The organism is Candidatus Contubernalis alkalaceticus (genome assembly GCF_022558445.1).
Classification (GTDB): domain Bacteria; phylum Bacillota; class Dethiobacteria; order SKNC01; family SKNC01; genus Contubernalis; species Contubernalis alkaliaceticus.
This window is the reverse complement of sequence record NZ_CP054699.1, coordinates 3,283,088-3,340,758: the sequence shown is the minus strand read 5'-3', so window position 1 is coordinate 3,340,758 and position 57,671 is coordinate 3,283,088. Positions and strand designations below refer to the sequence as shown.

Here is a 57,671-nt window from a genome sequence, read left to right as displayed (position 1 = left end):
GTCGACGCTGATGTGGTGCATCAGGTTGTTAAAGCGAAGGGTTTTATCTCTCCTCGCTGCTTCATTAACCACTGGAATCCTGGAAAGCGTAAATACCGGTTTGAGACATTTTATAATGGCCTTAATCCAGTAAAGATTTATAAACCTGGACTAAATCCGAAGGTTCAGGGGCAGGAAAGTGATGATAAACGTAGGATAGATAAGGATATGGATAAGTGAAATACAGAACTGATTTGCATCTACTTACAGGGAAATTAATTACCTTTCATGAGTAAGAGCATTTTAGACTTTAATAAAGGAATTACAATATTGGATGGTTAAATTGTTGGCTTTTGGTTTAATATTTGGTAAGATTTTGTATGTCATATTATGTTTTATTCCTTTTTCAATAAAAGTACAGCCTTGTTAATACAAACTTTCACCTTGTTTAATACCGAGGTAAGATCCTGTTTTTGTTCCTTATTGAGCGAATGATAGACTTGATTGGTCACAGCCAATTTTTCACAGGTATTTTCGAGGACTCTTATCAGGCCGTTATACCAGGCTTCAATGTAGACATGGTTTATACTCCCTTCCTTAATAAGTAAAGTAGAGCTTTCTTCAAAATTATTTTGCTTGATGAAGGATCTGTTTTTTATACATTTATTTACAAGTTCTTTTTGAGATTGTATACTTAGATTTGAAGCCTCTGTATCAAGACAGGTTTTTACAATATCATTGGCATGATAATTATTTATATTATTTTTTAAGTCGTTGATTATATAATCTTTAATTTCTTGTGCAAGGCCAGTTGACTCTATTTTTTTTCTAATGCTTGGCGGTGGATGCTGTTTCTTTTTATTTTTTTGTGTTTTTTGTTTTGTTTTTTGTTTTGTTTTTTGCTTTTCATTTACGATTGAAATTGTTGTTCCAGGTATTTTTACAATTGATGGACCGTTAAGTCCAAATTCAGATACAACTTTATCGTCAACCAACAGGATAATACTTTTAACTTGTTTTTCCATATCTTTTTCAAGATTTAAATCTGAAAGAGATATTTCATCGGACATACGGACACCCCCTAGTTAAAAATATTTGAGTGAAGGATTGTCCTATTACAGAAATTGCTCTGGTAATTTCTGCCCGGGAGATTCTTCCAGCGGTTCAAGAGGATTTTTTAATAAGTCCAGCAACAAACATTATGTAAAATATAAAATGCCCGGGAGCTTCCGGCCCTTGCCCCTGGCAATTTCCAGAATCTCCCTCCCGGGGACAGTCCCACAGCACTTTAAAGCATTAAAGTAATTTTATGCAGGCCGCTGGTTAAGAGCGGCCATTTTAGTGCTTGTGAACTTTCCCCTAACGACAAGCTTGTGGACATCTTTTAAGCATAAAATCCGAGGCTACATATCATTTAAACCCTAAAAGATAAAACGCCATAAGTGCTCGGGAGATTCTTCCGGGCAAGCCTCCAGAATCTCCCAGAAGGGGTCTGTCCCGGGCAAATTTTTCCAATTAGGAGGAGTAGCCCCGTAGACCTCCCCGAATGCACACTCCGACCCAACAAAAGCAAAGAAGTAACTAAAGGCTAGGTGGCGAGGTGACTAGGTATAGTGGTAATGCTGTTGGATTTGCTTGAGGTATGAGTGTGGACATGAGGGGTAAGAGAACTATTGCCTGAGAGGAGCCAAATCATTGAATAAAAAAGAAAAACTTGCTGCCTTTGAAGGTATCAATACAGATATTTTAACTGGAAACAAAAAGAATAAAGAGATGGTTAAACTGTTCCTACAGGGCATGACCTATAAAGAGATTGCTGCTCAGTATTGCCTATCTAATAGTAGAATAGGACAGATACTAGACAAGCAAGCTCGCCGGGCTAATTATTATAAATCCTTGCTAAATGACCAGGAGTATCAAGAGCTGGTGGATAATTATATTGGTAAGCTGAAAAGGAATGAACTCATTAAGATAAGCAGTAACTTAGAAAATAAGAGGACCCATGAAATGGCAGTTAATGAGGCTAAGATACGGTTAGCTGCTGAAGAAGTGTCATCAGAAGGAGAACCTATGAACAAACAACTAGTTATAGACTATGCAATATCTCTAACTCACCTGTATGGCATAGTCCATAAAGATAAGGTGGTTGAGATTTACAACTCACAAAATGAAGATAAGGTTGATGGACAGGCTGTCAGCAATATTATGAAGGAAGCTCTCAAGGAACTAAAAGATAACTTCGTCGAGATACATAAAGACTATTTTGTTGCTGAATCAATTCTGGAGTTTCGTGATTTTGATGAGCAGTTAAAGCAAAGTAAAGGGAAGCCCTATTACATCCCGGAGAAAGAAGAGCTTCTAAAATATAAAGATGAACTATACTTTGAAGTTACTGAGCAGTACAATGCTTTAAAAGATTATATAGCTGAGAACCTTCTTGATGGTGATGATTATAAAGCTGAAGTAATATGCAGTGATATCCAGGGAATATGCCAATTTGGCTTTCAAATAAATGAAGTTTTTGACATCTTTAATAACAGGGATGTAAACTTTAAGAGTGAAGAGCAAGTAAACGAAGTAATGCAGTTGGTAATGGATCTGGCAAATCACACCAGACTGTGGGAGAACCACGGCCACACGCCCCAGGAGATTTTCGAGAAGTATGAAAAACCGCATCTAAGACCTCTGCCTAAAGAGCCTTTTGAGTTTAAAGGAAGCCAGGAGTCAAAGGTTTACAGTTTCAAGACGAAAAAGAAAGTTGGCAGAAATGATCCATGCCCCTGTGGCAGCGGGAAGAAATATAAGAAGTGTTGTTTGGGGAAGTAGTTGTTAGTTAGTGCCCGGGAGCTTCCGGCCCTTGCCTTTCGGCAATTTCCAGAATCTCCCTCCCGGGGACAGTCCCCCACAACTTTAAAGCGCTAAAGTGTTTTTGTGAAAGAATAAAGTCAACCGTGCCGGTAGTGCCCGGGAGCTTCCGGCCCTTGCCTTTCGGCAATTTCCAGAATCTCCCTCCCGGGGACAGTCCCCCACAACTTTAAAGCGCTAAAGTGTTTTTGTGAAAGAATAAAGTCAACCGTGCCGGTAGGGTATACAGAAAAGATAAGAGAGAGGTTTGAAACAGAAAACATTATTTTCTCACCGGAATTCTTAAGAGAAGGAAAAGCGCTATATGATAACTTGTATCCTACCCGGATTATTGTGGGAGAACAATCCCAGAGAGCCAAGAAGTTTGCGGATCTTTTAGTGCAGGGAGCTATTAAAGAGGATATTGATGTGTTATTTACCAATTCAACAGAAGCAGAAGCCATAAAATTATTTGCCAATACATATCTTGCCATGAGAGTAGCTTTTTTTAATGAACTGGATTCATATGCAGAGGTTAGGGGATTAAACACTCAGCAAATTGTAGAAGGGGTATGTCTTGATACCCGTATTGGTAACCATTATAACAATCCTTCCTTTGGATACGGCGGTTATTGTCTTCCTAAAGATACCAAACAGCTGCTGGCTAATTATGAAGATGTACCTAATAATATAATGGGAGCTATTGTGGATGCCAATAGAACCAGAAAAGACCATATTTCAGATAGGATATTAGCCAAGCATCCCAAGGTAGTAGGTATTTATAGACTGACCATGAAGATGGATTCTGATAACTTTAGAGAGTCAGCTATACAAGGGGTTATGAAGCGTATCAAGGCAAAGGGTATTGAAGTTGTGGTGTACGAGCCTGCCCTGGATTCAGATGATTTTTATAATTCAAGAGTTATTAAAGACTTTGATGAATTTAAGAAGATTTCAGATGTGATTGTGGCAAACAGGCTGTCGGATGAAATTAAGGATGTAGAGGATAAGGTTTATACCAGGGATTTGTTTAGCAGGGATTAGGAAAAGCCCCGGGGATATGGCTTTACCGGAAGTATATAACCATATAGAAACAGGAGTTGGAGGGATCTTATCTCATGAATATATTAGTCACCGGCGGTGCCGGTTATATTGGCTCACATACCTGTGTTGCTCTGTTGGAAGCGGGGCACAGGGTGATTGTTGCGGATAATCTTTGCAACAGTAAGGTGTAGACCATAGATAGAGTAAAAGAGATAACAGGTAAGGAAGTTTTTTTTTATAAGATTGATGTGACAGATGAAGCTTTAGTGGAGGAAGTGTTCTCTACCCATCAAATTCATGGTGTGATTCATTTTGCAGGGCTTAAGGCGGTGGGTGAGTCGGTAGAGAAGCCTCTGGATTATTATAATAACACCGTCAGTACCATGGTTTTGAGCAGAGCCTGTCTGAAATATGGTGTTGGCAAGTTTGTATTCAGCTCATCAGCCACCGTATATGGTGAGAATGAAGTACCATTTGTGGAGACTATGGAGCTTTTGCCCACCACCAATCCCTATGGGGAAACCAAGGCCATGAGTGAACGTATTCTGACAGATACTGCAAAGGCCAATCCCGGGTTTGCAGTATCACTGCTTCGGTATTTCAATCCGGTAGGTACTCATGAGAGTGGATTGATTGGGGAGGATCCCAACGGCATTCCCAATAACCTGATGCCTTTTGTGACCCGGGTGGCCAACGGGAAATTGAAAGAATTAAGCGTATTTGGAAACGATTATGATACTGTGGACGGAACCGGTGTTAGAGATTACATCCACGTGGTTGATCTGGACAAAGGACATGTGGCTGCCATTGAAAAATTAGATAATGGGGTTCATGTTTATAATCTTGGGACAGGCAGAGGGACTTCGGTGCTGGAGCTGGTTAAAGCTTTTGAGAGTGTCAATGGGATTATAATACCTTATGAAATAGTAGGCCGTAGGCCGGGAGACATCGATTCAAGCTATGCTGATGCCGGTAAAGCTGAAAAGGAGCTTGGTTGGAAAGCAAAGCGCGGGATAAATGAGATGGTCAGAGATGCCTGGCGGTTTGAAAAAAGCAATGAATAGATGGAGAATGCCCGGGAGTTTCCGGCCCTTGCCCTGCGGCAATTTCCAGAATCTCCCTCTCGGGTCAGTCCCCCACAACTTTAAAGCACTAAAGTATTTTTTGTTAAATTAACCTCTTGAAGAATTCAAGAGGTTAATTTAACAAAAAATCAGTCCGGTAAAATAGGTTTATGTTAAATCAAATCAAAATTAATCTTATTTCGTCCCCAGTTTTCTTTTTGCATTTATAACGTATATGTTATATAATAGAAGTATCCTAGGAGTGATAAAGTGTATATAGTTGAATATTATAAAGAAAAAGGTAAGCATCCTGTTTTCGATTTCATTTCTAGTCTTAATCATAAAGAACAAGCTAAAGTTCTTAGAGAAATTGATCTGTTATCGGAATTTGGTTTTGCACTTGGCCTCCCTCATATAAAAAGCATTAAAGATTCTGGTGGTTTATGGGAACTTAGGATTAAACATAGTTCCAACAACTTCCGAATCTTTTATTTTCATTTTTTTAATGGTAAATTTATCTTGTTGCATGGTTTTAGAAAAACTACTGCCAAAATACCTAAGAAAGACATTAATATTGCTATAAGAAGAATGAAAAACTACCTGCAAAGGGGTGATCTAAAGTGAACCACGAAGAAGTAAAATATAAATTATTACAATGTCCTGATGTTAGAGAAGAATTCGATAAATTAAAACCTATTTATGATATTAAAAGAGAACTAATTAAGTTTAGGATTGAGCAAGGGCTAAGTCAAAAAGAATTAGCTGAAAAAATCGGAACCAAACAATCTGCAATATCTCGCTTGGAAAGCGGTGAATATAATCCAAGTATTGAGTTGCTAAGTAAGATAGCTCATGCATTAGGAAAAGAACTTCAAGTTAAATTTAACTAACAGTTGCTCGGGCACGGGCAATTTCGGAAGGGGCGAGCCCTACCAAAAATCCCCAAAAGGGGTCAGTCCGAAGCGCCGGGATAAACCGGCATAGAGAAGGGGATGAAAGAGCCCCACGTGAAAGTGCGACAAGAAGTGACTTCTTCTTGAGAAACATTAGTGCAGATATATCTGCTGTCTTAGTAGTAAAGACATTCCCATCCGAAACTGCGTCAGAAGTAATTCTGGGGTGGGTTGCATGAGGAAAAGCCTAATTGACTATTAAGTATCCGAGATGGTTAAGGGCAAGGGAAAGGGTGGTATGGTCTATGATTAAGCGTCGTTAGGGGCAGCAATAGATAGGATACGCTTTGCTATTGTATTACAGATAGGAAAATGCAACTTTTCATGTGCATGTGTAACTACCCACATATCTGTCGGCGTACTGAATAGACCTAACCCGTCCGCAACTAATGGAAGTCAAACTTGGTAAGCCCTATAGAGTCCATATTAATGGTAGGTCAACCGCAAGGAAGATACAATTCTCTAGAGGGTAAAGGAACGTTAGAAAAAGCAAATGCTGCTGTGGTGCAAACCAACAGGAATAAGAAATAACTGGGCAGATAGTGTCAAATGACACACTTGAAAGGGTGCTGAATTCTAACTGGTGTACAACACGGAATAAAGCGGAAAGCAATAATTCCAAAGGAAGGTAACAGATGAGAAATACTTCATTAAAAATGAAGTCCACATTACCTGACGATACTAAAACATGGAAACAAATCAATTGGGTTCATGTTAACAGATATGTAGAAAAATTGCAACAACGAATATTCCGTGCCGAAAGTTTTGGAAATAAACGCAAGGTTAGAGAACTACAGAGGCTATTGATGCATAGTAAATCAGCTTTGCTAGTATCAATAAGAAAAATCACGCAAATCAACAAAGGGAAAAAGACAGCTGGTGCCCGGGAGCTTCCGGCCCTTGCCCCTGGCAACTTCCAGAATCTCCCTCTCGGGGACAGTCCCCCACTGCCCGGAGCTTCCGGCCCTTGCCCTTGGCAATTTCCAGAATCTCCCTCCCGGGGACAGTCCCCCATAACTTTAAAGCACTAAAGTATTTTTGTAAAAGAAAGTTTTTAATTGGTTCGGGTAGGAGCAGGAAACAATTCTTTAAATACATGCCCGGTAGATTCCGGCCCTTGCCCCGGCAATTTCCAGAATCTCCCTCCCGGGGATGCCCGGGAGCTTCCGGCCCTTGCCCCTGGCAACTTCCAGAATCTCCCTCCCGGGGACAGTCCCAATGTCATCAGGCTATGCTACCATAAATAGGTAATTGAGATTATCAATAAGAAGCAATCGAAAAAAAATATAGAAAAAGCACCCAATAATAGTAAAAAACACTTGACACTGCTAAAATTCCCCCATAATCGACTTGGATACCATTTTTTGGTATATCAAATTGATAGTGGGGATGATGAATGATAAAAAAATTTTTAGAAGCATTATCTATTACAAAATTACTTATTGATGATAATATATTTATGTGTGAAACACGTATGAAGCAAACGTATTTTACTCGTGCTGCCAACTGTAAAATGGATTTTAAAAGCCTCATTTTGTTTCAGCTAAACTTTGTAAAAAAGACTCTTCAGTTGGAATTAGACTCATACTTAAAAGCTATCAAAGGAGATGAAGAGAGTATTACAAAACAAGCATATTCCCAAGCAAGACAAAAAATTTCCCCCACAGCCTTTATAATAATGGCTGATGCTATAACAAGCTGGTATTATGGAGACGAAGATTATAAGACATTTAAAGGATATCGGCTATCTGCCATTGATGCCTCAATCTTAGAAATTAATAATTCACAACGCCTGAGGGACGCCTTTGGTTATGTTGAAGGAGGTAAAACGGTAAAACTTGCACGGGCAAAGGCATCTTGTATATACGACATAGAAAACGATATGATGATTACTTCGATAATTACAAAATATACTACTGGCGAAAGAGAGATAGCCCTCCAACTGATTGAGAAATTAGAACAGTTGGGATTAAAAAATGATCTCATACTTTTTGATAGGGGATATCCCTCAAGAGATTTCTTTTTATACTTAGAAGAAAAAGGAATTAAGTATGTCTGTCGTACATCCAGTGCCCGGAGATTCTTCCAGACAAGCTTCCAGAATCTCCCAAAAGGGGTCAGTCCCCCACGACTTTAAAGCACTAAAGTATTTTCTATTAAATTACCCTCTTGAATTCTTCAAGAGGGTAATTTAATAGAAAATCAGTCTGGTAAAATAGGTTTATGTAAGTTAATTTAAACTAGGTTAAATTGCTAAAACATATTGTATCTTATATGACTAAAGGTGTTTTATATAATTATTTTTCTATGATATACTTAAAGAGACAGTATTTTATTTGGAGGTATTATTTATGTTACCAATGAAAAAAAGAGTAGGAAAAAATGGTAGAATAGTGATTGGCTAATTGTTAAAGATTGCCAAAATTAAGCCCGGTGATTTGGTATAATTTACTCATGATAAAAATAAAATAACTATCAAGAGGACGAAACGAGTGAAACGAAAAGGTGTTGTTAGGGCAACTGCAGGTATATTGAAGGTTAACTGAAATTGAGCTAGCGGAGGATATGATAAATAAAAATAATAAGGTGATTTTTATGAGAAAAATTAATTTAAACGAAATTAAAAAGAAGAGCAATTCGCCTGAGGTTGTTGCAAAAGATATACGAATTAGCACTTTTGTTAGATCTCAACCAAATTATAGTTCAGGGCGTAAAAGACCAAGAGACCCAGGCGAAACCAAAATTCTTGCTGGTTTTAAAAGAAAATAATGAAAATTAAATATTTGGAATGGGCTATAAAGGAACTAAAACGTCTTAACCCTGACGACAAGTATAATACCATGCTTTACGCTATGGCTATTATTACCAAGTTGTTAGAAGTGGAGAGTGTGAAGCCAATTATTGTTGGCGGTTTTTCTGTTGAAATATATACAGATAGAAGTTATTCAACTCGAGACTTAGATGTTATAACTAATAAAAGGAACAAAGTAATCCAGTTACTACAAAAGATTGGGTTTAAGATAGAGGGAAGACATTTAGTTTATAATGAATTAGATCTAGCGATTGAATTTCCAGATGATGAGCTTGCAGGATCTTATGGTAAAGTAAATAAAATTAATATAAACGAAACCGATAACTTATATGTCTATGTTATATCCTATGAAGATATTATTATGGATAGACTTCGTGCCTTTTTATATTGGAATGAACATGAATCTAAAGAGTGGGGCATGAAAGTGCTTTTTCGCTTTTTTGATAAAATAGACTTAGATTATATGATGAACATAGGCGGAGGAGCGGAAACAAAGCTAGAAGTAGACGAGCTAAATAAATGGCTTACTGAGCTTGATAAAATATAAATACCAGCATAATATTTCGGTCATTTTTCCAGAATCATCCCAAAGGCTGTTTTTTATTGCCCGGCCCTTGTCGGTTTGGTTGGTGCCGTTCCACGTTGATGCCCGGGAGTTTCCGGCTCTTGCCCCGGCAATTTCCAGAATCTCCCTCTCGGGGACAGTCCCCCACAACTTTAAAGCACTAAAGTATTTTTTATGTAAGCTACCATTACCTATTGGTTTGACACATTTGTTTTTTCTGTTTATAATGGTTGCCATAATTTAAAAAAATTACTTATTATATATTTACTTTTAAACTACTTTTTTACAGAGAGTTACCGTGGTATAATAAGATAAAGAAATTATAGGAGAGTATTTATTCATGCCAAGTGATCGAGAACAGATACACATGCCCCACGATACTGGCTATAAATATCTGTTGTCTAGCAAAAAAGCTTTTATACAGCTTATCAGAAGTTTTATTAAAACAGGTTGGGCTGAACAGGTTGACGAAACTAATCTGGTAAGGATTGATAAATCCTTTATACTGCAGGATTTCCAGAACAAAGAAGCAGACTTAATCTACCGTGCCAGACTAAAAGAAAAAGATGTTATATTTTACGTGCTCATGGAGCTGCAGTCTACAGTAGATTTCCTTATACCTTACCGATTACTGCTATATATGACAGAAATTTGGCGGGATATATTTAAAAATATTTCTCAAAAAGAAGCGGAGCGTAAGGGTTTTCGATTGCCTGTTATAGTTCCAATAGTTCTTTACAACGGTCAAGAAACATGGAATGTTCCACTTAACTTCAAGGAAACACTGGACAGTTTTGAACTTTTTGTAGAGCACGTGTTGGATTTTCGCTATAATCTAATTAGTGTTTCATCCTATGACCAAGAAGAATTGCTTGAACTTTCCAGCCTGATGGGAGCAGTATTTTTACTAGATCAGGCTAAAGATCTAGAAGAAGTTATTGAGCGCTTGAAAAAATTACTGGTAACTATAAAGAAAATGGAAGCTGAAGAATATAGATTATTTACTGCTTGGGCAGAGAATATTTTAACTCGTGGTGGTGTATCCTCAGAAAAGAAAGATGAAATTACCGTTATTCTGGGAAAGACTCGACCTGAGGAGGTGGAAGAAATGATTTCCAATGTAGAAAGGGTCTTAAAAAAATCCTGGCAAGAAGCTGAAAAACAAGGAATAGAACAAGGAATAGAAAAAGGAATGCAAAAGGGAATAGAAAAAGGAATGCAAAAAGTAGCAAAACAGATGCTTTCTGAAGGTGAAAACATTGAAAAAATAACAAAATATACTGGGCTCTCTAAGGAAGTAATAGAAAAGCTTAGATAACTTGTGAAGGTTTCCTGTAATGTAAGCGCCCAATAAGTCGGTGTATGGTAACTTCCCTAGTAATATGAGACAATTCTCTAAATTAGAATTTGTAGAGTTTTTCGACCAAGTCGAAAAACTCCAAAAGGATGCCCGGAGATTCTTCCAGACAAGCTTCCAGAATCTCCCAAAAGGGGTCAGTCCCCCACAACTTTAAAGCGCTAAAGCGTTTTGTGTTTTTATAAGGCAGTCTGATACCAATAATAATAATGGAGCAAATTGATAGATGGCTAAGAAAAAGAGATATAGAGGACATTATTGCAAAATATGTAAAAGGATACTTCCCAATGAAAAGTTTTCTGGAAAGGGACATTCAAAAAAAATATGCAAAAAGTGTTCTAAGATACCTTTAGAAAAACGAAACGAGATTATGGATGTTAATAGAATATATTCATTATATAAATATTCTAATTTATCGAAAATAATAGGTTAATGTTGGAAAAACACTTAAGCAATCAGTCAGAAAAAGTTAGATTAGCAGCAAAAAAAATGCTTGATGAGTTTAAGGCGGAAAGAAATAAAAAACATGAAGAGTTATATGAAGAAATAGAGGAACTGGTTCCTGAGAATAATGAATCCTTAGAAAATAAAAATTGTTTCGGAGACATAAAAAACTTAGATGAAATGGATGATATAAAATTACCTTTTTAAGTTAAATTGCCTATGCGAAACTGATAGTGAGCCAAAAACACACATTCTGCTGATGAAAAAGTGAGCCACTCAAGAAAAATTGCCCGGGGGTTTCCGGCCCTTGCCCCTGGCAATTTTCAGAAACCCCCTCCCGGGGTCAGGGGACTGGGCCAAATTTTTGCTGTAATTGAATATTGATTACCGAACTTAACCGATATGAGTCATTTACTTATTGCCCGGAGATTCTTCCAGACAAGCTTCCAGAATCTCCCAAAAGGGGCCCAGTCCCCCACAACTTTAAAGCACTAAAGTATTTTCTGTAAAAATAACCTCTTGAAGAATTCAAGAGGTTATTTTTACAGAAATCAGTCTGGTAAAATAGTTTTATGTACATACCTTAGTTAAATTAGTTACAACATTTTTAATAGACAAGTTCTTGAGGATAAACTACGGGGCTTTTTAGCTTAGCAGAAATAGTTTGCTGTAAATCTAAGTAGTATGGTTGTAGTATTGAAAACTTTCTTGAAAAAAAATCCATTCTCGTATACGATTAAATTAAACTATTTTTTTTGCAAAAATATTGAGCAATATTGAAAAAAATTAACCTATTGGGTTATTGAAAATTGACACATGGGGAATGGTAATATATAATGGAAGTGAGATTTACAAATAAAAAAATCAAAAAACAATGTGAAGACCCCAGAAGAGCACAAAAAGATTATGGGCTGAGAATGGGGGTTTTATTGACTCAAAGAGTTGGAGAACTTATTGCGGCAACCAGTTTGCTTGATATTAAGTATATTCTATCAGCAAGGTTGCACGAATTAGAAGGTACTAGAGCTAATGAATATTCTGTAGATTTAGTTCACCCGTATAGATTAGCATTTACTCCTATAACCGAGGGTGATGTAAAAGTAAATGAACTACAAAGCATTCACATTGTTAGGATTGAGGAGGTGACAGATTACCATGGTAAACAAAAAAGAAGGTAATCAATTTCTTCCTACGGTTGCGATTCCTCCTGGGGAAACTATTAAAGAGAACATGAAATACTTGGGGATGAATCAGAAAGAACTCGCAATGAGGCTTGAAATAACACCAAAACATTTAAGCAACATAGTTAATGGTCATGATCCTATTACCTATGATACAGCTTTAAAGCTGGAAACAGTGTTGGGGCCCAAAGCTCATTTTTGGATGAATTTAGAAACAAATTATCAACTGCATAAAGCAAGATTGAAAAAAGATGAAGAGTTTAAGGCTGACCTGGAAATACTTAAGAAAATACCCTACAAACAGATGAGTGATTTTAGATGGGTAGAAAGTACTCAAAACCGTAATTTTCGGGTAAAAAACTCAAGAGAGTTTTTTGGTGTGGCCAGCTTAAAAGCAGTTGATAAATCAGTTAATGCTATGTTCCGAAAACAAAAGCCTATTAAAGATATCTCGGATATAGCTGTAGCAGCTTGGCTTAGAAAAGCTGTATTGGAGGGAACATTAGTAGAGGTAGAAAAATTTGATCAAAAAAAGCTTAAAAGCTTTATTCCTAGGTTTAGAGAGTTAACAATGAAAGAACCGGAAGATTTCTATCCAGAAATGCAAAAGCTTTGTGCTGATTGTGGTGTCGCACTAGTCCTTGTCAAGTCTCTTCCAAAGTCGTATGTGTGTGGGGCTACAGTTTGGAGAAGGAATAAGGTTATTTTAGCATTAAGCGTTAGGGGAAAACGAGCAGATATTTTTTGGTTTACTTTTTTCCATGAACTGGCCCATTTAATTAATCATTCTAAAAAAGAGTCACGTGTTAGTTATGAAAACCATTGGAAGGAAGATGAAGCTGATAAGAAGGCTAGCGATTACTTGATTTCCAATGAACAATATGAAAGGTTTAAAAAAGAATACGATTACACTAATAAAGAGCAAATAATAGATTACGCTCATGAAATAGGAATAGCTCCTTGTATACTTGTTGGGAGATTACTTCATGAGGGGCTGCTTAAATATGAATTTTATAGTGACTTAAGACCATCTTTTGAAATAATAAACTAGTGTCCGGAAGATTCCGGCTCTTGCCTCCGGCAATTTCCATAATATTCCTATTGGGTCTGCCCGGGAGCTTCCGGCCCTTGCCCCTGGCAATTTCCAGAATCTCCCTTTCGGGGCCCCCAGAACTTTAAAGCACTAAAGTATTTTCTGTTAAATAAACCTCTTGAAGAATTCGAGAGGTTTATTTAACAGAAATCAGTCCGGTAAAATAGGTTATGGAAGTTTTGCTGAGTTTGTATAAGCTCAATACCTGTTGGGAGATAAAAACATTGCAAAAAGTTATCTTATATGATAACATAAAAGTATCAAAGCTGTATATATTATAATAGGAGGCATGTGAGTGGACTATGATGTAGAATTTTATCAAAAAGAAAATAGAGATGTTCCGGTAATGGATTTTCTATTATCTCTTCACCCTAAGATGAGAGCGAAAGCATATAGTGAGATTGAACTATTAAAAAAACATGGTCCTGCTCTTAGAGAGCCTTATGTAAAACCAGTAAAAGGGAGTAAATACAAAGGAATTTACGAGCTTCGTATAAGGTTTTCGTCAGATATATGCCGTATATTTTATTTTTTATTTGAACAAAATACATTCGTACTGCTACATGGATTTGTGAAGAAAAGCAGTAAAATACCTGAACGAGAACTGGAAAGAGCAAGAAAATACAAAGCTGATTATGAAAGAAGGTGTATTGATGAATAAAGCAGGTATAAAATTTAATGAGATTAAAGAGCAGCTGATGAAAGATGAAGAATTTAAAGCTGAATATGAGAAGCTAAAACCACGTTACGAGGTTATATCACAGATTATCGAAGCCAGAAATGCACAAAATATAACTCAAGAAGAATTGGCTTTACGAGTGGGAACGCAGAAATCAAATATTTCAAGATTTGAAAGCGGCTCATATAATCCATCTTTAGATTTTTTGATCAAAATTGCAAAAAGCCTTGGTAAAGAGGTACACGTTGAAATTAAATAAATCAGTGCTCGGGTCGGAATTATAAGCCCCCTGGACTTCCAGTCCCCCACAACTTTAAAGCTCTAAAGTATTTTTGTGAAAAGTAGAAATAAAAACTTAAAGCATCAATTGTTTCAATGATAGAACAAAAAAGGATACCTGTTTAATAGAAGGATTGATTTTTGAAAATGAATCATTTAATGAATAGAAGGAACATAAAAATTACAGCAGCCGTTCTGGCTGTTTTACTCTTTTTAATCTTAATTATCCTACTGCCAAGGGCAGGATCTTATATTTTGGCAGAGGATGACCTGGCAGAAAGTGATATTATCGTGATTCTTATGGGCAGCATTCCCGACAGAGTTTTACAGGGAGCAGATATCTTCCTGGAGGGTTTTGGGGAGGATATTGTTATGGTCCGGGAGAATATGAGGAGTTATGATGATCTCTTGGGAAGGGGTGTGGATGTCCTCGGAAGGGCAGATTTGAGTAAAATGGCAGCGGTAGAATTGGGAGTACCGGAGAATCATATCATTATACTAGAATACGGTGCCTTTAGCACCCAGGACGAGGCTATCTGTCTAAGGAATTATTTGAAAGAGAGAGAAGAAATCAATTCCTTGATTTTAGTTACTTCCAAATCTCATTCCGTAAGGTCGAAGAAAATATTTGAGAAAGCTCTGGGAGCATTGGATAGAGATATTACGGTTATTTCAAGCCCCAGTGAATATGATACATTTAATCCTGAAAAGTGGTGGAGAAACAGAGAAGACGCCAAGGCAGTTATACTGGAATACTTGAAGCTTATAAACTTTTACCTGAGGGAGCAGTTTTTGTTAGAGTAAAAGAAAATCTTTAGATGCCCGGAGATTCCGGCTCTTACTTTCCGGAAAATTTAATAATATCCCTCTCGAGGCCAGTCACCCGCTAATCTGAAAAAGCAAGGTTTGAGCAAAAAATGAAAAGCAAAAAAGAAATCTAACAATTCAAGAAGGAAGAGGTTGTGCTGCATGGCCTGGGATGCGCCGACAGATGAACTGACACGGTTGTTATTGACGGTCAGTAGTAGAAAGGAGCTGCTCAATGAGAAAACTGTTAGATTATGCAATTTCTCTCACTCACCTGTATGGTTTAGTTCATAAGGACAAGGTGGTAGAGATTTACAATATGCAAAACGATGAAGAAATTGATTGTGATGCCATTAACGAGATCTTTGAAAATGGTGTCAATGAGGGTTTCGTTGAAACTCATGGAGATTACTTTGTGCATGAATCGATCCTGGAATATGACAACTTTGACGAGGAATTAGAGCAGCGCAGGGGGAAACCTCACTATATTCCAGAGCAGGATGCGCTGCTAAAGTACGTAGATGAGTATTACTCCGAGAAGCCGAAGGAATACTATGCACTCGTGGAATATGCTGCCAAAAATTTGTTCCACGGTGACGAATATCAGGCAGAGGTTTTAACCGACAATTTTCATGGAGTATGTCAATTTGCTTTCTCCATCAATAATGTCTTCGAGATTTTTAATCTACAGAAAGTGAACTTCAAGAATGAACAGCAGGTGTCGGAAGTCATGGAGCTGCTCATGGATTTAGCTAATAATACCAGACTCTGGGAAAATAATGGTCATACCCCAAACGAGATCTTTAGCAAGATGGAAAAACCACATCTTAGACCACTTCCAAAGGGTGGGTTTCCTGATTTCCATGCAGATACAATGGACAGACCTAAACTTCGCAGTATCCCCGGCGGAGCTTCTAAGAAGGTTGGCAGAAATGATCCATGCCCCTGCGGCAGTGGGAAGAAATATAAAAAATGCTGTTTGGGAAAAGAGAATAAAGGTTAACAAAGCATTGTAAGCTTATAAACTTTTATCTGAGAGAACAGTTTCAACTGTGAAACGTGGCTCTAAAGATTTTTTACTTTTTTACCGAACAAATGTTTGACTATTCACCCATAAAGTGGTATAATCTCCTAAAAAGGGCCTGTCCAAAAGGAAGGAGAGTTGCCCGGGAGATTCCGGCCCTTGCCCCCGGCAATTTCCAGAGTCTCCCTCTCGGGGACTGGCCCCCCCCATAACTTTAAAGCGCTAAAGTGTTTTTATAAAAAAGTAACCCTCTTGAGAACTTTTCAAGAGGGTTTTTTAATCAGTCCGGTAATATAATTATGTTACTTTAAACTAGGTTAAATGCCCTAAAACATATTTTATCTTATATGACTAAAGGTCTTTTATATAATTGTTTTTCCATGATATACTTAGGTAGATAGTTTTTTATTTGGAGGTATTATTTATGTTGCCAATGAAAAAAAGAGTAGGGAAAAATGGCAGAATAGTGATTGGCCGATTGTTAAAGATTGCTAAAATTAAGCCAGGTGATTGGGTGGAAATTACTCATGATAAAAATAAAATAACTATCAAGAGGACGAAACGAGTGAAACCAAAAGGTGTTGTTAGGGCAGCCGCAGGTATATTGAAGGAACATGACAATTTAGTAGATGAGATGTTGCGGATTAGGGAGGAAGAAGATGACCGACCAAGAACTTCCATATAACAAGTTTGTGGTCGATACTAATATTGTCATATATACACTTAAAGGTTATGAAAAAATAGTTGAAGTAATGGAAAAATTGGAAGGCGATAGTGTGGAAGTTTTTTATTCAACAATAGTTGAGGCAGAATTATTTTCATTTCATGAGCTAACGAAAGAGCAAAAAGCTAAAATAAGAGCTATTTTAAATCTTGGAGAAATAATTGATGTTGATTCTAAGGTTGCCTTAAAGCTGCTGAACTTCGTTCAATAAGTAGAAAAAATTATCAACGCAAACTCAAGTTACCGGATGCTATTGTTGCTGCTACAGCAGTTTTATGTTCAGCTGTTTTGATTACTAGAAATGTTGAAGATTTTAATCATTTAATTGATCATAGTTTGCATATTTGGAATCCATTTGCTCGGTCAGAACCGGAACAATCCTAACGGTCTTCCAGTTCATCCAAAAGGAGATTCCTAAAAAAGTGCCCGGGAGCTTCCGGCCCTTGCCCCTGGCAAGCTTCCAGAATCTCCCTCTCTGGGACAGTCCCCCACAACTTTAAAGCACAAAAGTATTTTTGCAAAAAAGCAGTCCTCTTGTTATGTTCTCAAGAGAACTGCTTTTCAATAAGTCCGGCAAATTGTCCTAAGTATAGCAAATTAGGACACAGGGTCTCGCCCCACAACTTTCCCCCCTAGTTAAAAATATTTGGAGAAGGATTGTCCTATTACAGAAATTGCTCTGGTAGTTTCTGCTTTTGCCCGACGACAACATCCAGGAACTACCAAAAGGGGGCTGCCCGGGAGATTCCGGCTCATGCAAAAAGAATGCATTGATATAACTTGACTTTTAATAAAATTATTGCGGTAAAGCCAATCATGTATGTAGATTGGTTTTTTATTTTTCCTGTATTGTCGAACAAATGTTTGACTATTTACCCATAAAGTGGTATAATCTCCTAAAAAGGGCCTGTCCAAAAGGAAGGAGGCTTGGGTAGAGGTGTCTCGTAAGAATCGAGTATGGTATCCCGGGGCTGTCTATCATATTATGTGCCGCGGCAACCACAGGCATGAGATATATAGAGATGATGAGGACCGGCAGGTATACCTGACGAAGCTTCAGGAAACCATGGAGTATTTTCCTTATTTGCTGCACGGCTACTGCTTGATGACCAACCATGTACACCTGCAGTTAGAAACAATAGATATAAATATTTCAGAAATAATGAAGAAGATTAACATGCTGTATGTGTTGTATTTCAATAAAAAGTATAGTTTTGTAGGCCATCTTTTTCAAGGAAGATACCGTTCGGAAATAATTGAAGAGGATCCCCAGTTTCTATCTACCAGCAGGTATATCCATATGAATCCTGTCATGGCTAACATGGTGGAAACACCAATAGAGTATCCCTGGAGCAGTTATAAAGTTTACTTATCTGAGTCTGATTGTGCTATCAGCAAAAAGATAGTTACCACACAAAAAGTATTGGGTTATTTTCGTGGACATTCTCGAAAAAATTATCAAAAGTATGTTGAAAGAATTTAAGGGGGAGGAGAAAAAAGCTTGGCTACAGTAGTAAATAGTTTTTCCATTACCGGCGTTGATGGTTATCTGGTGGAGGTGGAAACCGATATTATCCACGGTAAACCCTCTATTTCCGTGGTGGGCCTGGGGGATACAGCGGTAAAAGAAGCCAGTGAACGGCTACAGGCGTCGCTGCATTATGGGAAATACCAGTTTCCAAAGATGAAAGTTGTAATAAATTTAGCTCCCGGGGATATGAAAAAAAGCGGGTCACATTTTGATCTGGCTATGGCTGTGGGGTTACTGTTTCAATCGGAGCAGATAATTGTTAAGGATGATTTTGATATAAGCTGTTTTGGATTTATTGGAGAACTTTCTCTGAATGGAAATATAAGACCCTGTTCAGGGGTGCTGCCTATGGCTATAGCTGCAAAAGAGGCAGGCATTCAAAACCTTGTAGTGCCCCGGGCTAATGTGGCCGAAGCGGCTTTTATAAAGGATATTAACATATTTTCCTTTACTGCCCTGCAGGAAGTGGCAGAGTTTCTAAAGGGGGAAAGCTTAAGTAATCTAAAAAATCCTCTTATAAGTAAAGGAAAGGAAACTGCTATCAATACCATGGATTTTAGGGAAGTGCAGGGACAGGACGCTTTGGTGGAGTTCATCGTAGTGGCTGCCGCCGGAGGGCACAATATGATGATGATCGGGGCGCCGGGTTGCGGAAAATCTATGATTGCTAAAAGGATTCCCACCATACTGCCCAATATGACTGAGGATGAAGCCCTGGAGGTTACAAAAATATACAGTGTGTCCGGTCTTTTAAAGGATTTAGGATCTCTCATTAAACAAAGGCCTTTTCGCTCTCCTCATCACAACGCCTCCACAAATTCGCTCATAGGGGGAGGCAATAACGCAATTCCCGGAGAAATCTCATTAGCCCACAACGGAGTTTTATTCTTAGATGAGGTGGCTGAATTTAAAAAGAGTACTTTAGATGCTCTAAGGCAGCCCATGGAGGACCGTCAGGTAACCATCTCCAGAGTTAAGTTTACCAATACATACCCCTGCAATTTTATGCTTATATCTGCCATGAACCCCTGTCCCTGTGGTTATTATGGGCAGGACCGGTGCCGGTGTACGGATTATGAAGTGCTAAAGTATAGGCAGAGAATTTCCGGGCCTATGCAGGACCGCATGGATATACAAAAGAATGTTTCTCCCGTTAACATTATGGAACTTTCTTCTCATGTCCCCGGGAGATCCTCCGCCGAGTTAAAGGAAAGAGTGGAATTTGCCCGGGATATACAAAATAAAAGGTTTAAGTCTATCCCTAAGGTAAACTGCAATGCTCAAATGAGTCCTTCTATGATTAAAGAATACTGTGAAATGGAAGAAGAGGGTTTACTGCTTCTTAAAAAGGCTTATAAAAGATACAGCTATAGTGCCAGGTCTTATCATAAATTTTTGAAAGTTGCCCGCACCTTTGCTGATATGGAGGGAGCCCAAAAAATTCGAAAAAGAGACATTGCCACGGCATTAATGGCCAGAGATTTGGATAGGGAACAGATGGATCTCCTGGTGGTGTAAAGGGAGGGGAAAATGATGGATAAATATTTGATATGGCTCAGCCAAATAAAAGGTGTGGGGCCGGTTTTACAAAAAAAACTGCTGGAAGCATTTGAATGCCCTGAAGCTGTATTCCATGCTGACAAAGCAGAGCTTAAGTCTGTGCCGGGGGTAGGAGCGGCTACGGCAGAATCCATATTAAATTCAAAGTCCCTTGAAAAGGCAGAAGGAATTTTGGAGAAAGCAGAAAAGTTGAAGATAAAGATTTTAACCTGTCATGATCCTCTTTATCCTGAATTGGCAAAAACTCTTCCCCGCTCTCCGCTTGTCTTATATTATTTGGGCAATATTAAAGAAAACAGTATGGGGGTATGCATAGTAGGGGCCAGGCGGTGTACTAATTATGGGAAAACCGTTACCCGGGAGGCGGCAGGGTTTTTAGCAAAAGAGGGTATACCGGTAATAAGCGGTTTGGCCAAAGGCATTGACAGTTATGCCCACACCTCCTGTATAAAAAATGAGGGTTACACACTGGCCTTTGTGGCCAGTGGTGTAGATATATGTTACCCTAAGGAACACAGGGAGCTCCGGGAGGCTGTTATTAATAATGGAGCGGTGATATCACAATTTCCTCCCAACACGTCGGCAAAAGCTAACCATTTTCCCGTTCGAAATTATCTAATGAGTGCCTGGGCATTTAACGTGCTGGTAGTTGAAGCCGGGGAAAAAAGCGGTTCTTTGATAACGGCCAAACTGGCATCTGAACAGGGAAAGCAGGTGCTGGCGGTACCCAATAACATTTACAGCCCGGAGGGTAGAGGAACGAATTTGCTTATTGCCAAAGGGGCAGAGATCTATCTCAAGGAAAGACAGCTTCTTATGAACCAGGATAAGGGCTTTGCAGCAGCAGAAAATAAAAGGGAGTCAAACCATGTAAAGAAAAATGTAAAAAGAAATCTTGAAGTTCAAGAAACACTTTCCCCCATAGAGAAGAAGATATCAGAACTTATCGCCGAAAAACCGCAGCAAATCGAAAAATTAAGCCTACTCTTTAGTGACCGGCTTTCTTTTCTAGAAACCATATCTCTTATGGAGTTGGAAGAAAAGATAGAAAGGCTCCCAGGGGGGATGATTCGGAAGAGTAGGTAAATTACTGCACAAAAGGTGTAAGCGGGGTTTACTAATAATATGGCTATAACGTCTTGCCGCCCAGGGGATTCGCAGGCTGATTGTGGAAAACTATATCGTGTTTTACATGATATCTGAAAAAGATGAAATTGTTATGGTTATTCGCATTCTATATAGCAGGCGGGACTGGGAACATTTGTTGTAACCTCAAATTAGCTCCGCTCTACTTTTTTCTGGATAATATCTTCCAAAAGATACTAAACAGCTGAAGGTTTAGTAGCTATCCATATTACCCCTGTTTATATTTTTTTTGCTATCTCATCCATTTTTATTAAAAAACTGTTGATCTGTTTAACCATTTCGGAAACAGCAGTGTCAATATCTATTATCAAATGAGCAAAGCGTTCATAATTCAACTGGAAACCATAAATGTTTCTTACCAGGTGCCTGAACTTCAAATATTCTTCCAGCAGAAAATATAACTTTTTATCAATAACAGCTGGTCTTATTTCAGGGATTTCTACTGACATTTGCCTTAATAATTTCTTGTGCCAGTCATCTGATTCCGGAAGCTCTTCGTCTATTTCTTTTGCAATTAACTTGAATATTCTTTCTGAGGCCATAAAAAAGTCGGAAATAATAGAAGCATATACCCGTGTTTTTAAATTTATACTTTTTAACATTTTTTCGTTACTTATTTGTTTTAATTCGTTTCTGAGATGATAAATTTGTCTTAACTCTTCGTCAATTTCATCCCGAAGAACAGCCAGCCTTCGTTTCATTATATTTCCATTCCTTCCCTTTGAATTTTTTGATGTAGAAGCTCAGAAACCTTTTCTATAGGAACAATATCTATGGAAAAAGGGAATGCCAAACCGGATGCTTCCCAAATAATATCTAGGTATTTACTTTCGTCCAATCCTAAAACAGCAATATCAATATCAGAATAATGCCAAAAATTACCTGTGGCTGTTGACCCGAAAAGTATCACCATTTCTACTCCATATTTATTTTTTAACATGTCAGCAACCTGGGAAGCTTTTTTCAGGGCATCTTTTTGTTTTTTTTCTAAACGAGCATCCTTTTCTCTTTTTCTTTTTTTCCAGCCTGTGACATATTTTTTCATTTCATCAGGTGTAGACATAACTAAATTCCTTTCAAATTGAATTCTAATTGTTTTTTTGTATATTATTTGATTATTTTTACTAAATCAAAACGAGTTAAACACTATTTAAAATGATTAAATCAAAATTAATTTTCCAAACATTTTGTAAAGGAACCAAAGAGAAAAAAATCTAACATTATATATGATAATTATACTTTGCAATGGTAATAATTACAAGAGCGTTCGCTCTTAAGATCCTTTTGTACAACCAAAATCTTCAAAAGCGCTTTGGAATGTTAGGGGTCAGCCGGACACTAAGAAGCGTTCATTTTATCTGCCATTCTCAAAATTGTTCACTCTTTTAATGCCATCTATATCAAGCTGCAGTTAACCGCATATTGTTATAGTAGTGCTGCTCAAATTCCATTGGAGACATATCGTCAAGGTAAGGAGGTGAAAATCAGTGCCCGGGAGCTTGCCGGCCCATGCCCCGGCAAGCTTCCAGAATCTCCCTCTCGGGGTCAGTCCGTGCGTCCGAGAAATGGCGCGTCATATAGTGGGTGCGAATCCCATCCAGTAAGGTTGAGCCGACCACTGGTAGTTAGTCTTGGAGTGTAAATGGTAACATTTACATTTAAGCGTAGGCAAACAAGGTAGCGGGCCGAAAGCCAGAGAGCTGAATGGAGATTGAGCCCCGAAATCCCAAAATAGGAAGGCTGATGTGTTGGACTGCACAGAAAGCAACATCATGTTCGACGTTATAGGCTAGACGAACATGACTTCCTCGGGGTCGAAGCCCTTGGCACGTTACACAATGTTATGATGCGGCAACTCGGGAGGTCCCGCCTGCTCTTCCACGCACAAAGGGAGTATGGCCGACAAGCGATAAAAAGTAAGAAAGCCAAAAGGCGAGCGGGAATTCGGATTACTGCATAGTACCAAGGAAGCGGGGTAATGCCCGTGGAGGGAAGGCGGTAACCTATCATTGCTCTTTCAAGGGACACATTTACTACACACAGGGGTAGGTATAAAATGGAAACAAAACTTGCTAGAATAACAGAAGTAGCTAAGATGAGACCTGACGAGAAATTTACCTCGCTCTACCACCATATCAACGAGGAGATGCTTCTGCTCTGCCATTCTGAATTGAGTGGTGACAGAGCATCTGGTGTAGACCAGGTAACTAAGGATGAATACGAATCAAATCTTTACGCAAATATTAAAGACCTAGTCAACCGGCTTAAAACCCACAGCTATCGCCCGTTACCCGTCAAGAGGGTATACATTGATAAGGCAGAGACCAACAAGAAACGTCCACTGGGCTTACCTGCCTATGAAGACAAGCTTGTTCAGAAGGCCCTTGCCAAGATACTAAATGCCATATACGAAGCAGACTTCCTGGACGGCTCCTTTGGATTTAGGCCCAACCGTGGTTGTCACGATGCACTAAAGATACTTAATCACTACATCGAAAGGAAACAAATCAATTATATAGTAGATGCAGACATAAAAGAATATTTTGACCGTGTTGACCACCAATGGCTGATGGAATTCTTACAGCACCGTATCACTGACCCTAATATACTCAGGCTCATAAGCCGTATGCTAAAATCCGGGGTAATAGAAGCCGGTATAAAATATGATACGCCAGCTGGAGCACCTCAGGGCGGAGTAGCTTCTCCAGTACTCTGTAATATTTATCTACACTACGTTCTAGATATATGGTTTGAAAAGGTTATACGGAAGAAATGCCGTGGACAAGTATACATGGTGCGATATGCTGATGATTTTGTCTGCTGCTTCCAACACGAGCATGAAGCCAAAATGTTTTATCAGGCACTCATAGTAAGACTTGCCAAGTTTAAACTGGAAATTGCCGAAGATAAAACTAAAATTATTAACTTTGGTAGATACGCTGCACAGTTCTGCCAGGCAAGAGGCAGGAATAAACCTGATACCTTTGATTTTCTGGGTTTCACGCATTATTGCGGCAAGAGCCAAAAGGGTAAGTTTCGGGTTAAACGTAGAACTAGTCGAAAGAAATACAAAGCAAGCCTCCTCAGAGTCAACGACTGGCTAAAGGCAAACCGGCACCTACCGGCTGAGGAGCTAATTGGAAAATTGGGGCGCAAACTAAAAGGATATTACAACTACTATGCAATTACTGACAATGGCACTATGGTTGATAGGTTCTATGACAAAGTAAAGAAGCTCGTATTCAAATGGTTGAACAGGCGCAGTCACCGCAAGAGTTTTAACTGGGATAAGTTTCAACTGTTCTGTAACCTCTATCCACTACCAAGAGCGAAAATTGGGGTGGACATTTACAACCTGGGGTGTCACATTAGCTATATTCTATAAAGGTGATAGGAAGAGCCGTGTGCGTTAGTAGCGCAAGCACGGTTCTGTGAGGGGTGCGTGGCCAATTGAATCATAGGGCACTCCTAAGGCTCGAGAGGCCCGCATCTACTCGACCCCACAACTTCAAAACGCTAAAGTGTTTTAGCAAAAAAGCAGTCCTCTTGTTATGTTCTCAAGAGGACTGCTTTTCAATAAGTCTGACAAATTGTCCTAGTATAGCAAATTAGGACACAGGGTCTCGCCCCACAACTTAATCTTAATTACTGTGTAGAAGCGGTTGATAGAAGGTGAGAAGGAGTGGTATATGAATGAAGATGTAGTGGCTTAACAAGGAAGGGGGTTAATATGGGGTTATTTGATAAGTTGGATAAACCGGTATTTCTTAAAGAGGAAAGTGATACAGTAGAATATATTGCTAAACTAAAAGCTCTACAGACAAAGACATCGGGAACTGTGAAAGAACGAATAGATAGGGAAATAAAATTTGCGTCAATTGGAGAATTCGGTGAAAATAATATTGCCTTTGAGTTGAAAAATAGTTTTAGATTACAGTTAGGTGGTATTGCTGTCAAGTCTAAAAATTTATGGCATCCATATCCAGTCCTGGAACATCTGCATAGGTCATAATGACTGCACTCTCGATCCCTGCTTCATCCATCAGCTCTATTAATTGTTCTGGTGGATCCATCCAACCATAAATATTGGACTCATCAACATGGGTATGTGAATCAATAATTGGCATAAGATCTCCCCTTTTTAAAGAAATTGTTTACAATGAAAGAACAAACCGTAACTTCTCTAATCTCAGAAGCTTTGATGAAATACAACATCATAGTTGGAGTGATAAGTCTGAGAAAGAAAAATCCTTGTTGATAGTCTAGAGTATAGAAACACAGTACATCTCTTACAGGCGAACTAGAAGAACATGGAGAAGATCGTACATCATTAAATAGATGGTAGTATCCAGCTATCGTTTCTGACTCTATACTCTGTATCTAGCCTAATTCAAAGGTAGTGATGCCATAAATACTATCTTGATTGATGGGTGCTGAATTTCCCCGATACATACGGGCTGTTTCAAAGACAAACTTCATATCATAGCTAGCTGTTAATTCTTGAGCTTTTACATTATCTGCAGGAATATCCAGATAAAGGATTTTTCCATCAGCAAAGCAGGCCAGCTTTGACAGAAGTATGTGAGCAATTTCAGGTTCAGAAGCAAAGAGAGGTCCTACTTTGTATCCTTCATAACATTCTCTGATAGTTGCCAAACCCTGGATTTGACCATTATCAACATAGGCTAAAGAACGGGCTGAAGGCATATTTAGCCAGGCGTATAAAAAATCTGTACGATCTTCTGGAAAATGAAGTCTATCATAGGCTACTAGAGAAGAAAACTCCACATCATTGATGGAAATCACACCGGGATTTTCTTTTGGTACGGGAAATACTGTGGCAGGAGCAGCAAAACGCATATTCCGGTGCGCTAAGACAAACCCCCACTTCTTATAGTCATCCTGCCTATCAACAACACCGTCCAATCCAATTTTACAGCCCTTTAAGTACTCCATTGCATGTCTCCAGAGTAAGATACCATATCCCTTTCCCCTGTACTCCTCCTTTACAATATAGAGGCCGATAAAACCAAAATCACCATAACGAACAGCAGAGATACAAGCAATAGCTTTTCCAGATAGTTCACCAATAAAGAAGCCCCCAGGGTCTGCTCTGTAAAAGGCTTCACCATCAGACAATCCTGGGTTCCAACCCTCATTGTGAGCTTGTCTGATGAGAAAGTCCATATGACTTAACTGTGCAGTTCGAATTCGATAGTTATCCATATGTAATGTTCCTCTCTCAACTATAGTTTAATTATTTATCATACTTTATGAAAATAGCTTTTTTATTCCCTTGTATGCTATACCTAAGGCGGCAGCTCCTGCTACAAATTGGGGTGTGACATATACAATATCTAGGCAAATCTTGTTTTCGACAATTATCGGAACAATACTTTTTTCCTTTTTCACTTTCTATACCAACTATCTATAGGTTTACCACAATTACACTTAGGCCATGTATCCTTAAAAACTCTTCTGAGCAAAATTTAGAACCATCACTTGACTCCAGCCATCTATTAACCTCTTTATTGCATATACAGCACCTTTCCACCATATGCTTGTCCATCCCCTTTGTTAAATAATTATTATCTTAATCTTTTCTACAAAAAAACACAATATTCCTTGAAATTCCAAGAAAATAGATGTGGATTATGATAGAAAAAATTAAATAAAAAAAACCCGCAAAGCCAGCATCAAGCCAACCTTGCGGATATCAAACTGACTCTTCTATACCTTCCATGCTGCCCGGAAACTTTAGGCTCTTGCAAAAGGTAAACTGCAATGCCCAAATGAGTCCTTCTATTGATAAAAGAATACTGTAGAATGGCTCAACTAGGAGTAATACTAGAGAGTTGTAACGGATCCAATGTTATGAATTGTGCTTTTTGCATGATTATGTTATTATTAATGAATTAAAAGTGATGTAAGTGTACAAGCTGGCACACCGTTACAGCTGCTATGCCAGATACATTTAACAATAGAAGATATTTTTTAACCATTAACAAAAAAAGTAATGGTTCAATCATGATGGGGAGCCGACATTAAATGAAAACCAAACTGAATATCATTGTTGTGCATGGGGGCGCTTCCAGTGAAAAAGCTATTTCCACAATCAACGCCGGTTATATTGCCCGATCCCTTGAAGAAACCGGGCACGAGGTATGCATGTTGGAATTTGACGAAAACACAGAGAGAGTTTTAGCAGCGCAAAAACCGAAGCTGGTGTTTATTGCCGTCCAGGGCAAACATCATGGGGATGGAAAATTACAATCCATTTGTGAACATCTAAAGCTGCCTTACACTGGTTCCAAAGCTGCTGCAGCTGCTATTATCAATGACAAATTTATGTGTAAAGAAGTCTGTGCTAAGCATGGTATCCGAACACCGGAATTTATTTGCATACATAAGGAACAGTATTTTGAAGTGCCCAAGGAAGAGATTCTAAAAAAAATAAAAAAGGTTATGCCCTTTCCCGTTGTGGCAAAAGCAGTGGGCCAAGGGGGAAGTTTTGGCATTGAATATATCGAGTCAGAAAAGGATTATGAGAAAATAGCAGCTACTTTTGCCTTTGATGACAAAATTATTATCGAACGCTTTATAAAGGGTAAATTTATCACTATTTCCATCTTGGAAATTCAAAAAAAGCCTACTGCTCTGCCTGCATTATCAGCGGAAATTCTGCCCGGAGAGCAAAATGATATTCTTTTGTTTAATCAAAGTTTTGTTATGAAGGATGCGAACCTATCTGCCAGGCTGCAGGAAGAAACAGATGAAACTTCGCTGAAAGTTTTCAATATTATAAATGCGAAAAATTATGCTCGGGTTGACTATATAATTGAGGAACAAACCGGGCTGCTGTATTTTTTAGAAATTAACGCAGTACCGGGACTAAAGCCAAGCAGTTTTTATCCTCTTTCGGCCGAAAAGTATGGAATATCCTTTAATGATTTGATCGAAACAATTGTTAGCAACGAGTTATAGGAGGTAATGGAGTCATGCGGAACCTTAAAATCGGGACGAAAATACTGGCTATTATTTTACTGGTATCGCTATTTTCTTTATTTTTCATCTCCGTCGTATCCTACACGGAAATGCTGAATTTAACCAGGTACTCAATCGATGCCAATACCCAGCTCAGTATTAATTCTTCCGAAAGGTCTAAGGATGCTCTAAAAACACAGGCTGAGGAGTATATTGTAAAAATTGCCCGGGAGCAAGCCTTAAAATCAGATGCAGTGCTTTTCAATGTACAAAAAGAGGTTACTGCCATGGCCGAGTATTTAACCGCTCTTTATGATAATAAAGACAACTTCATAGGGAAACAGCTTCCTAAGGTTCAGGATACAGTAATGGGCGTAGCCAGTTCAAAATACATGCTGCCCCCGGGTGTGACCCATACCCCCAATATTGAACAGGAACTATCCCTACTTAGTAATGCAGAGTATATGTTCGCCCCCGTATTTAAGAATAATAACATTTTAAATAATATTTATCTGGGTACTAACACCGGCATTTCCTACCGTTATTCAAAATCCAACGCCTTCAATCCCGATTATGACCCAAGAGATCGGGACTGGTACAAGGAGGCAATAAAAAGCAGCGGTAAACCGATTTGGGTGGATACCTATGTGGATGCATTTGGTTCGATTTGTGTGACCAATGCTATCACTTTTAACAATGAAAAAAACAAACCACAGGGAGTTTTGGCCACGGATATCACCCTTAAAAGCATGCAGGAGGATATTATTTCGATGAAAATCGGCAAAACAGGCTATGCCTTTTTGCTTGATAATAAGGGTAATATTATTGCCCATCCCCAATATGAAAATAACCTTGACAAAACACCGCTTGAAACTGCCCAGGGAGACTACCTGACAGCGCTTGAAACGATTTTAGGCAATCAAGAGGGACTAACCACCGCCCATATCGACGACAAGCTTAGTTACATTGCCTATTCGAAGCTTCCGACAACAGCTTGGTCTCTTGCTATTGTTGTGGATGTTGACGAAATCATTAGTCCAGCAGTGGAAACTAAAAATTACATTGATGCTTATACGGCCGAGGCCCAGTCTTATATAAACAGTACCCTGGAAACTGTATTGATCCGTCTGGTTATCATCCTGGCCATTTCAGCAATGCTTATCCTGGTATTTTCCTACCTTGTATCAAAAACGATTACCAAACCGATTAAATTATTACTGGACAAGGTAACACAAATCGGTGAGGGTGATCTGGACACCCAGATTGATGATGGAGGCAAAGATGAAATAGCGGATCTAGCTAAGGCATTTAACAATATGACCATAGATTTAAAAACGTATATAGCCAATATTTCCCGGATAACAGCCGAAAAGGAGCGAATTGGTGCCGAACTTGATGTGGCTACGAAGATTCAAGCGAGCATGTTGCCTTGCATCTTTCCTGCCTTTCCTGATAGAGAGGAGTTCGAAATCTATGCAACCATGCTTCCGGCCAAAGAGGTGGGGGGCGACTTCTATGATTTCTTTCTTGTGGATGATGACCATCTGGCGGTAGTGATTGCCGATGTTTCTGGAAAAGGAGTTCCGGCTGCCTTATTCATGGTTATTACCAAAACCTTGATTAAGAACAATGCCCTGTACGGAAAAAACCCCCAGGATGTTTTTGCTGCGGTAAATAATTTGCTTTGCGAAAATAACGACGCTGCCATGTTTGTTACCGCATTTATGGGTATTCTCCAAATCAGTTCAGGCCAATTTACCTATGTTAATGCCGGACATAATCCTCCCCTGCTTAAAAAAGCCGGCGGCGACTTCCATTGGTTGTCAACCAAACCTGGTTTCGTGCTGGCAGGATTAGAGGATATTGATTACCAGCAGCAGACGATTATCTTGGAGCCGGATGATGTGTTGTACATGTATACAGATGGTGTAACCGAAGCGGCTAATTGTGCCAATGAGCTTTTTTCCAACCAAAAACTGCTTAAGGATATCAATCGATACAAGGATTGCGATTTGAACGACCTATTAATAAATATTAAGCAGGAAATTGATCAATTTGCCCATGGGGCAGAGCAAGCAGACGACATCACCATGTTGGCCCTAAAAATCACCAAAGGCAGGGAATATCATGGAAGCTAAGAAAAGAAAGTGGCTGGCCCTGCTAACATCAGGGATTATCTTAATAATCATGTTGTTTTTGTGGATCACCAATAAAGGCCAACCCCAGCATATGCAGGGGTCACTTACGGATGTCCTGCTAATTCTAGGCGTTTTTGCAGTTGCGGTGCTGCTGTTATTCATTTTTTTTGGTGAAATCTTTAACAAAGATGGGAGTCTGCAAAAAAGCCAGATTTTGCTGATGGTTACAGCGGTTATTTTCATTATGCAGGTAACTCTTGCTTTTGCCACCTATTCATTTAAGCAGCTTGAATTTGAGAATAATTCCTTACATATGTCCAAAGAAATCTATGCAGCCATGAAATCAGACATATTGTCGGATGGCCTTCAAATGGCTGAGGCAGACGTTTACGATGAAATAAGCGCCATTCATATTATCAATCGCACGAATATAATCTTAAATTCCACTATAAAAGAACAAATTGGGCAAAAGATAACTGTTGACCCATTGAAATCTTACCGCTTTCCCGATGGTGAGTTTACCGTAGTTATGGATATTTCTATGGAGCATCAAAATAGTATTATCTTGAAAATTCTTCTGGATTTGCTGACTGTCCTGGTGGCTTCCATTATCCTGTCCATTGAACTGGTTATTTTTATGATTAATTTCACGGAAGACAAATTTTCCCAGCAAGGGCAGGTAATGGTTGAAAAAAGTCCTAAAATGGTCGGGTACGTAAGGCAGCTAGCCTTTTTATTTTTTTTCGCTTCTAGCCTGGCAGTAACTTTCATTGCTATCATTGCCCGCGACCTGGGGGGGGAATTTTTCGGTATTTCCGGGAACATGCTGGCAGGCATCCCACAATCTGCGGAGTTTTTACTAACCTGCGTGGCAATCTTCGGCACGTCGATGGTGATTGAAAAAAAAGGCTGGAAGATTTCCTATGTCGGGGGATTATGCATCGTGGCGTTGGGCACGCTGCTCAGCGCGTTTGCTGCCAATATCGCCCTTTTCATTCTCTCCCGGGCAGTAGTGGGGCTGGGCTATGGTTTTTGCTGGATGACCCTGCGTAACTTTGCCCTCTTTACAGCTGCCGACAATGAAAAAAACAACTGCTTTGCCTTGTTGAATTCTGGGATTTATGCGGGGATTATCTGTGGAGCAGCACTCGGCTCTGTTTTAGCGGACATCATCGGGTATGGGCCCGTACTACTAACTGCCTCAGCGCTTACACTGGTTAGCGCCGCGGCCGTCTTGAGACTTGAAAATGCCACTTATCAAAGGCCGGTGGTGAATAAGCCCCTTTCCCAGGAGATAAGCAAGCAAAAGGATACTTCTCGCCAGGTACTTCAAGCGGTATTATTTGTCTTGCTATTGATTGTGCCTTCATGTATCATTGGCTCGTTTCTGAACTATTATCTGCCCATCTATTTCACAGATATTGGCAAAACCACCTCGGATATTGGGCGCGCACGACTAATATATGGGTTGATTATGGTTTACGTTGGACCTTTTATTGTCAGGCTGCTAAACTTATACCCCAACCTATTCATATGGAATATTGTTTATAATATAACTTTTTCTTTAGCGTTGATCTATTTTGGTTTGACGGGCGGCTTTGTTTCTGCAATGCTGGTGGTGTTGTTCTTTGGTTTGGCGGACAGCTTTGGGTTTGTAGCCCAGAATAATTATTTTTTAAATCTTGAACACGTTAAAAAAATGGGGGAAAGTAAGGCACTTTCTTTAGTTAGTTTTATTAAGAAGCAGGCTGAAATGCTGGGACCTATAGCTTTTGGCTTAACTTTCATGGTTGGGAGCTTCCATGGTGTACTGATCATGGGAATTATCTTTTTAATCTTGGCTTTATTCTATGCCGCAATACAACGAAACGATAGCCAAAATAATAGCCTAGGGCATACTGACATTAGTTGTTCTTGAGAAAAGACTAAAACCCCTCCCGTGGAAAGTCCCCCACAACTTTAAAGCGCTAAAGTGTTTTCTGTTAAATTAATCCTCTTGAAGAATTTTTCAAGAGGATTAATTTAACAGAATTCAGTTCAGTAAATTTGTCTTTTGTAGATGTGGGGATGCCAGAAGCCAGTAGAATTATCCCTGAAAAACGCAAATACCGGTTTGAGACATCTAGCTAGTAATGGCCTTAATCCAGTAAGCATTATAACCCTGGACCAAATCTGAAGGTTCAGGGGCAGAAAAGTGATGATATATGTAGGATAAGGATATGGATAAGTGAAATATCAAACTAAAAAGATAAAAGGAATCGAGGAATCAAAATGAATGAAAAAATACTCCTCACCGGTGCTGCCGGTTTTATAGGATTTCACCTGTCTATCTTGTTATTAGATGAGGGTTATCAGGTAACAGGTGTGGATAATTTAAATACATATTATTCCCCGCAGCTTAAAGAAGATCGCCTTACTTTACTGCAAAAATACAATAACTTCATATTCCATAAAACCGACCTAAAGGACAAGCCATCTCTAGATAGTATTTTCTCTAATCACAAACCAGACTATGTTATTAACTTAGCAGCCCAGGCAGGGGTGCGATATTCAATCGAAAATCCTTATGCTTATGTGGATTCAAACCTCATTGGCTTTATGAATATCCTTGAAGCTTGCCGTCATTATCCGGTGAAACATTTACTTTATGCATCTTCCAGTTCTGTCTACGGTAGGAATAAAGTAGCACCATTTTCCACAAACCATAACGTGGATCATCCGGTGAGCCTTTATGCTGCCACCAAGAAGTCCAGTGAACTGATGGCCCATACCTATAGTCATCTGTATAACATTCCCACAACAGGGCTTAGGTTTTTTACGGTTTATGGACCATGGGGAAGACCTGACATGGCTTACTTTTCATTTACTAAAGATATCATTGAAGGTAATCCCATCAAGGTCTTTAATTATGGTAAAATGGAAAGGGATTTTACATATATAGATGATGTTACTCACGGGGTTTATAAGTTGATACCATTAGCCCCTAGGGCAAACAAAGAGTGGGATGAAACTAAAGATGATATAAGCTGCAGTTTTGCACCCTATAAGATTTATAATATTGGGAATAACCAACCGGTTCAATTAATGAAGTTTATTTCTGTACTGGAAGAAAAAATCGGTAAAGAAGCTGATAAGAATTATATGGATATGCAGCCGGGGGATGTTTTAAGAACCTGTGCTGATGTATCTGACTTAGAAAAAGATATTGATTTTAAGCCTGATACCGGTATCGAAGAAGGACTTGGGAAGTTCGTGGACTGGTATAGGGAATATTATAAAGATAAGTAGTCAGGGAATTACAGAATTTATAATACGTTTCTAATTTATGTTTATCATTTAAGCGACAAGACCCCTTCCTCTAAGCAAAGCGAATTACAAATACGCCGAATTTTGTATGGTAAAATGCAGTATGAGTGGTTACTGTAGGCCCCATAACTTTAAAGCGCTAGAGTAAAAAGTGTCATGTCTGCGGCACAGTAAGGTTACGGATAATCTTTGCAACAGTAAAGCGGAGACCATGGCACTTTTAAATGGCATTAATTTTCTACCTATCACACCAGCCAGCCACAGAGTCCAGCCAGAAGAAGCGGGGAGGTGTATAGTGTAAATTAGCAAATTAATCTATCCAAAACCGGTGGCTGAAGGCAGCTGAGAGATGGAACTTATGCCCGGGAGATTCCGGCCTTTGCCTTCGGCAATTTCCAGAATCTCCCTCCCGGGGTCAGTCCCCCACCCCTTTAAAGCGCTAAAGTGTTTTGTGTTTCCATAAGGCAGTCTGATACAAATAATAATAATTGGAGCAAATTGATAGATGAAAGGTTGTCACTAAATGTCATTGAATGTCACTATGGAAGTAGTATATTATGTAAGGTGTCAAGGTATAGAAAAATATCAGGAGCACCAGATGCTGTAGCATATGCCTAAGCTAAATCGCTTCGACTCTTAGGAAACGCAGCATACTTGATAGGCAAGCCTTGGGGATATAGTCTCCGGGGCTTTTTCTATGCCTGATAGATAGATGCACACGAATAAAATTTGAGTTGAAATACCCTATTCAATAGGGTATAATTTCTCGTCTTTGACAGTTGTTACAAGCAAAAAGCTTGATGATCCCTGATTTACAAGGATTATCAAGCTTTTTTTGTATTCAAAAAAGTGAGTAATGTTTTTATTTTTTTGTCGCTTTAAAAATTTTTTTCATTTGTTTTGTTTTTATAATCTGGTAGTCTGTACGGAAATCAAATGCCTCATGTAAATCATCAGTAAAGTCAGTTCTCGTATATGTTGGAGTGTAACCCTCCCCCTTTATTTCATGAAAGTTCATATCCTTTAATCCTCTAATTATTTCACTGCAGGTATATTTCTCACCAAGCTTTTTTTCCAATAATCTGTAAATAATTAAGGATATAAAGCAAGTTGTAAAATGTGCTTCTATTCTGTCATCACGGCTTAAATAAACAGGTCTGGCTTTAAATTCACTTTTCATAATTCTAAAACATTCTTCAATCTCCCATCGTCTATTGTTTACTTTAATTATTTCAGAAGCATCATCCTCAAGGTTTGTACATACAGCATAAAACCCATCAAAGGCTTCTTCTTTAGCGATAACCTCTGTATCAATACTGTATATTTCTTTTTCAGCAATTTCTCCATCAGGAGTAAAATTAGTTTTTTTAATAAATCTTCTGCAATCATTCTGATTACATTTTTTTATTTTTGTAGGATTTGAATCTATTGTTTTTTGTGCACGTTCTATCTGTGAATTACGGATTTTTCTTTGATAATCTCTATACTTGATAGAGTACGTCACAATGATTTTTTGTTCAAGGTCATTTTCTTTAATCCAACGTTCTTTGTAAAACATTTTATTTTTAGCTTTCTCATCATCTAGTTTAGAGATGTCATAGGTTTTTACATCGTTAGAGAGGTGCCATTCGTTTGGATCAAGTGCCCATTTTTTTAGATGTGCTTTTAATTTCTTAATTGATTGAGTTGTAATAAATGCTCGTTCTTCCCTGTCGTTAAATTTTCTGTTATTTTTGGACGCTAGACCGGCATCGGTACATACGATAAATTTAGAAAGATTAAAATCAGATAGAATTTTCTTTTCTAAGGGTTTTAGTGTTAATTGTTCATTTGTATTTCCTTTGTTGATGCTAAATGCAAGAGGGATACCGTCTCCATCCATAAATAGGCCCATTTGAATGATTGGGTTTGGTCTATGCTCTTTTGATGGACCGTATTGCTTATCGCCATCTGCCTGTTCAATTTCAAAAAAATAATTGGTGCAATCATAATAAAGTACACCAGTATTTCTCTTAGAAACTTTTAAACTGTTGTTGTACAAGGATGATTGTAAAAAATCCGTTTCCTTAGCAATAACTTCAAGAGCTCTGTATATATGTTGAAGTTCAAAGTTAGGTTGTTCTATAAATCTTGAGGAAAGTTGGTAAGTGGCGAGCTTAGATGAAGGGAAGATTATTCTTCCGTAAATCAATCTGGAGAGTATGGAGTTTAGGTCATATGTAACCTTGTATTTTCCTAACATTTCTTTACATATTTTGTGAAGGCCAAGTTGATAGTATATTTGTTGAAGAAAAAGATAACCACCGTTAAAAGAGCGCTGTTCATCTTTCGTAATGACCTTGGAAGGTGAGTACTTTACCAACACATCAAGCTTTTCTTCCTTCTCTTTTTGATTCAGCTCTGCTATGTATTTCTTTGCCCATTCAATGGGATCCTGGCCGTTTAACTTTTTACTCAAATCATTAACTGTTCCAAGTTTTTCAACAATCTTTGATGAATGTACACCATTCTCATAAGTTGATTTAATTACGTAAAGAGATGTGGAATTTTTTGATTTCGAAATAGACAATCTCATATTAACCCCCCAATCCCTTATATTATAACATAATACTCAATAATACTCAATAGAAATAGGTGAAAAATTGACAAATTTGCAATAAAAAAAGCCCTATTTTCAAGGCTTTTAAGACATGTGTTCATTATTCAACTGTCAAAGACCCGTCACTATGGAAGTAGTATATTATGTAAGGTGTCAAGGTATAGAAAAATATCAGGAGCACCAGATGCTGTAGCATATGCCTAAGCTAAATCGCTTCGACTCTTAGGAAACGCAGCATACTTGATAGGCAAGCCTTGGGGATATAGTCTCCGGGGCTTTTTCTATGCCTGATAGATAGATGCACACGAATAAAATTTGAGTTGAAATACCCTATTCAATAGGGTATAATTTAGATAACAAGTAGATATGATAATTGAGGAAGATGATAAATTGATTCGAGAATTTATTATGATGCCAGAGTTTGACAAGATGTGGGCAAAGATGGGCTTAAATGATGAGGAGTTAAAAAGTCTTCAGCTTGAGATATTGTCAAACCCTAAATCGGGTGAAGTTATTAGAGGGACTGGTCGACTTCGAAAAATGAGGTTTGCCTTAGAAGGCAAAGGTAAAAGTAGCAGTATAAGAGTACTATATGTTGATTTTGTTATTTTTGAGAAAGTATACTTAATTACTGCATATCCTAAAAGTCAAAAGGATAATTTATCCGAGGCCGAACGTAACGACATCAAAAAATTAATAGCCCTACTTGAAAAAACCTTGAAGCAAGGGAGGTTGAACCGATGAGTGTTTATAAAAGTATAACTAAAGGTTTAAAAGAGGCAATTGATTATGAAAAAGGTGCGGTTAGCGCTAGAACTGCAAAAGTAAGAGTAGAGCCTTTATTAAAGTTTGACAAGGCAGAAATTAAAACTATTCGAAATAGTACTCAAATGACCCAAGTTGTTTTTGCCAGGTTTCTTGGAGTATCTCCTAAAACAGTTGAGGCATGGGAAGCTGGAAGAAATATGCCTGATGGTCCAGCAAGGCGGATGCTAAGTATGCTAAAGCAAGACCCTAATATACCAGTGAAATATAAAATTATTGAAAGAAGTGGAACCCGTACCCCACACAGCAGAAAGTCTTCCAGGAGCCCTCTGTAGAAATCCCAAAGGGTCAGTCCCCCACAACTTTAAAGCACTAAAGTATTTCGCAAAAAAAAACCTCTTGAGAACTTTTTCAAGAGGTTTTTTCCATAAATCCGGTAAAAGAAATTATGTAAATATAACTACAAAAAAAACAGTAATTAAACATGTACTACAGAAATACAGGTTAAAATATCATAACTGCTTCTGGCGAGGGTGCCGAATCAAAAAAATTTGGACATCTCCATTAGTAACTCTAAAAAACACCTTATATGGCTCAGACTTACTGACAGATATTAACACCATTCGAAGGTCTACAGGTATTTTTTTAATAACAACTGTTCTTCCGGGGAGATAGACTGAGAAATTTTGCTTGACAAAATATTCATTAATTCTCTCTTTGAGATACCTTGCTATCGGCAACAAATCAATGGTTTTTCTCCATTCATCCAACTGTATTAAGGACTTAATTGCAGATTTTCTCCATTTAACAATCATTATTACTTTCCTAACATAGAGTCTATTTCTTTATCAGATAGGATAGGGTTGTTTTTGTTTAAAGCTTGCAATAATTGTTTCTCTTCTTCTAGATCTGTTACTTCGTATATGCTAGCATCATCTATTTTCTCGACTTCTAATAGTAAAAACTCACGTCCGTCTACTTGAATGTAGCCGTTCCCTGAATTTATAGCCTCTAATATTTCTTGACTATTAATTTTTACAGGCTTCATTGTAAATCACCTCAGTGTATTAAAGTCTTATTTTTATTATACACATTATTTATATTAAAATATAGTGTTTAGGTGCTCAGAGATTCCAGCCCGGGTCTTAGTTAAATTAGTTACAACATTTTTGATAGACAAGTTCTTGAGGATAAACTACGGGGCTTTTTAGCTTAGCAGAATCAGTTTGCTGTAAATCTAAGTAGTATGGTTGTAGTATTGAAAACTTTCTTGAAAAAAAATCCATTCTCGTATACGATTAAATTAAACTATTTTTTTTGCAAAAATATTGAGCAATATTGAAAAAAATTAACCTATTGGGTTATTAAAAATTGACACATGGGGAATGGTAATATATAATGGAAGTGAGATTTAAAAATAACAAAATCAAAAAACAATGTGAAGACCCCAGAAGAGCACAAAAAGATTATGGGCTGAGAATGGGGGTTTTATTGACTCAAAGAGTTGGAGAACTTATTGCGGCAACCAGTTTGCTTGATATTAAGTATATTCTATCAGCAAGGTTGCACGAATTAGAAGGTACTAGAGCTAATGAATATTCTGTAGATTTAGTTCACCCGTATAGATTAGTATTTACTCCTATAACCGAGGGTGATGTAAAAGTAAATGAACTACAAAGCATTCACATTGTTAGGATTGAGGAGGTGACAGATTACCATGGTAAACAAAAAAGAAGGTAATCAATTTCTTCCTACGGTTGCGATTCCTCCTGGGGAAACTATTAAAGAGAACATGAAATACTTGGGGATGAATCAGAAAGAACTCGCAATGAGGCTTGAAATAACACCAAAACATTTAAGCAACATAGTTAATGGTCATGATCCTATTACCTATGATACAGCTTTAAAGCTGGAAACAGTATAATGGACCCAGGAAATGAGACACGATTTGGCAGAGGAAAAGCGACACCGATGTTGAAGTATTACGACAAACCGGAAAGGAGCATATCCCAATGCCAAAGAACCAATATTCACCAGAAGAAAAATTAAAAATAGTCCTTGAGGCCCTTAAAGAAGAACGCCTTGTTACTGATATTGCTTCAGATTATGATATCCATCCCAGCGTGATCCACCGCTGGAAGAAGGAATTGCTGGAAAATCCGGATAGAGTTTTTGCCGCCTCTAAGAACGCTAAAGCTGCTGCTAAAGAGAAACAACAGCAGGAAGAAGAAATTGAAAACCTATACTCTCAAGTTGGCCGTCTAACTACGCAGTTGGAATGGCTGAAAAAAAAATCTAAAGGAATTATACCCCGTCAGGGACCGGGCAGCAATGGTAGACTGGGATAATTCAGACCCTAACATTAAGGAACAAGCTGAGCTTCTCAGCTTAAACCGCACAGGGCTGTATCGTAAAGTGAAAGAACCGTCGGAACTGGAAGTTAAGATTAAGCACCTGATCGACAGAATTCACACAAAACATCCATTTAAAGGAACCAGGCGCATCAGGGATGACATCAATGACATGAAACTGGGCTTTAAGGTAAACCGCAAACGCATCCAACGCTATATGAGGGATATGGGCATAAAAGTCATTTGCCCCGGCCCCAATCTGAGCAAACGCAACAGGGCACAATATGTTTACCCTTACCTGCTGCGGAGCGTTACGCCGGCTCACCCCAATCATGTTTGGGGAATAGACATTACATACTGTGCTATGCAGGGCCGATGGATGTATCTTGTCATAATCATTGACTGGTATTCACGGAAAATTGTGGGACATGAATTATCTCAAACCATGAATAAAGAATTTGTAATCAAAGCTGTCAATAAAGCAGTTAACAACCACGGAGCGCCGATCATTCTTAATTCAGATCAGGGCAGTCAATTCACCAGCTCCACCTATGTCGATACATTAAAACAACACGGCATCAAGATAAGTATGGACGGTAAAGGCAGGGCTCTCGATAACGCGATTACAGAAAGGTTTTTTAGAACTATTAAATGGGAAGATATCTACATTAAGCAATATGAAACACCAAAAGCTCTCCGCCAGGGAATCGATGATTTTATCCGCTACTACAATTATGAGCGAGGGCATCAATCTCTGAATAAGTGCAAACCCGCAGATATCTACTATGCCCATTCTTATTGGCAGCAGAAACAGATTGCGTAACCTGGGCCGTGGATATGCCGCAGGCGTGGATTTATGGATAACCCAAAAAGCAGGGGTTATCCACAAGCTCCACACCTGCTTGGACAACACTGCGTGTTGCCCACATATCCACAGCCTCTGCTACTTACAAAAAGACTTTTATATTTTAAAAGATTTAAAGACCTAAAGACTAAACAAGAAAGGAGGTCCCCGTGTCGCTTAAAAAGTTAAAAATCGTGTCTTGACATTGGGGTCCATCATACAGTGTTGGGGCCCAAAGCTCATTTTTGGATGAATTTAGAAACAAATTATCAACTGCATAAAGCAAGATTGAAAAAAGATGAAGAGTTTAAGGCTGACCTGGAAATACTTAAGAAAATACCCTACAAACAGATGAGTGATTTTAGATGGGTAGAAAGTACTCAAAACCGTAATTTTCGGGTAAAAAACTCAAGAGAGTTTTTTGGTGTGGCCAGCTTAAAAGCAGTTGATAAATCAGTTAATGCTATGTTCCGAAAACAAAAGCCTATTAAAGATATCTCGGATATAGCTGTAGCAGCTTGGCTTAGAAAAGCTGTATTGGAGGGAACATTAGTAGAGGTAGAAAAATTTGATCAAAAAAAGCTTAAAAGCTTTATTCCTAGGTTTAGAGAGTTAACAATGAAAGAACCGGAAGATTTCTATCCAGAAATGCAAAAGCTTTGTGCTGATTGTGGTGTCGCACTAGTCCTTGTCAAGTCTCTTCCAAAGTCGTATGTGTGTGGGGCTACAGTTTGGAGAAGGAATAAGGTTATTTTAGCATTAAGCGTTAGGGGAAAACGAGCAGATATTTTTTGGTTTACTTTTTTCCATGAACTGGCCCATTTAATTAATCATTCTAAAAAAGAGTCACGTGTTAGTTATGAAAACCATTGGAAGGAAGATGAAGCTGATAAGAAGGCTAGCGATTACTTGATTTCCAATGAACAATATGAAAGGTTTAAAAAAGAATACGATTACACTAATAAAGAGCAAATAATAGATTACGCTCATGAAATAGGAATAGCTCCTTGTATACTTGTTGGGAGATTACTTCATGAGGGGCTGCTTAAATATGAATTTTATAGTGACTTAAGACCATCTTTTGAAATAATAAACTAGTGTCCGGAAGATTCCGGCTCTTGCCTCCGGCAATTCCCAGAATCTCCCTCCCGGGGACAGTCCCCCACAACTTTAAAGCGCTAAAGTATTTTTACAGAAATCAGTCTGGTAAAATAGGTTTAGGTAAATTAGAAAAGCCAATGTTTTGTAGAATTCTTCAGGGGATATTTGATATGTAGGAGGGCAAATCCCAGTAATATATAATAACTATGGGGACAAGTGAATGTTATATTCTATATGCAGTAAAAAAAGAAAAGGAAAATAAAATAATAATGCAAGGCTAGAGAAATATGATATAATTATATAAATTAATTAGGTGGTGATTGTTTTATGCTCAAAGATGAAATTAAACAAATTATTGATAATTTGCCTGACGATTGTTCAATAGAAGACATACAGTATACCTTATATGTTAAATCAAAAATTCTGAAAGGTCTTGAAGATATAAAAAATGGAAACAGTATTACAAATGAAGAAATGGAGAAAAAATTTGATAAATGGCTCAAACAGTAATATGGTCAAATAATGCGATTAAGGATTTAGAATATATTATTGATTATATTCATCAAGATTCCCCTAATTATGCTTTAGCTTTTTACAACGAAGTAAAAAATAAAGCTAAGACTCTGATCGATTTCCCACGAAGGGGGAGAGTTGTTCCTGAATTACAGGATCCATCTATTCGAGAGATTTTTATACATCGATATCGTCTTATTTATAAAATTGATGAAAACTATATCAATATTGTAACAATTGTTCATGGGGCTCGCGAATATAAAGGGTCTCTTGGAGTCAGTTCCCCAGAAATTTAAAGCACTAAAGTATTTTTGCAAAAAGCAGCCCTCTTGAGAACTTTTCAAGAGGGCTTTTCAATAGGTCCGGTAATTTATCTTATGTAATTACGATAACTTAAAAGAAATAAGACAAATAAGGCAGTAGTTTTTTTTGAGTGCCTGCTGTGGTAAAATAAGTATATAAACTTTTTAAATAAATTATCAAGCAGGTGAGGTGAAAAAGTGAAAACAACTGAGTTATTTTCGATTATTGAATCTTTACCGATTGATTTAAAAATATCGTTAGTTGAAAAAATTCTTGATAGTATACACCCATCACAACAAAAAGATATAGATGTATTATGGATTAAGGAAGCTGAAAAAAGAGTTAATGAAATCAAATCTGGAAAAGTCAATATCATACCAGGTGATGAGGTTTTTAAAGAAATACAGGAAACGTTCAACAAATGAAGTATTTTTTCCATCCCAAAGCGAAGGAAGAATTTCTTGCAGCTATTAATTATTATGAACAATGTAGTTCAGGACTTGGCCTTGAATTTGCGAAAGAAATTCATTCAACGATTAATCGTATAATGCATTTTCCAGAAGCAGGGGTTAAATTTTCAAATGATGCCCGGAGATTCTTCCAGACAAGCTTCCAGAATTTCCCAAAAGGGGACAGTCCCCCACAACTTTAAAGCACTAAAGTATTTTTTATTAAATTAACCTCTTGAATTCTTCAAGAGGTTAATTTAATAAAAAATCAGTCCGGTAATTATTTTATGTAAGCTACCATTACCTATTGGTTTGACACATTTGTTTTTTCTGTTTATAATGGTTGCCATAATTTAAAAAAATTACTTATTATATATTTACTTTTAAACTACTTTTTTACAGAGAGTTACCGTGGTATAATAAGATAAAGAAATTATAGGAGAGTATTTATTCATGCCAAGTGATCGAGAACAGATACACATGCCCCACGATACTGGCTATAAATATCTGCTGTCTAGCAAAAAAGCTTTTATACAGCTTATCAGAAGTTTTATTAAAACAGGTTGGGCTGAACAGGTTGACGAAACTAATCTGGTAAGGATTGATAAATCCTTTATACTGCAGGATTTCCAGAACAAAGAAGCAGACTTAATCTACCGTGCCAGACTAAAAGAAAAAGATGTTATATTTTACGTGCTCATGGAGCTGCAGTCTACAGTAGATTTCCTTATACCTTACCGATTACTGCTATATATGACAGAAATTTGGCGGGATATATTTAAAAATATTTCTCAAAAAGAAGCGGAGCGTAAGGGTTTTCGATTGCCTGTTATAGTTCCAATAGTTCTTTACAACGGTCAAGAAACATGGAATGTTCCACTTAACTTCAAGGAAACACTGGACAGTTTTGAACTTTTTGTAGAGCACGTGTTGGATTTTCGCTATAATCTAATTAGTGTTTCATCCTATGACCAAGAAGAATTGCTTGAACTTTCCAGCCTGATGGGAGCAGTATTTTTACTAGATCAGGCTAAAGATCTAGAAGAAGTTATTGAGCGCTTGAAAAAATTACTGGTAACTATAAAGAAAATGGAAGCTGAAGAATATAGATTATTTACTGCTTGGGCAGAGAATATTTTAACTCGTGGTGGTGTATCCTCAGAAAAGAAAGATGAAATTACCGTTATTCTGGGAAAGACTCGACCTGAGGAGGTGGAAGAAATGATTTCCAATGTAGAAAGGGTCTTAAAAAAATCCTGGCAAGAAGCTGAAAAACAAGGAATAGAACAAGGAATAGAAAAAGGAATGCAAAAAGTAGCAAAACAGATGCTTTCTGAAGGTGAAAACATTGAAAAAATAACAAAATATACTGGGCTCTCTAAGGAAGTAATAGAAAAGCTTAGATAACTTGTGAAGGTTTCCTGTAATTAAAAAAATGTCTATGAAAATAGACATTTTTTTGTTGAGATGCCCGGGAGATTCCGGCCCTTGCCCCCGGCAAGCTTCCAGAATCTCCCTCCTGGGGACAGTTTCCCATAACTTTAAAGCGCTAAAGTATTTTTATTAAGTAACCCTCTTGAGAACTTTTCAAGAGGGTTTTAATCAGTCCGGTAAAAGGTATATCGTAGAACAACTTATTAGTGACAGTAGAGTGAAAAAATTGACAGATGAAAGATACTTAGCTTTTGTTTGAAAATATGGCATCAAATGATACCAAAAATGTTGACCAAGGATAGTAAGGAGTGTTATAATTGTGAGAGGGGGAATGAAAAGAAAAGGATAGAATCAAAGTTTGAAGTACAGTCCTATCTTGAAAACTTGAAATATGCATTAAAGAGTAGTTACGTAACTATCAATTTTCAGAAAAACAGGCAAGTCGATGAATATCGAAATAGGAAATACACAAACAGATATACTATGGCACAGCTCTTTCCGGATGAAGACGAAGTGGAAGTATTGAAAAGAGAGCTGGCTTTTTTGACTGTAGAAGAATACATTGAAACAGTAAAAGATACTAGATTTCATAAGAGGTCTGAGATGCGGGCCTTTGGAAGACAATACTCAAATGAAGATGTTTATATCAAAATAAGGGTAGAACTAGTAAGTATAGAACATGCTAGTGGAGGCAGTTATATTTTTGTAATGTCTTTTCATTTTTCAGATAGAGACTTTATTGAAACTGACTTTCCCTACAGGAAAAGTGAGGTGAATAAGAATGAAGACAATAAAAAGTGAAAAGAAGTTATGTTTAATTTGTATGGAAGAGCATGAAGTAGATATTGTAGAGATAGTTGAACAGGAGATTTTTAAAGGCGAAGAACTATCTTTTAATTCTATCTATGAATATTGCGCTAATGCAGATGAACTTCTTGAAACAGAGGAAATGATTAAAAAAAATAGCCTGGCTATGAAAGATGCTTATCGAAAAAAGGTAGGCTTATTGACATCTGCCGATATTATCAACATAAGAGAAAAGTATGGAGTAAGTCAGAAAGACTTTTCTGAAATACTTGACTGGGGAAGAGCAACAATTACCAGGTACGAAAATCATCAGGTTCAGGACCGTGCTCATGACGATGTGCTTCGCAAGATTGATTCCGACCCTAAATGGTTCTTAGAAATGTTAACTAGGGCTAAGGAAAGGTTATCAAGCAAGACGTATAGCAAATATAAGCATGAAGCAAGTGAACAATTTAAAAAAAAACGAAACCAATATCTGGTCAATTCAATCCAAGCAACCTATGCAGATTATGAAGATGAGATTATAACTGGCCGGGTATGCTTAAATTTAAATAAGGTCGTTGAGATGATCAACTATTTAGCATCTAAAGTTGAGAGCCTCCATAAAGTAAAACTTATGAAAATGCTATGGTACTCCGATAATCTACATTTTAAAAGAAATGGAATGGCGATTAGTGGTCTAGCTTATATTGCGCTTCCTAATGGTGCTGTGCCAGAAGGGTATGATCAAATCGTTCTATTAAACGGTGTGAGCTTTGATACAGTATATTATGGAGAAAATATTGCTTATAAGTTCAAACCAACTCCAGGGCTTGAGTTGAATGAACTTAGGCAATCAGAAATTCAAGTGCTAGATGATGTTATATTAAAATTTGGGAATTATAATACAGATGAAATTGTTGAGAGGATGCACAATGAAGTAGCCTATAAATGTACCGAAATTTATTGTATTATTCCATTTACTTTTGCTGAACAACTTACGATAGATTGATACTGATTAAGAAGAATTTTTTAAATATCGTAAATTTGTCAAGGCCGGATTAAAAGTTCCCAAAATCGCCGGTTGAAAAGTAGGTTTCCACATCCCGAATCTGACCGGGAGCTTCCGGCCCTTGCCCCTGGCAACTTCCACTGGCAACTTCCAGAATCTCCATCCCGGGGACAGTCCGTGCGTCCGAGAAATGGCGCGTCATATAGTGGGTGCGAATCCCATCCAGTAAGGTTGAGCCGACCACTGGTAGTTAGTCTTGGAGTGTAAATGGTAACATTTACATTTAAGCGTAGGCAAACAAGGTAGCGGGCCGAAAGCCAGAGAGCTGAATGGAGATTGAGCCCCGAAATCCCAAAATAGGAAGGCTGATGTGTTGGACTGCACAGAAAGCAACATCATGTTCGACGTTATAGGCTAGACGAACATGACTTCCTCGGGGTCGAAGCCCTTGGCACGTTACACAATGTTATGATGCGGCAACTCGGGAGGTCCCGCCTGCTCTTCCACGCACAATGGGAGTATGGCCGACAAGCGATAAAAAGTAAGAAAGCCAAAAGGCGAGCGGGAATTCGGATTACTGCATAGTACCAAGGAAGCGGGGTAATGCCCGTGGAGGGAAGGCGGTAACCTATCATTGCTCTTTCAAGGGACACATTTACTACACACAGGGGTAGGTATAAGTGGTGACAGAGCATCTGGTGTAGACCAGGTAACTAAGGATGAATACGAATCAAATCTTTACGCAAATATTAAAGACCTAGTCAACCGGCTTAAAACCCACAGCTATCGCCCGTTACCCGTCAAGAGGGTATACATTGATAAGGCAGAGACCAACAAGAAACGTCCACTGGGCTTACCTGCCTATGAAGACAAGCTTGTTCAGAAGGCCCTTGCCAAGATACTAAATGCCATATACGAAGCAGACTTCCTGGACGGCTCCTTTGGATTTAGGCCCAACCGTGGTTGTCACGATGCACTAAAGATACTTAATCACTACATCGAAAGGAAACAAATCAATTATATAGTAGATGCAGACATAAAAGAATATTTTGACCGTGTTGACCACCAATGGCTGATGGAATTCTTACAGCACCGTATCACTGACCCTAATATACTCAGGCTCATAAGCCGTATGCTAAAATCCGGGGTAATAGAAGCCGGTATAAAATATGATACGCCAGCTGGAGCACCTCAGGGCGGAGTAGCTTCTCCAGTACTCTGTAATATTTATCTACACTACGTTCTAGATATATGGTTTGAAAAGGTTATACGGAAGAAATGCCGTGGACAAGTATACATGGTGCGATATGCTGATGATTTTGTCTGCTGCTTCCAACACGAGCATGAAGCCAAAATGTTTTATCAGGCACTCATAGTAAGACTTGCCAAGTTTAAACTGGAAATTGCCGAAGATAAAACTAAAATTATTAACTTTGGTAGATACGCTGCACAGTTCTGCCAGGCAAGAGGCAGGAATAAACCTGATACCTTTGATTTTCTGGGTTTCACGCATTATTGCGGCAAGAGCCAAAAGGGTAAGTTTCGGGTTAAACGTAGAACTAGTCGAAAGAAATACAAAGCAAGCCTCCTCAGAGTCAACGACTGGCTAAAGGCAAACCGGCACCTACCGGCTGAGGAGCTAATTGGAAAATTGGGGCGCAAACTAAAAGGATATTACAACTACTATGCAATTACTGACAATGGCACTATGGTTGATAGGTTCTATGACAAAGTAAAGAAGCTCGTATTCAAATGGTTGAACAGGCGCAGTCACCGCAAGAGTTTTAACTGGGATAAGTTTCAACTGTTCTGTAACCTCTATCCACTACCAAGAGCGAAAATTGGGGTGGACATTTACAACCTGCGGTGTCACATTAGCTATATTCTATAAAGGTGATAGGAAGAGCCGTGTGCGTTAGTAGCGCAAGCACGGTTCTGTGAGGGGTGCGTGGCCAATTGAATCATAGGGCACTCCTAAGGCTCGAGAGGCCCGCATCTACTCGACCCCATAACTTTACGATAGAATACTTTATACGGTTCAGATTTACCAATAGTAATTAATACTATGCGAAGGTCTACAGGCATTTTTTAATAACCACTGGTCTTCCAGGTAAATAGATTGAAAAAGTTTGTTTTAAGAAATAATCTTGAATTCTTTCTTTAAGATATCTAGCAATAGGAAGTAGTTCAATAGTTTTCCTCCATTGATCCAATTCTATTAAGGACGGAATAGCAGATTTTCTCCAATTGATATTCATTTATATTTTACTGTTTCTGCGAGAGTTCTCAATAGTTATTGGTAAAGCCGCCACCTGTTATCTCATCATCGTTACAAAAATCATGCTTCTTTTGTGCGTCTGTGCCAGCAAGAAGACCAATAGATATATAAATGATGATACAGACAAAAATTACATGAAAACATTTTTAATCTCTCAAAATTATGCTATAATAAATGCATAGATTATGAGAGATTGGGGTGTGAGCAAAATGACAACTATACGACCTATTTCTGATCTTAGAAATAAAGCCAATGAAATATCCGAGTACTGTCGTAATACCCGTGAGCCAGTTTTTATCACAAAAAATGGTGTGGGGGACATGGTAGTAATGAGTTTGGAAGTTTATGAACGTCAACAGGAGATGCTTAACCTTTATGCTAAGCTTGCAGAAGCAGAAGCAGAAATTGCAAATGGTGCTGAGGGTGAAGATTTTTTCGAAGTTGCAAGAAAATTGAGGAATAGTGTTCATGGAAAAGTATAAGATAAATATTTATCCTGCGGCAAAGAGAGATTTAAAGGACATAGTTGATTATATCAATACCCTTTCGCCGGATGCTGCTGTAAGGAAATATGACTATATTATAGAGAAAATTGGTAGTTTGAGCCAAATGCCGGAACGGTGCCCCATGATAAGAGATTCTCAACTTCGTCTTAAGGGTTATAGGATGTTGATTGTGAACAACTATATGGTCTTTTTCATTGTTAGAGATAATACTGTACAAATACGCCAAATTTTGTATGGTAAAATGCAGTATGAGTGGTTACTGTAGGCCCCCATAACTTTAAGGCGCTAGTACAGCGTTTCGTAAGTTCGTTCGTCTATTTTTTCGCGCTTTTCAAATTAAAACAAAATAAAACATTTCAGATGCCCGGGAGACTCTGGCCTTTGCCCCTGCACATTTTAATAGATTAAAATAGTGAGATGCTATACAAGAGATGAGGGAAGGCCCCTCAGAGCCGGCTTGCAGGAGCAGGCTCTAAACCACCTTAAGCTGCTTGGGTAAAGAGCCCTGGTAGTGAGCGTTAAGGAAAAGGCGGGGTAGACCTGTCAGGTGCGGAACAAGGAGACGAGCGCGAGCGAACCGCTGAAGAAGTATCGAAACATGACCTGACGATGTCAAAACCGGGTTTTAAGCGTTGACCCGGGACTAGTCTGGGAGGCCGCCTGCTTACTGCCCAGGCGGCATCCGGTATAAAGGCGGCGTGAAAGCTTTGAACCCACCGGGAACAGGATTTTACAGCTGTTTGAGTCATTTAAAATTATTTACATCAAAGAAGGCAGTTCTGTAAAACGTATCCTGCCGGACAGATATCTTGAGCTGGACAGGGTGCTTAAAATGATCATTGGATTTGAAATGGGCATTTTTACTAAACCAAGGGGCCCTTAACGAGAACTATTTCAAAAAGTTGGGAAATGAAAATTAAACATTTTTATGGCCCAGGGTGCGAAAGATGAGTTATAATAATAGGTATTAAGCAAATTCCTATCTATTGAAGTTATCTATGTGAACACAAAAATCTATTCATGGGCAAATAACGGCGCTATTTTATTGAACCGACCGCCTGCAGTGGGCGGGCTCATGATGGAGTCGTCCGCCGAAGGCGGATGACCTGCTTCACTGAATACATACAAAAATACTTCACAGTCAAAGAACCTCTGTGCGGGGTTGCAAGGTGATATGTCTATCATGTAATAATAATGGGAAAGGAGTATTGGATGAGTGGTTTTATAGAAGTAGTATCAGATTTAATTTATAGAAACTTAATAGCAGGAAATGCTTATATAGTAGTTCTAAAAGGACTTTGGATAACTATTTTAATATCAAGTTTAGGGTTGCTGTTTGGTACTATTTTGGGAGGCTTTTTATGTTGGATTAGAATGTCGAAAATAAAGTTATTTAAGATAATTACACAGATTATTATAGCGGTATTTCGTGGAAGTCCGGTACTACTTCTTTTAATGATTCTTTATTACGTTGTGTTTGCAAATATTAGAATTGAAGCTATTATTATTGCTGTGATTGCTTTTGCCATAAATAGTGGAGCACATATTGCAGAAGTTATGCGTTCTGCACTTGAAGCTGTTGATAAAAAGCAATTGGAGGCTGCACGCATGTTGGGTTTTTCTAAAACAAAAGCGTTTTTAGTAATAACTCTTCCACAAGCTAGCAAAATTGCCAAGCCAGTTTATCAAAATTCAATTATAAATTTAATTCAGTGGACATCAGTTGTAGGTTATGTGACAATCACAGATTTAACACGCACGGTTAATAATATAGGAGCACGAACAGGAGAGCCTTTTTTCGCTTTATTTTTTGGTCTTTTGATTTATTTAGGGATTTCATACTCTGTTTATGGTATATTTTCAATTGGAAAAAGGCAAGGTGAGGTTATTTGATTATAATTAGCAATTTATGCAAAAAATTTGGTGAAATTAAGGTTTTTGAAAATATAAATATACAAGTTGAAAAAGGGGAATGTATTGCTGTTATAGGGCCATCAGGCACAGGAAAAAGTGTTTTTTTTCGTACTATTGCAATGCTTGAGAAGCCTGATGAAGGAAGTATTAAGATAAACGGCATAGATATAACTCAAAAAGGAGTAGATCTAAATAAAATTCGTGAAAAGATGGGCATGGTGTATCAATCATTTAACTTATTTTCTCATTTAAATGTATTGGACAATATTACCTTGGCCTTAATATGGGTGAAAAAACAAGACAGAAAAGTTTCAGAAGAAAAAGCCACGAAGCTCCTGTCAAAATTTGGATTAATTGAAAAGGCGAAAAGCTATCCCAACCAACTATCAGGAGGGCAACAACAAAGAGTTGCGATTATAAGGTGTTTAGCTATGGAACCAGAAATTATATTGTTTGATGAGCCGACATCAGCACTTGACCCAACTATGGTCTGTGAGGTTCTGTCTATTATAAAAATGCTTACTACAATGAAAATTACTATGTTAATGGTAACACACGAAATTGATTTTGCAAAACAAATAGCTGATCGAATATTATATATGGATGAAGGGGGAATTTATGAAGAAGGAACCCCTGAAGATATTTTGGAGAATCCTAAAAAAGAAAAAACAAAGGCGTTTGTCAGAAAACTAAAAATATTCAATTATGAAATACACTCTAAAGATTTTGATATGGTAGCTATGAACGCGCAAATAGAAATTTTTTGTCAAAAATATAATTTGCCAGCAAAGGTTGTGTACCGCATCCAACTTTTATTGGAAGAACTATATTTGATAATATTCAAACATTGCTATCAAAACTCACAGCCGGATATAGATATTGCAGTAGCATATTCAGAGGAAAACAACAAGATTTCTATTTCGATAAATTATAGGGGGGAGAGTTTTAATCCATTTGAAAATATAAGTGTTGAGGATGATGATATAGGTATGATATTAGTAAATAAAATAGTACAGACATCTGAACATGTATTTAAAAATGGTATAAATAACATAAAAATAAGTTTTTATCTAAGAAAATAGATTTATGCAGATAAAAAAAATCGTGCTGTGCAATAGCTTTTGAATTAATGCCGTCTGCGGCGGGGGCGGCTAAATCAGATGTGATTCAAACAATAAAAGAAGCCGCCCGTAGGCGGGCGGAAATCCTATTGCACAGGTCGAAAAAATTTACTGTATAGGTTTAAGATTTAGGTGGTTTATTTAAAAAGTGTCCAACAGCTAAAAGGGGTTTATATATTAATACGAACTATAAATTTAATCTTAGGATGAATTAATTTTGAAAAAGAAATCAATATTTTTATTTATTATTATGGTAACAACCTTAATGGTAATAACATTGATTGGATGTAGTGGTAGAGATACTGCGGAAATTAACAGTATATCAGACTTAGAAGGTAAGGTTATGGGAGCACTTTCATCGGCTGCATCAACCGAAGAGTATGAAGAGCTAGTTGAACTTATGCTTGGAGTTAAGCCAAAAGAAATATTATATTTCAATAGAGGATCAGATATTATTACGGCTATACTAACTGGAAAAATTGATGCGGCTCCAGAGATGGGCTTTATAGCAGATTATTATGTGGAAAGAAATAATAATTTGAAAATAGTAGAATTGGAACAAATATTTGAAACTCAAGTTGTAATGATAGTTCGCAGTGAAGATGAAAGCTTAAAAGAAGATTTGGATAGAGCTATTATGATGTTGCAAGAAAATGGTACGTTAAAGACATTGGAAGATAAATGGATAAAAAATTTGTCTACAATCGATGAACCTACAAATAAAGAAATTCCAAAAATAGAAAACGCTAAAACTATTTATGTTGGAATATCAGGTGATTATGTACCACTAGACTATATAAGAGCAGATGGGGAACCCGCAGGTTATAACGTTGCAATACTAACGGAAATCGGGGAAATATTAAATATTAATTTTGAGTTTGTACAAGTTGAAGCACAAGCGAAATACTCTGCTCTTATGAGCAAAAAAACAGATGTGGTTTTTTGCCAAGTATATACTCCGGAAATTGCAGCTTTATTTAGCGATAACTATTTAATGACAAAGCCATACTTTACAGATGAAAGCTTCTGTATTGTGACAATGAAGTAAATATAAATAATCACCCCATTTTTAGTTACGTGTTTATTTGTATGTAGTGAAAAAAATAAACAGATAGCATATTCTTTAAACTTGATGTGTCTTTAAAGAAGTGTACGGAAGATAGGAAGGTATGTATTCAGTAAAGCGGGTCGTCCGCTTGCAGGCGGACGACTTTTAACATGGTTCACTGTCCAGGGAAATTCTTACAGCCGAGCTTCCAGAATCTCCCTCTCGGGGACTGTCCCCCACAACTTTAAAGCGCTAAAGTATTTTAGCAAAAAAGCAGCCCTCTTGTTATGTTCTCAAGAGGACTGCTTTTCAATAAGTCTCCTAAACCGGTGGCTGAAGGCAGCTGAGAGATGGAACTTATGCCGCAAGAGGTTCCTCATAATAAAATAAAACTCAGTAATGACAGCAAGAATATCCCACCGGCGATGCTCATAAGCAAGAAGGCCGACATAGAAAACCCCATGACCACCATCACCAGGATCGCGGTCTGAGCGACCAGCAGCAGCGCCATGGCGGCCTTGCGCTCCTTTAGGTGTTTTTCCGGGTCGGAGGGCAGATGCGGCTGGATGTTATGGTTATCGCTGGTCAAGACAATCAGTACCGGCAGGCCTAAAACTAATGAAAAACCAAAGTTGTTAAATAAAATAATGTAAAAGATATCCAGCAACCAGAACCGCAGGAACACGTCCAGGCCGCAGGCCAGGAAAATGGCCACCGCCAGGGAGGAAACCGCCGATAGCAAGATGTAAAATCCAATATTACCATTGCTTTTCAAATTGGGTTTTTCGCCTTTTTTCCACGTATGCCAGAGCTTGTAAGGTAGATAAGCGGCGATAAAATTGCCGAAGAATCCCAAAATAGAAGCCGTGGAAAAGGTGCCGAATAGATCGGCGACCAGATTACCAATCGCGCAACCCCACGCCCCGGCCGGTCCGAATAATAGTCCCGCCACAACCGGTACCGCATTGACCGGACGAACCTCGGTGAAACCTTCTACCAGCATCATTACCTTGAAAGGTACGGCCATGCCGATAAAGACCAGGGCGCACAAGCCCATTTGCAGTAGTGTTTGTTTTTGTTTAAACGGAGACAAAATCTCATTCAAGCGGTACATCCCCTTTTCTATGGTCTCGCCAAAACTTGAGTTTTTGGAAAGCTCCTGGGTTGTCTAAGAAATTGGTACCGGCGCAAATAGCGCCCGCGACGATAAATCCCGCCCCATACAGCTTAATTAGGGTAAAGCTTTCGGTAAGGCCGAAAGCGTTTGGTATTAGCATCGCCAGTACCAGGGTAACCACCGGTTCGGTGGAAGCAATGACCGTGACGCTAATGGGATTGGCGTATTTTTGGGCATACATCAGCATAATGTAGGCGTAGGCCCTGGCAAAAAAAGCCAGCAGGAAAATGTTGGCCAGCATTTCATTGGTATAGTCCAGGGTAAAAAAAGTACCCGGTTCTTCAATACTCCAAAGTACAAAGGCGATAATAGCGGTTAAGAACATTTGCCCTACGCCTAAAAGCAGCGGATCGAACTTCTTGGTGAAGTTGTCCACAATAATGATATAGACCGACATAAAAATGCAGGCCGTTACCATGAACAAAACGCCGGGATCAGAGAAAAATCTCGGATTAACGCCACTGGTTAGTGTCAACCCGATAAGAATCAGCGCGATGCCCAGCAGGTTATTTTTGGTGGGTTTCCGCTTGAGCATCAGCAATAAAAGCGGTACAAAAACGATGTTCAATGAAGCCACAAAGCTGGCCGTGGAGGCCGGAATCTCGGCGATACCCAACCGCTCGAAAATCAGATTGCCGCAGACCAACACCGCCATAATGGCGCTGTGCATCAGCAGCTTAACCTTGAACTCACGCAGCTTTTTAAAGAAGACTATAACAAAGATAATGCTGGCGATACCGGACGTCAAGGTCATGTAAGCCAAAGGCGAAAGGGCAGACGGCAGGTTTTTAATAAATATGTAAGAAGAAGCCCAGCAAAGCGTAATGGACAGCAGGACGATATGGGATTCGGTTCGGGTCATGGTTTTGCACCTTTTAACTTATACTTATAGGAATTTGCTTTTCCGATGGTTAAATACTACCATGGATTTTTAGCGTAAGTCAATCCAATAATTAGAATAATTTCCCTGCTATAAAAGCATTTTAACTATTTTTAGGCAGAAGACTCCCATCCTCTATAGGTGGGAGATGAATGCCGAAAAGGGGGAAAACTAGTCATTCCGCATTTTTGGCTATGAAAAGTAGTTAACTAGATATTGGAAGAAGCAGTGCCGGCTGCCATGGCCCGGAACTGAGGATTGGACTCAATCAGCTCCTCATAGCTTCCCTGAGCTATAATTTCTCCTTTATCCATCATATAAATTTTATGGCATTTTTTAACTGTAGTCAGCCTATGGGCAATAACAATTATAGTCTTTAGCTTAGAAATCTTTTCGATGGCATGCATTACAGAGTCTTCAGTAATTCCATCTAAAGCACTGGTAGCTTCATCTAGAATCAATACTTCCGGGTCATGGTATAAAGCACGGGCAATCCCTACCCTCTGCCTCTCTCCACCACTCAACCTGACTCCCCGTTCTCCCACCACAGAATCAAATCCTTGGGGAAGGTCCTCTATAATAAACTTTTCTAAATTAGCTATACGGGCTGTCCTCTGCACCGCTTCTATATCAATTTCTGCATGAGGCACCCCAAAGGCAATATTGTGAGCAATGGTATCATCGTTTAAATAGATCTGCTGAGGTACATAACCTAAATTCCGCTGCCAATTTCTCATATTGTCCTCATTGACTAAAACTCCATCCACCCTTATCTCTCCAGCCTGAGGTGTCAACAACCCTAATATTATATCTACCAGGGTGGTTTTTCCTGACCCGGTAGAACCTACAATAGCAATAGAGGTATTCCTTTGAATCCTTACACTTATATCTTGTAATACTTTTTCCTTAATACCGGGGTAACTAAAAGCAATATTGGTTAATTCAATTTCCTTCTCAAAGGCCAGGGGTTTAGTGCTATTAATATCTCTATACTCTTCTAAGTCCCTGCCTCCCTCCTCCATAATATCCTGGTGAATCTTATGCAGTACAGCCTTACTAAACTGCACCTTAGTAAAAGCTTTGAATATTTCCTGTAAGGCAGGCATTAACCGGTATCCCGCAAAAGCAAAGAAGCTTACCAAAGGGATAACCTCCTGAGTCTCCTCTGCCACAGACAATAACCCTAATATCAGGATAATTACTCCACCAAAAGCTACAACTTCCATGGCATACCTGGGAAGCTGCCCCACTACCTCATTCCAGGACTGCAGATTAGAGAACTTTTTGGAGTTTACAATATATCGATCCAGAAAGTGCAATTCCCTTCCCATAACTTTGATATCTTTAATTCCTCCCAAAGCTTCATTGGCTGCGGTGAATCTTTCCTTGTTGGCGGCTAATCTGCTTCTTCCACCCCTGCTCAACCTTTTACTTAATTTTAAATAGATTAAAACATATGAACCTACCAATACTCCTGCTACAATAAAAGTTACCACGGGATTTACAAAAAGCAGCATAATAAAGATAAAAAAAACTACCGTTCCCTGGGTAACTATGGATAAAATAGGAATTAGAAAGCTTCGGGTGAGCTCATTGGCCTCATCTAGAATATTTTTACTTAAGTCCGCACTGTGATGCCCCAGGAAGTAGCCATAAGGCAGGGATAAATACTTTCTCAACAGGGAAGAAGACAGACTATGGTTCTTCTGCCACACAAAGCGGAGTTTCACCCAGGTAGCGAAGGCAGAAATAGCGTTTCCCGTGAGAATAATAGCCAACATCATGATCCCGGAAAACATAATAAAGGAATGTATACTGGTAAACCCCAGAGTATTATAGGCCCACCAAAGCCACCGGTTTTCATTAATGATGGAAGGTTCCATAATCATATTTATAAAAGGGAGTATTGAGGCTATGCCCAGAGCCTGAAAAAAGGCCATGGTCAAGGTAGCCGCCATAACCTTTCCAAACTGTCTTTTCTCCCTGGCACTAAATAAGTCTATCAACTTCTTAAGCCCCTGTAGTTTACTAAAGGTCAACTTTTTACGCCTCCATTACATCATTCTTCTTACATTGTAGATTATACTTCGCTAGCTAATGTGAACATCCTTTTAATCTTATTTTTCTGAGTATTATTTTTCTTTAATAAAGTCAGTCCGGTAAAAAGCTGTTTAATATACTTGCAGCTTATATCAGCTACCTTCCCAAAAAGAAAGACTACCAGGTAGCCTATGAGAGCCTTGAATTGGCTGGAATTCAACATCTTTCCGACAAGGTGTATACTCGGATCAGTAGAGGAGAAAGGCAGATGGTAAGAATCACAGATGGGCTCTTTGGTATTAGTTTCAAATAAGATCAGGGTTTACAAATTATTAAAGGGCAGCTATTTAACAGGTCAACCCCTAATCTTATAAAAATAAGATTAGGGGTTGAATGAATAACAAATAAAGCTGATCGGTTTTTAAGGCAATGAAGAGGATTCATTAATATAGTTTAGATAAAACTCTGTGCTTTCATTGGTTTCAATCTTCAGGTCAGCAGGTATCTGAAGATAGAGAACCGGTTGTTCAGAGAAATAGAAAAAGCTTCTGTTTCCCATGAATAAACCTTTCCCTGTGAACTGGGCAGCCGTAAAATCATGGAAAAAATATACCATTTCCACCCGGGTGGGTTCGGGAGGGATGATTTCCAACCGGTTATTTGACAGCCTGACCTCCGGGGGGCTGACTGCTGTAGTGTTGGGATCAGGTGGGAATGCTGTATAGCTTGCTATGTCTATTCTGCCATCTTCTGTATCTTTTCGTTTTACAGCTATCATAGACGTAGGGTGACTGTTGTCCGAGGTGGTTATTAGCAGCTGCCCCTGATCATAATCAAAACTCCACTGTTTGTTTAGATATGCACCTTCATATTCTTCTATGCGATTCTCAAAGAGCGCATTGTAAAAGTCATTTATTTGACGGTCATGTTCTTCCCAGGGGTTGTCGGTTTCCTCCGGTGTTGGCATAGGCACCGGTTCTCCGGGTTCTGCAGCGGCATAGAAAACAGCCGTAGAGATAAGTAAAAGAACCAAATA

General features: G+C 38.4%; 59 protein-coding genes and 3 pseudogenes (1 of these 62 cut by a window edge). 47 read left to right on the top strand and 15 right to left on the bottom strand.

What is annotated here, in order from left to right; translation table 11 throughout:
- Positions 1 to 12: 12 nt before the first annotated feature.
- Positions 13 to 219 (top strand): hypothetical protein, encoded by a 207-nt coding sequence (locus tag HUE98_RS16475; RefSeq protein ID WP_241421675.1) that lies wholly within the window; start codon positions 13 to 15, stop codon positions 217 to 219.
- Between the two features lie 155 nt (positions 220 to 374).
- Here the strand turns inward: HUE98_RS16475 and HUE98_RS16470 are convergent, their stop codons facing one another.
- On the bottom strand, positions 375 to 1,049 hold the full coding sequence (locus HUE98_RS16470) for a hypothetical protein (protein ID WP_241421674.1): 675 nt from the start codon (positions 1,047 to 1,049) through the stop codon (positions 375 to 377).
- A 625-nt stretch (positions 1,050 to 1,674) separates the two neighbouring features.
- Between HUE98_RS16470 and HUE98_RS16465 the strand changes: the two genes are divergently transcribed.
- Positions 1,675 to 2,805, top strand: a complete 1,131-nt coding sequence (locus HUE98_RS16465) for a YecA family protein (protein ID WP_241421673.1) — start codon at positions 1,675 to 1,677, stop codon at positions 2,803 to 2,805.
- 7 nt (positions 2,806 to 2,812) lie between these two features.
- Here HUE98_RS16465 and HUE98_RS16460 read toward each other — a convergent pair whose 3' ends face one another.
- Positions 2,813 to 2,974 (bottom strand): hypothetical protein, encoded by a 162-nt coding sequence (locus HUE98_RS16460; protein WP_241421672.1) that lies wholly within the window; start codon positions 2,972 to 2,974, stop codon positions 2,813 to 2,815.
- A 68-nt stretch (positions 2,975 to 3,042) separates the two neighbouring features.
- Here HUE98_RS16460 and HUE98_RS16455 point away from each other — a divergent pair.
- The 5 genes and pseudogenes from HUE98_RS16455 to HUE98_RS16435 form a co-directional block, all read left to right on the top strand.
- A pseudogene (locus HUE98_RS16455) lies at positions 3,043 to 3,867 on the top strand (nucleotide sugar dehydrogenase); the annotation flags it as partial.
- Between the two features lie 74 nt (positions 3,868 to 3,941).
- Positions 3,942 to 4,931: pseudogene (gene galE, locus HUE98_RS16450) on the top strand (UDP-glucose 4-epimerase GalE).
- A gap of 270 nt (positions 4,932 to 5,201) precedes the next feature.
- Positions 5,202 to 5,555, top strand: a complete 354-nt coding sequence (locus tag HUE98_RS16445; protein ID WP_241421671.1) for a type II toxin-antitoxin system RelE/ParE family toxin — start codon at positions 5,202 to 5,204, stop codon at positions 5,553 to 5,555.
- Positions 5,552 to 5,821, top strand: a complete 270-nt coding sequence (locus tag HUE98_RS16440; protein WP_241421670.1) for a helix-turn-helix transcriptional regulator — start codon at positions 5,552 to 5,554, stop codon at positions 5,819 to 5,821. Before HUE98_RS16445 ends, HUE98_RS16440 begins: the two co-directional genes overlap by 4 nt.
- A gap of 698 nt (positions 5,822 to 6,519) precedes the next feature.
- A pseudogene (locus tag HUE98_RS16435) lies at positions 6,520 to 6,765 on the top strand (reverse transcriptase N-terminal domain-containing protein); the annotation flags it as partial.
- Here the strand turns inward: HUE98_RS16435 and HUE98_RS16430 are convergent.
- Positions 6,718 to 6,864 carry a hypothetical protein gene (locus tag HUE98_RS16430; RefSeq protein ID WP_241423605.1) on the bottom strand — a complete coding sequence of 49 codons (147 nt, stop codon included), beginning with the start codon at positions 6,862 to 6,864 and terminating at the stop codon, positions 6,718 to 6,720. The pseudogene HUE98_RS16435 and the gene HUE98_RS16430 sit on opposite strands and share 48 nt — an antisense overlap.
- Before the next feature lie 416 nt (positions 6,865 to 7,280).
- Between HUE98_RS16430 and HUE98_RS16425 the strand changes: the two genes are divergently transcribed.
- From HUE98_RS16425 to HUE98_RS18210, 17 genes are all read left to right on the top strand, one after another.
- Positions 7,281 to 8,021: a transposase gene (locus HUE98_RS16425; RefSeq protein ID WP_241421669.1), complete on the top strand. Its 741-nt coding sequence runs from the start codon at positions 7,281 to 7,283 to the stop codon at positions 8,019 to 8,021.
- A gap of 428 nt (positions 8,022 to 8,449) precedes the next feature.
- The gene (locus tag HUE98_RS16420; RefSeq protein WP_241421668.1) at positions 8,450 to 8,653 is read left to right on the top strand and encodes a hypothetical protein; all 204 of its coding nucleotides are present in this window, start codon (positions 8,450 to 8,452) and stop codon (positions 8,651 to 8,653) included.
- The gene (locus tag HUE98_RS16415; RefSeq protein ID WP_241421667.1) at positions 8,653 to 9,243 is read left to right on the top strand and encodes a DUF6036 family nucleotidyltransferase; all 591 of its coding nucleotides are present in this window, start codon (positions 8,653 to 8,655) and stop codon (positions 9,241 to 9,243) included. Before HUE98_RS16420 ends, HUE98_RS16415 begins: the two co-directional genes overlap by 1 nt.
- Before the next feature lie 358 nt (positions 9,244 to 9,601).
- Positions 9,602 to 10,579 carry an Rpn family recombination-promoting nuclease/putative transposase gene (locus HUE98_RS16410; RefSeq protein ID WP_241421666.1) on the top strand — a complete coding sequence of 326 codons (978 nt, stop codon included), beginning with the start codon at positions 9,602 to 9,604 and terminating at the stop codon, positions 10,577 to 10,579.
- Between the two features lie 471 nt (positions 10,580 to 11,050).
- Positions 11,051 to 11,269, top strand: coding sequence for a hypothetical protein (locus HUE98_RS16405; RefSeq protein ID WP_241421665.1), 219 nt, complete (start codon positions 11,051 to 11,053; stop codon positions 11,267 to 11,269).
- A gap of 629 nt (positions 11,270 to 11,898) precedes the next feature.
- Positions 11,899 to 12,240 (top strand): hypothetical protein, encoded by a 342-nt coding sequence (locus tag HUE98_RS16400; RefSeq protein ID WP_241421664.1) that lies wholly within the window; start codon positions 11,899 to 11,901, stop codon positions 12,238 to 12,240.
- Positions 12,218 to 13,294: a HigA family addiction module antitoxin gene (locus HUE98_RS16395; protein WP_241421663.1), complete on the top strand. Its 1,077-nt coding sequence runs from the start codon at positions 12,218 to 12,220 to the stop codon at positions 13,292 to 13,294. The genes HUE98_RS16400 and HUE98_RS16395 overlap by 23 nt, the downstream gene beginning before the upstream one ends.
- A gap of 337 nt (positions 13,295 to 13,631) precedes the next feature.
- Positions 13,632 to 13,997: a type II toxin-antitoxin system RelE/ParE family toxin gene (locus HUE98_RS16390; RefSeq protein ID WP_241421662.1), complete on the top strand. Its 366-nt coding sequence runs from the start codon at positions 13,632 to 13,634 to the stop codon at positions 13,995 to 13,997.
- Complete coding sequence (locus tag HUE98_RS16385) at positions 13,990 to 14,274, top strand: helix-turn-helix transcriptional regulator (protein WP_241421661.1); 285 nt, start codon at positions 13,990 to 13,992, stop codon at positions 14,272 to 14,274. Before HUE98_RS16390 ends, HUE98_RS16385 begins: the two co-directional genes overlap by 8 nt.
- Positions 14,275 to 14,441: 167 nt before the next feature.
- Entirely contained in the window at positions 14,442 to 15,098 is a 657-nt protein-coding gene (locus HUE98_RS16380; RefSeq protein WP_241423594.1) for a YdcF family protein, read from the top strand.
- Between the two features lie 238 nt (positions 15,099 to 15,336).
- Positions 15,337 to 16,104: a YecA family protein gene (locus HUE98_RS17720; RefSeq protein WP_277623688.1), complete on the top strand. Its 768-nt coding sequence runs from the start codon at positions 15,337 to 15,339 to the stop codon at positions 16,102 to 16,104.
- A 445-nt stretch (positions 16,105 to 16,549) separates the two neighbouring features.
- Positions 16,550 to 16,810: a hypothetical protein gene (locus tag HUE98_RS16370; RefSeq protein WP_241421660.1), complete on the top strand. Its 261-nt coding sequence runs from the start codon at positions 16,550 to 16,552 to the stop codon at positions 16,808 to 16,810.
- Positions 16,785 to 17,060, top strand: coding sequence for a PIN domain-containing protein (locus HUE98_RS16365; protein ID WP_241421659.1), 276 nt, complete (start codon positions 16,785 to 16,787; stop codon positions 17,058 to 17,060). Before HUE98_RS16370 ends, HUE98_RS16365 begins: the two co-directional genes overlap by 26 nt.
- A 726-nt stretch (positions 17,061 to 17,786) precedes the next feature.
- On the top strand, positions 17,787 to 18,332 hold the full coding sequence (locus HUE98_RS16360; RefSeq protein WP_241421658.1) for a transposase: 546 nt from the start codon (positions 17,787 to 17,789) through the stop codon (positions 18,330 to 18,332).
- An 18-nt stretch (positions 18,333 to 18,350) separates the two neighbouring features.
- Positions 18,351 to 19,898 (top strand): YifB family Mg chelatase-like AAA ATPase, encoded by a 1,548-nt coding sequence (locus tag HUE98_RS16355; protein WP_241421657.1) that lies wholly within the window; start codon positions 18,351 to 18,353, stop codon positions 19,896 to 19,898.
- A 12-nt stretch (positions 19,899 to 19,910) separates the two neighbouring features.
- On the top strand, positions 19,911 to 21,026 hold the full coding sequence (gene dprA, locus HUE98_RS16350; protein ID WP_241421656.1) for a DNA-processing protein DprA: 1,116 nt from the start codon (positions 19,911 to 19,913) through the stop codon (positions 21,024 to 21,026).
- Positions 21,027 to 21,093: 67 nt separating this feature from the next.
- The gene (locus tag HUE98_RS18210) at positions 21,094 to 21,210 is read left to right on the top strand and encodes a type II toxin-antitoxin system RelE/ParE family toxin (RefSeq protein WP_277623738.1); all 117 of its coding nucleotides are present in this window, start codon (positions 21,094 to 21,096) and stop codon (positions 21,208 to 21,210) included.
- Between the two features lie 94 nt (positions 21,211 to 21,304).
- Here the strand turns inward: HUE98_RS18210 and HUE98_RS16340 are convergent, their stop codons facing one another.
- Both HUE98_RS16340 and HUE98_RS16335 read right to left on the bottom strand, forming a co-directional pair.
- Positions 21,305 to 21,787: a ribonuclease toxin HepT-like protein gene (locus HUE98_RS16340; RefSeq protein WP_241421655.1), complete on the bottom strand. Its 483-nt coding sequence runs from the start codon at positions 21,785 to 21,787 to the stop codon at positions 21,305 to 21,307.
- Positions 21,787 to 22,149: a nucleotidyltransferase family protein gene (locus HUE98_RS16335; protein ID WP_241421654.1), complete on the bottom strand. Its 363-nt coding sequence runs from the start codon at positions 22,147 to 22,149 to the stop codon at positions 21,787 to 21,789. Before HUE98_RS16335 ends, HUE98_RS16340 begins: the two co-directional genes overlap by 1 nt.
- Before the next feature lie 993 nt (positions 22,150 to 23,142).
- Here HUE98_RS16335 and ltrA (HUE98_RS16330) point away from each other — a divergent pair.
- On the top strand, positions 23,143 to 24,471 hold the full coding sequence (ltrA, locus tag HUE98_RS16330) for a group II intron reverse transcriptase/maturase (RefSeq protein WP_318036507.1): 1,329 nt from the start codon (positions 23,143 to 23,145) through the stop codon (positions 24,469 to 24,471).
- Between the two features lie 574 nt (positions 24,472 to 25,045).
- Here the strand turns inward: ltrA (HUE98_RS16330) and HUE98_RS16325 are convergent.
- Positions 25,046 to 25,213 carry a hypothetical protein gene (locus tag HUE98_RS16325; RefSeq protein WP_241421652.1) on the bottom strand — a complete coding sequence of 56 codons (168 nt, stop codon included), beginning with the start codon at positions 25,211 to 25,213 and terminating at the stop codon, positions 25,046 to 25,048.
- Positions 25,214 to 25,466: 253 nt separating this feature from the next.
- Entirely contained in the window at positions 25,467 to 26,312 is an 846-nt protein-coding gene (locus tag HUE98_RS16320) for a GNAT family N-acetyltransferase (protein WP_241421651.1), read from the bottom strand.
- Between the two features lie 822 nt (positions 26,313 to 27,134).
- Between HUE98_RS16320 and HUE98_RS16315 the strand changes: the two genes are divergently transcribed.
- The 4 genes from HUE98_RS16315 (at position 27,135) to HUE98_RS16300 (ending at position 33,496) form a co-directional block, all read left to right on the top strand.
- Entirely contained in the window at positions 27,135 to 28,070 is a 936-nt protein-coding gene (locus HUE98_RS16315; RefSeq protein ID WP_241421650.1) for a D-alanine--D-alanine ligase family protein, read from the top strand.
- 14 nt (positions 28,071 to 28,084) lie between these two features.
- Positions 28,085 to 30,208 carry a SpoIIE family protein phosphatase gene (locus HUE98_RS16310; RefSeq protein ID WP_241421649.1) on the top strand — a complete coding sequence of 708 codons (2,124 nt, stop codon included), beginning with the start codon at positions 28,085 to 28,087 and terminating at the stop codon, positions 30,206 to 30,208.
- On the top strand, positions 30,198 to 32,126 hold the full coding sequence (locus tag HUE98_RS16305) for an MFS transporter (protein ID WP_241421648.1): 1,929 nt from the start codon (positions 30,198 to 30,200) through the stop codon (positions 32,124 to 32,126). Before HUE98_RS16310 ends, HUE98_RS16305 begins: the two co-directional genes overlap by 11 nt.
- Positions 32,127 to 32,479: 353 nt before the next feature.
- Entirely contained in the window at positions 32,480 to 33,496 is a 1,017-nt protein-coding gene (locus HUE98_RS16300) for an NAD-dependent epimerase (protein ID WP_241421647.1), read from the top strand.
- Positions 33,497 to 34,376: 880 nt separating this feature from the next.
- On the opposite strand, the gene HUE98_RS16295 is transcribed toward HUE98_RS16300, so the two are convergent.
- On the bottom strand, positions 34,377 to 36,089 hold the full coding sequence (locus HUE98_RS16295; RefSeq protein ID WP_241420966.1) for an IS1634 family transposase: 1,713 nt from the start codon (positions 36,087 to 36,089) through the stop codon (positions 34,377 to 34,379).
- A 414-nt stretch (positions 36,090 to 36,503) separates the two neighbouring features.
- On the opposite strand from HUE98_RS16295, the gene HUE98_RS16290 reads away from it, so the two are divergent.
- Both HUE98_RS16290 and HUE98_RS16285 read left to right on the top strand, forming a co-directional pair.
- On the top strand, positions 36,504 to 36,857 hold the full coding sequence (locus tag HUE98_RS16290) for a type II toxin-antitoxin system RelE/ParE family toxin (protein WP_241421646.1): 354 nt from the start codon (positions 36,504 to 36,506) through the stop codon (positions 36,855 to 36,857).
- Positions 36,854 to 37,213, top strand: a complete 360-nt coding sequence (locus HUE98_RS16285; RefSeq protein WP_241421645.1) for a helix-turn-helix domain-containing protein — start codon at positions 36,854 to 36,856, stop codon at positions 37,211 to 37,213. The genes HUE98_RS16290 and HUE98_RS16285 overlap by 4 nt, the downstream gene beginning before the upstream one ends.
- Positions 37,214 to 37,390: 177 nt before the next feature.
- On the opposite strand, the gene HUE98_RS16280 is transcribed toward HUE98_RS16285, so the two are convergent.
- Together HUE98_RS16280 and HUE98_RS16275 are read right to left on the bottom strand one after the other, a co-directional pair.
- On the bottom strand, positions 37,391 to 37,693 hold the full coding sequence (locus HUE98_RS16280) for a hypothetical protein (RefSeq protein WP_241421644.1): 303 nt from the start codon (positions 37,691 to 37,693) through the stop codon (positions 37,391 to 37,393).
- Between the two features lie 2 nt (positions 37,694 to 37,695).
- Entirely contained in the window at positions 37,696 to 37,926 is a 231-nt protein-coding gene (locus tag HUE98_RS16275; RefSeq protein WP_241421643.1) for a hypothetical protein, read from the bottom strand.
- Between the two features lie 350 nt (positions 37,927 to 38,276).
- Between HUE98_RS16275 and HUE98_RS16270 the strand changes: the two genes are divergently transcribed.
- From HUE98_RS16270 to HUE98_RS16225, 10 genes are all read left to right on the top strand, one after another.
- Positions 38,277 to 38,618, top strand: a complete 342-nt coding sequence (locus tag HUE98_RS16270) for a hypothetical protein (protein ID WP_241421642.1) — start codon at positions 38,277 to 38,279, stop codon at positions 38,616 to 38,618.
- Positions 38,596 to 38,802: a HigA family addiction module antitoxin gene (locus HUE98_RS16265; protein WP_241421641.1), complete on the top strand. Its 207-nt coding sequence runs from the start codon at positions 38,596 to 38,598 to the stop codon at positions 38,800 to 38,802. Before HUE98_RS16270 ends, HUE98_RS16265 begins: the two co-directional genes overlap by 23 nt.
- Before the next feature lie 88 nt (positions 38,803 to 38,890).
- Positions 38,891 to 40,052, top strand: a protein-coding gene (locus HUE98_RS16260) for an IS3 family transposase (RefSeq protein ID WP_407080262.1) whose coding sequence is annotated in 2 segments (ribosomal slippage) — positions 38,891 to 39,165 and positions 39,164 to 40,052 — 1,164 coding nt in all. Because the reading frame shifts where the segments join, the coding sequence is not laid out codon by codon here.
- 243 nt (positions 40,053 to 40,295) lie between these two features.
- Positions 40,296 to 41,171 carry an ImmA/IrrE family metallo-endopeptidase gene (locus tag HUE98_RS16255; RefSeq protein WP_241421640.1) on the top strand — a complete coding sequence of 292 codons (876 nt, stop codon included), beginning with the start codon at positions 40,296 to 40,298 and terminating at the stop codon, positions 41,169 to 41,171.
- Between the two features lie 330 nt (positions 41,172 to 41,501).
- Positions 41,502 to 41,684: a hypothetical protein gene (locus HUE98_RS16250; RefSeq protein WP_241421639.1), complete on the top strand. Its 183-nt coding sequence runs from the start codon at positions 41,502 to 41,504 to the stop codon at positions 41,682 to 41,684.
- On the top strand, positions 41,669 to 41,983 hold the full coding sequence (locus HUE98_RS16245) for a type II toxin-antitoxin system RelE/ParE family toxin (RefSeq protein ID WP_241421638.1): 315 nt from the start codon (positions 41,669 to 41,671) through the stop codon (positions 41,981 to 41,983). Before HUE98_RS16250 ends, HUE98_RS16245 begins: the two co-directional genes overlap by 16 nt.
- A 204-nt stretch (positions 41,984 to 42,187) precedes the next feature.
- Entirely contained in the window at positions 42,188 to 42,415 is a 228-nt protein-coding gene (locus HUE98_RS16240; protein ID WP_241421637.1) for an addiction module protein, read from the top strand.
- Positions 42,416 to 42,892: 477 nt separating this feature from the next.
- Positions 42,893 to 43,846 carry an Rpn family recombination-promoting nuclease/putative transposase gene (locus HUE98_RS16235; protein ID WP_241421636.1) on the top strand — a complete coding sequence of 318 codons (954 nt, stop codon included), beginning with the start codon at positions 42,893 to 42,895 and terminating at the stop codon, positions 43,844 to 43,846.
- Positions 43,847 to 44,158: 312 nt separating this feature from the next.
- Positions 44,159 to 44,674 carry a hypothetical protein gene (locus HUE98_RS16230; protein WP_241421635.1) on the top strand — a complete coding sequence of 172 codons (516 nt, stop codon included), beginning with the start codon at positions 44,159 to 44,161 and terminating at the stop codon, positions 44,672 to 44,674.
- Complete coding sequence (locus tag HUE98_RS16225; RefSeq protein ID WP_241421634.1) at positions 44,655 to 45,671, top strand: type II TA system antitoxin MqsA family protein; 1,017 nt, start codon at positions 44,655 to 44,657, stop codon at positions 45,669 to 45,671. Before HUE98_RS16230 ends, HUE98_RS16225 begins: the two co-directional genes overlap by 20 nt.
- A 49-nt stretch (positions 45,672 to 45,720) precedes the next feature.
- Here HUE98_RS16225 and HUE98_RS16220 read toward each other — a convergent pair whose 3' ends face one another.
- Positions 45,721 to 45,873, bottom strand: coding sequence for a hypothetical protein (locus HUE98_RS16220; protein WP_241421633.1), 153 nt, complete (start codon positions 45,871 to 45,873; stop codon positions 45,721 to 45,723).
- A 432-nt stretch (positions 45,874 to 46,305) separates the two neighbouring features.
- Here HUE98_RS16220 and ltrA (HUE98_RS16215) point away from each other — a divergent pair, with 432 nt between their 5' ends.
- The 6 genes from ltrA (HUE98_RS16215) (at position 46,306) to HUE98_RS16190 (ending at position 52,538) form a co-directional block, all read left to right on the top strand.
- Positions 46,306 to 47,562, top strand: coding sequence for a group II intron reverse transcriptase/maturase (gene ltrA / locus HUE98_RS16215; RefSeq protein ID WP_241421632.1), 1,257 nt, complete (start codon positions 46,306 to 46,308; stop codon positions 47,560 to 47,562).
- 596 nt (positions 47,563 to 48,158) lie between these two features.
- Entirely contained in the window at positions 48,159 to 48,431 is a 273-nt protein-coding gene (locus HUE98_RS16210; RefSeq protein ID WP_241421631.1) for a type II toxin-antitoxin system Phd/YefM family antitoxin, read from the top strand.
- Positions 48,418 to 48,720, top strand: a complete 303-nt coding sequence (locus HUE98_RS16205; protein ID WP_241421630.1) for a type II toxin-antitoxin system RelE/ParE family toxin — start codon at positions 48,418 to 48,420, stop codon at positions 48,718 to 48,720. The genes HUE98_RS16210 and HUE98_RS16205 overlap by 14 nt, the downstream gene beginning before the upstream one ends.
- A 947-nt stretch (positions 48,721 to 49,667) precedes the next feature.
- Positions 49,668 to 50,348 carry an ABC transporter permease subunit gene (locus HUE98_RS16200; protein WP_241421629.1) on the top strand — a complete coding sequence of 227 codons (681 nt, stop codon included), beginning with the start codon at positions 49,668 to 49,670 and terminating at the stop codon, positions 50,346 to 50,348.
- Positions 50,345 to 51,451: an amino acid ABC transporter ATP-binding protein gene (locus HUE98_RS17825; RefSeq protein WP_318036506.1), complete on the top strand. Its 1,107-nt coding sequence runs from the start codon at positions 50,345 to 50,347 to the stop codon at positions 51,449 to 51,451. The genes HUE98_RS16200 and HUE98_RS17825 overlap by 4 nt, the downstream gene beginning before the upstream one ends.
- Before the next feature lie 256 nt (positions 51,452 to 51,707).
- A complete protein-coding gene (locus HUE98_RS16190) occupies positions 51,708 to 52,538 on the top strand; it encodes a substrate-binding periplasmic protein (protein WP_241421628.1) in 831 nt (276 codons plus the stop codon).
- 376 nt (positions 52,539 to 52,914) lie between these two features.
- Here HUE98_RS16190 and HUE98_RS16185 read toward each other — a convergent pair whose 3' ends face one another.
- The 4 genes from HUE98_RS16185 to HUE98_RS16170 all read right to left on the bottom strand — a co-directional run.
- The gene (locus tag HUE98_RS16185) at positions 52,915 to 53,643 is read right to left on the bottom strand and encodes a QueT transporter family protein (RefSeq protein WP_241421627.1); all 729 of its coding nucleotides are present in this window, start codon (positions 53,641 to 53,643) and stop codon (positions 52,915 to 52,917) included.
- Positions 53,636 to 54,577: a DMT family transporter gene (locus HUE98_RS16180; RefSeq protein WP_241421626.1), complete on the bottom strand. Its 942-nt coding sequence runs from the start codon at positions 54,575 to 54,577 to the stop codon at positions 53,636 to 53,638. Before HUE98_RS16180 ends, HUE98_RS16185 begins: the two co-directional genes overlap by 8 nt.
- 227 nt (positions 54,578 to 54,804) lie before the next feature.
- Positions 54,805 to 56,634 carry an ABC transporter ATP-binding protein gene (locus tag HUE98_RS16175; protein ID WP_241421625.1) on the bottom strand — a complete coding sequence of 610 codons (1,830 nt, stop codon included), beginning with the start codon at positions 56,632 to 56,634 and terminating at the stop codon, positions 54,805 to 54,807.
- Between the two features lie 422 nt (positions 56,635 to 57,056).
- A protein-coding gene (locus HUE98_RS16170) for a hypothetical protein (RefSeq protein WP_241421624.1) crosses the window boundary here: on the bottom strand, positions 57,057 to 57,671 show its 3' portion. It continues 102 nt past the right edge of the window; 615 of the gene's 717 nt are visible here — the last part of the coding sequence; its start codon lies off the right edge, out of view — the gene reads right to left on this strand; its stop codon occupies positions 57,057 to 57,059.

Excerpts from the sequence above, each read along its gene's own strand:
- HUE98_RS16470 (WP_241421674.1), bottom strand. The coding sequence starts at position 1,049 with ATGTCCGATGAAATATCTCTTTCAGATTTAAATCTTGAAAAAGATATG.
- HUE98_RS16425 (WP_241421669.1), top strand. The coding sequence starts at position 7,281 with ATGATAAAAAAATTTTTAGAAGCATTATCTATTACAAAATTACTTATT.
- HUE98_RS16420 (WP_241421668.1), top strand. The coding sequence starts at position 8,450 with ATGATAAATAAAAATAATAAGGTGATTTTTATGAGAAAAATTAATTTA.
- HUE98_RS16415 (WP_241421667.1), top strand. The coding sequence starts at position 8,653 with ATGAAAATTAAATATTTGGAATGGGCTATAAAGGAACTAAAACGTCTT.
- HUE98_RS16410 (WP_241421666.1), top strand. The coding sequence starts at position 9,602 with ATGCCAAGTGATCGAGAACAGATACACATGCCCCACGATACTGGCTAT.
- HUE98_RS16405 (WP_241421665.1), top strand. The coding sequence starts at position 11,051 with ATGTTGGAAAAACACTTAAGCAATCAGTCAGAAAAAGTTAGATTAGCA.
- HUE98_RS16400 (WP_241421664.1), top strand. The coding sequence starts at position 11,899 with ATGGAAGTGAGATTTACAAATAAAAAAATCAAAAAACAATGTGAAGAC.
- HUE98_RS16395 (WP_241421663.1), top strand. The coding sequence starts at position 12,218 with ATGGTAAACAAAAAAGAAGGTAATCAATTTCTTCCTACGGTTGCGATT.
- HUE98_RS16385 (WP_241421661.1), top strand. The coding sequence starts at position 13,990 with ATGAATAAAGCAGGTATAAAATTTAATGAGATTAAAGAGCAGCTGATG.
- HUE98_RS16380 (WP_241423594.1), top strand. The coding sequence starts at position 14,442 with ATGAATCATTTAATGAATAGAAGGAACATAAAAATTACAGCAGCCGTT.
- HUE98_RS17720 (WP_277623688.1), top strand. The coding sequence starts at position 15,337 with ATGAGAAAACTGTTAGATTATGCAATTTCTCTCACTCACCTGTATGGT.
- HUE98_RS16370 (WP_241421660.1), top strand. The coding sequence starts at position 16,550 with ATGTTGCCAATGAAAAAAAGAGTAGGGAAAAATGGCAGAATAGTGATT.
- HUE98_RS16365 (WP_241421659.1), top strand. The coding sequence starts at position 16,785 with ATGACCGACCAAGAACTTCCATATAACAAGTTTGTGGTCGATACTAAT.
- dprA (WP_241421656.1), top strand. The coding sequence starts at position 19,911 with ATGATGGATAAATATTTGATATGGCTCAGCCAAATAAAAGGTGTGGGG.
- HUE98_RS16340 (WP_241421655.1), bottom strand. The coding sequence starts at position 21,787 with ATGAAACGAAGGCTGGCTGTTCTTCGGGATGAAATTGACGAAGAGTTA.
- HUE98_RS16335 (WP_241421654.1), bottom strand. The coding sequence starts at position 22,149 with ATGTCTACACCTGATGAAATGAAAAAATATGTCACAGGCTGGAAAAAA.
- ltrA (WP_318036507.1), top strand. The coding sequence starts at position 23,143 with ATGGAAACAAAACTTGCTAGAATAACAGAAGTAGCTAAGATGAGACCT.
- HUE98_RS16325 (WP_241421652.1), bottom strand. The coding sequence starts at position 25,213 with ATGCCAATTATTGATTCACATACCCATGTTGATGAGTCCAATATTTAT.
- HUE98_RS16320 (WP_241421651.1), bottom strand. The coding sequence starts at position 26,312 with ATGGATAACTATCGAATTCGAACTGCACAGTTAAGTCATATGGACTTT.
- HUE98_RS16315 (WP_241421650.1), top strand. The coding sequence starts at position 27,135 with ATGAAAACCAAACTGAATATCATTGTTGTGCATGGGGGCGCTTCCAGT.
- HUE98_RS16310 (WP_241421649.1), top strand. The coding sequence starts at position 28,085 with ATGCGGAACCTTAAAATCGGGACGAAAATACTGGCTATTATTTTACTG.
- HUE98_RS16305 (WP_241421648.1), top strand. The coding sequence starts at position 30,198 with ATGGAAGCTAAGAAAAGAAAGTGGCTGGCCCTGCTAACATCAGGGATT.
- HUE98_RS16300 (WP_241421647.1), top strand. The coding sequence starts at position 32,480 with ATGAATGAAAAAATACTCCTCACCGGTGCTGCCGGTTTTATAGGATTT.
- HUE98_RS16295 (WP_241420966.1), bottom strand. The coding sequence starts at position 36,089 with ATGAGATTGTCTATTTCGAAATCAAAAAATTCCACATCTCTTTACGTA.
- HUE98_RS16285 (WP_241421645.1), top strand. The coding sequence starts at position 36,854 with ATGAGTGTTTATAAAAGTATAACTAAAGGTTTAAAAGAGGCAATTGAT.
- HUE98_RS16280 (WP_241421644.1), bottom strand. The coding sequence starts at position 37,693 with ATGATTGTTAAATGGAGAAAATCTGCAATTAAGTCCTTAATACAGTTG.
- HUE98_RS16275 (WP_241421643.1), bottom strand. The coding sequence starts at position 37,926 with ATGAAGCCTGTAAAAATTAATAGTCAAGAAATATTAGAGGCTATAAAT.
- HUE98_RS16270 (WP_241421642.1), top strand. The coding sequence starts at position 38,277 with ATGGAAGTGAGATTTAAAAATAACAAAATCAAAAAACAATGTGAAGAC.
- HUE98_RS16265 (WP_241421641.1), top strand. The coding sequence starts at position 38,596 with ATGGTAAACAAAAAAGAAGGTAATCAATTTCTTCCTACGGTTGCGATT.
- HUE98_RS16250 (WP_241421639.1), top strand. The coding sequence starts at position 41,502 with ATGCTCAAAGATGAAATTAAACAAATTATTGATAATTTGCCTGACGAT.
- HUE98_RS16245 (WP_241421638.1), top strand. The coding sequence starts at position 41,669 with ATGGCTCAAACAGTAATATGGTCAAATAATGCGATTAAGGATTTAGAA.
- HUE98_RS16235 (WP_241421636.1), top strand. The coding sequence starts at position 42,893 with ATGCCAAGTGATCGAGAACAGATACACATGCCCCACGATACTGGCTAT.
- HUE98_RS16230 (WP_241421635.1), top strand. The coding sequence starts at position 44,159 with ATGTTGACCAAGGATAGTAAGGAGTGTTATAATTGTGAGAGGGGGAAT.
- HUE98_RS16225 (WP_241421634.1), top strand. The coding sequence starts at position 44,655 with ATGAAGACAATAAAAAGTGAAAAGAAGTTATGTTTAATTTGTATGGAA.
- HUE98_RS16220 (WP_241421633.1), bottom strand. The coding sequence starts at position 45,873 with ATGACGCGCCATTTCTCGGACGCACGGACTGTCCCCGGGATGGAGATT.
- HUE98_RS16210 (WP_241421631.1), top strand. The coding sequence starts at position 48,159 with ATGACAACTATACGACCTATTTCTGATCTTAGAAATAAAGCCAATGAA.
- HUE98_RS16205 (WP_241421630.1), top strand. The coding sequence starts at position 48,418 with ATGGAAAAGTATAAGATAAATATTTATCCTGCGGCAAAGAGAGATTTA.
- HUE98_RS16200 (WP_241421629.1), top strand. The coding sequence starts at position 49,668 with ATGAGTGGTTTTATAGAAGTAGTATCAGATTTAATTTATAGAAACTTA.
- HUE98_RS16180 (WP_241421626.1), bottom strand. The coding sequence starts at position 54,577 with ATGACCCGAACCGAATCCCATATCGTCCTGCTGTCCATTACGCTTTGC.